We start from the raw sequence: 42674 nt of genomic DNA on the forward strand, positions 1-42674 counted from the left end.
AGTTTTATGCAGTATTCAGGCAAATCCAAAGGATTCGGCAGTACATTTAAAGAACCTGTTTTTTAAAACCTTTTAAATGGCCTAGGGAGAAGTGCGCCCAAAATTCGTGAGATGAGACTAAAAAGTTCTTCTTTAGCTTAGAAAATCGATTAAAATATTTTAATTTCGATAAAGTGATCCAAAATTGAAAAATAACGACTAGAATAACTCAATATTTAAAAGTATGAATTATTCAGGATAGTGGCTATTATTTATGTTAAACCTTTGTTGTCTTCAAAGGCTTTTTAATGTAAACTATATAACGATGTTTAGATGATGACTGAATAGTACTATGGCACTTCAGCAGAATATGCTCCTGTCCTTTGGCCGTAGTTATTACTAGCATAGCAATGCTATGACTATAAAGGAGATTGATAAAAAATGGGAAATAATCATCATGTCGATAGTTACTCTAGTTTTGATACACAAGGTTTAGTTAAGGCTGGCTTAGTGACTGCATTATATGTTGTCATTACCATGTTCGTTGCTCCAGTGGCTTATGGACCCATTCAGTTTAGAATTTCAGAAGGTTTAAACTTTATGGGACTTTATAATAAACGCTACATCGCTTCAATTACTTTGGGGGTATTCATCGTGAATGCCATGCAATCTACGATTGTTGATGTGGTTGTTGGGAGTTTCCATACACTCGTTTCATTAATTTTAGCACGTTACTTAGGTAATTTAGCGGTGAAAGCTTTTGGTAAGAAAGTTAAAGACCCAATGATTATTCGTTACGGCGTGATGACTCTTGTCTTTACATTTACAATGTTCATTATCGCGGCTATGTTAATGTATATGGGCTTTTCGGACTTCTTCTGGGAAACTTATGCCTTCTTAGCTTTATCAGAGTTTATCGTGATGACCATCGGTGGATTAATTATGTATTTTTTAATTGCACCACGCATAGATTTTCATAAATAATTTATAATCAAAAGCTCCCTGTCATTTTAATGTCTTGGGAGCTTATTTTTTATTGCTTAATGAATACTTTTAAAAATGGAATCGCGTCTTTAACATATGTGGCAGGTTCTTCTGCATCGTGGTCATCGAACCATTCTTGTGATAGCGAGAATAATCCTGATGCGAATAAGGTTGCTATTTTGTGAATTTCTTCTTCATCGAGTGATTCAAAGTGTTTCTTCAATTGTTGTGAGTGAATGACTTTAAGTTGATCCACGACTAATTGGTTGATTGTCACTATGTATGAGCGTTGGCATTGTGTGGCCAAGCGCATGTGGAAGGAGCATAACTTTTCAAAAAGAGAGACAATGTAGTCTTCATTTAATTGAACTTCACTATACTCTTCACGATTCAATTTCAGTTGGACATCTTCAAATAAAGCTTTCTCCATTAAGTCATATTTGTCTAAGAAATGATTATAAAAAGTTGCTCGGTTTATTAAAGCTTCTTCAGTAATATCTTTGACTGAAATATTTTCGAAGGGTTTTCTTTCAGATAATTGTATAAATGACTCGATGATGGCTTTGCGTGTTCTAGCGACACGTGGATCTATTTTGATTCCCATATCTATCCCTCACTAACTAGTACTTTATAGTCATTTTATCATAAGTGTGATTAAAACAACACTAGGCGGGTATTATCAAATAATAAAAGACGAGTCCTTGCGGATTCGTCTTTTGTGTTTAATTTAGAATTCTTGATACTCTGCTGGATTTTGATCTTTCTGACGGCCATCTTCATGAGACATAGAATTGATCTTAGCTACTTCACCTTCAGATAAATTGAAATCAAAGATATCAATGTTCTGACGCTGTCTTTGATAATTTCCTGATTTTGGAATGGGTAAAAATCCTCTTTGGATGTGCCAACGTAAGATGACTTGATATGCCGTTTTATTATGTGCTTGAGCGATATCTGTAATTAAATCATTCGACATCATGTCAGCCGCTCTTCCGATTGGGCTCCAAGCTTCTGTAATGATACCTTTAGATGCATCGTACTCACGTTGTGCTTCTTGATTAAAGTTTGGATGAGTTTCAACTTGGTTTACTGCTGGTAAAATACCAGTTTCTTTTTCTAAACGGTCAATGTGCTCTGGTAAGAAGTTTGATGTCCCAATTGAGCGAATAAGGCCAAGTTTTTGTGCGTCAATTAATGCTTGCCAGGCTTCGACATATTTATCTTCTATTGGATTCGGCCAGTGGATTAAGTATAAGTCAATATAGTCTAGGCCAGTTCGAGCAATCGATTCTTGAATCGCAATCATTGCTTTATCATACTCATGGTAACGACCCGGTAATTTAGATGTTAATGTGATTTGATCACGGGACACCCCACTATTGCGAATGGCTTTACCTACGATTCCTTCATTTTCATAATTATACGCAGAGTCAATTAATCGGTAACCAGATTGAATCGCCGTTTCAATTTGACGCACTCCTAATTCGCCTCGTAAACCGTAAGTTCCTAAGCCAACTTTAGGAATCGCAAACCCATCATTTAAAATATAATTTTCCATCAATTACAATCACTCCTTTAACCATAATAGTATCACGAAAGCGCTGCTGTGACTAACTTTATGCGCTACTGGGAAGGGATGGTGTGTTTGCGGGACGTCGCGGGTGAGCACCACACTCTGTATTTTCAATTGCGGGACGTCGCGGGTGAGCACGACACTCCGCATTCGCATTTGCGGGACGTCGTGGGGGAGTACGACACTCCGTATTTTCAATTGCGGGACGTCGTAAGTGAGCACGACACTCCGTATTTTCAATTGCGGGACGTCGTGAGGGAGCACGACACTCCGCATTCGCATTTGCGGTACGTCGCGACACTCCACGACGCCCCGCGACCCATAAATCCCTCATAAAACAAGAAAAAACCCACCGATCTGGTGGGTTTCCTCTTTTATAACTAATCTTCTTGATCGAAATCTTTGATTTTCATCAGACGTGTAATTTCTGCCCGTTCGTTTTCGTCAAGTTTCATTTGAATAGTTTTGATTGTTTCTTCCAAGTCTGGAATTGTTCGTTCGTGTAAGGCATTTACTCGGCGTCGCGTTCTTTCGATTTCATTCGCCAATAATTGACTCGTCTTTTCAAGTTCAGCGAGTTTTAACATTTTAGGTAGAACATCACTGAATTCTTGTAAAGTTTCATCTAAGTCTGCGTTCGAGTTGATGTAACCATAGTTCAGTGACTGATCATCTTGGTCATCTGAACTGAAGTGCATTTTAGGCACCTTTACACTCATCATATTTTCCTTACGAACATCTACCGTTACATCGTATTGAGGGACTAAAGAAATCTGTTCTAAATATTCCTCATGCAGTAAAGCTTTTGCCAAGGAAAAGTTTTGCATTCCTTTTTTCAGGTGGCCCTCAACTTCTTGACGATAGGCATTGTTCTCACGAATTAATTCGATAAAACTACGCATTAACCCGTCTTGTTTGTCTTTTAAGACATCATGCCCGCGTGTTGCTAATGCTAAACGGTCTTTCAGACGAGCAAGTTCCATTCTTGTCGGATTAACGTTTAGTTGTGCCATCGCTTATCACCCTTCCTCAGTCTTTGGTAAGTACTGATCCAAGTGTTCCTCACTAATACGAGTTAATTCTGTACGTGGCAAGATACCTAATAAGTCCCAACCAATTGCTAATGTATCTTCAATTGTTCGGTTTGTGTAGTAACCTTGGTTCACGTAACGTTGTTCAAATTCATCTGCAAACTCTAAGTATTTCAAGTCACTGTCCGTTAAGGCAGAGTCCCCTAATACAGAAGCTAAACTTTTCGCTTCTTTACCTTGAGCATACGCAGAGAAAATTTGGTTCATAGTAGATGCGTGGTCCGCACGTGTCTTACCTTCCCCAATCCCGTTATCTTTCAGACGTGATAATGATGGCAAAACATCTACTGGTGGTTCAATACCTTGGTTATACAACTCACGAGATAATAAAATTTGTCCCTCAGTAATATAACCGGTTAAGTCAGGGATCGGGTGAGTGATATCATCTTCCGGCATGGTAACAATTGGAATTTGAGTCACTGATCCGTTAGAACCTTCGATACGACCTGCACGCTCATAAAGTGTCGCTAAGTTTGTGTATAAGTAACCTGGGTAACCACGACGTCCCGGCACTTCACGTCGTGCTGCTGATACTTCACGTAATGCGTTCGCGTAGTTAGTCATATCTGACATAATTACAAGCACGTGCATGTCTTTTTCAAACGCTAAATATTCAGCGGCTGTCAGAGCCATACGTGGTGTTGCGATACGTTCAATAGCTGGGTCATCCGCTAAGTTGATAAATACAACTGAACGGTCGATCGCACCAGTTTCAGTAAAGTCATTAATGAAGAATTCTGCCTCTTCGAAAGTAACCCCGATAGCTGCGAAAACAACCGCGAACTTCTCATCTGAATTGACTACCGACGCTTGACGTGCAATTTGTGCAGCCAAGTCTTGGTGAGGAAGTCCAGATCCAGAGAAGATTGGTAATTTTTGACCACGAACTAATGTGTTTAAATGGTCAATCGTTGATACTCCTGTTTGAACAAATTCGTTTGGATACAGACGTTTAACCGGGTTAATTGCTTGCCCGTTAATATCTAATGATTTCTCAGGAATTAAATCTGGTCCACCATCAGCAATTCGTCCCATACCGTCAAAACGGCGTCCAATAATATCTTCAGACACATCTAATGTTAATGGGTGTCCTAAGAAACGGATTTTTGTATCCATTTTGTTGATTCCTGCTGAACCTTCGAATAATTGAACGACAGCTTTATCGTCTTTAACTTCTAGTACTTGGCCTCGACGTGTTTCGCCGCTACCTAATTGAACATCTACAAGTTCGTCGAATTTTACTCCTTCAACGTCTTGAACCGTAATTAACGGATCGACTATTTCAGTAATACCTCTATAATCTTTTAACACGTTAGACCTCACCTCCATCTTGCATCACTTGTCTTAACGTATCATCAATCGCTTTACGAATTTCTGCGTAAGGCGCTTCTGTGTTATCTTCGATATATTTCATACGTCCGATACGCTCTCTTAAGTTAACTGTTCCATTTAAGATACTGTTAATTGAAGCTCCAAGCTCTAAAGTCTCGCGACCTTTCTCTTCAAAATAAAGAATTGTTTGTAACATTTGAGCTTGTTTCTCTAAGTCCGTAAATGTATCCACATCATCATAAGCGTTTTGTTGTAAGTAGTCTGTACGAATCATTGCGGCTGTTTGTAATTTCAAGCGGTCTGTATCTGATAAAGATTCAACCCCTACTAAACGAACAATTTCTTCTAATTCAGACTCATCTTGTAGTAAAGCACGCGTATGTTTAACCATTGAATCCCAATCGATTCCTAAACGGTTACCCATAATAATATTCATATCTGAAGAATATAATGAGTATGATGTTAACCAGTTTACTGATGGGAAGTGACGACGGCGAGCAAGCGTTGCATCTAGTCCCCAGAACACTTTCGCTACACGCATTGTGTTTTGTGTTACTGGTTCAGATGTATCTCCTCCGGGAGGTGATACCGCTCCAATCGCTGTGATGTCCCCTGTACGTTCTGGTTTACCTAAAGTTTCTACTTTACCAGCACGCTCGTAGTATTCTGCAAGTCGACTACCTAAGTAAGCTGGGTAACCTTCGTCCCCTGGCATCTCTTCTAAACGACCTGAGATTTCACGTAATGCCTCTGCCCAACGAGAAGTTGAATCCGCCATAACGGCAACAGAGTAACCCATATCACGGAAATATTCTGCGATTGTAATCCCTGTATAGATTGACGCTTCACGAGCCGCAACCGGCATATCTGATGTATTGGCAATTAAGATTGTACGGTCCATAATTGATTTACCAGTATGTGGGTCAACTAGTTCTGGGAATTCGTTAATAACCTCTGTCATCTCGTTTCCACGCTCACCACAACCGATATAAACAACGATGTCCACGTCTGCCCATTTAGCAATCTGATGTTGTACAACAGTCTTCCCTGCACCGAATGGTCCAGGAACGGTTGCTGCTCCACCTTTAACTACTGGAAATAATGTATCAATGACACGTTGTCCAGTAATTAATGGCTCATCAGGTGTACGTTTACGTGCAGTTTTACGTCCTTCACGGATTGGTGAAGATTGAATCATGTTAAATTCTTTCACTTCACCATTTTCTAATTCAACAGTGTATAAAGTATCTTCTACTTTGAATTCACCATCTTGAATTGATTTAATTGTTCCTTTTGTACCTACAGGTACCATAATTTTATGTGAGATAACATCAGTTTCAGGAACTTCACCGATGATATCTCCTGATTCGACCATGTCTCCAACTTCAACATTTTTTGTAAAATTCCAAATTGTTTCACGATCTAAAGCTGGTAAGTGAACTCCACGGTCTAAGAATGAATTATTTGATAATTCTGCTAGTTTTTGTAGTGGTCTTTGAATACCATCAAACATTCCAGCAATTAATCCAGGTCCTAATTCAACTGATAATGGTTTTCCTGTAGGTTTTACAGGCTCTCCAGGACCGACCATTGAAGTCTCTTCATAAACTTGTACGTAAACATTTTCGTTACGAATTTGGATAATTTCACCAACTAAGTTAGCGTCACCAACGTAACAAATGTCACGAATTTTTGCGTTATCTAAGCCCTTTGCGACTACCAAAGGACCAGATACTGATACGATTGTTCCAGAATCCAATAATAATACCTCCTATAGAATATTTTGACCGACGGCTTTTTGCACATTTTCTTGAACGCGCTGTAAACCGATACTTTCAGAATCACAATCACTTGGGATTAGAATGAAGGCCGGCATGAATTCATCATCATATTTTTTAATAATATCTGGTATTTGTTGTGCCAGATTTTCAGTAATAAAAATCACACCGTAATCATCTTTTATGATATCTTTGACAACTTGACGTCCTTGTTTTGCGTCCGTTGTGTAAAATACATTCATTCCTAACATCCCGAAAGCGTAAACTGTATCTTTCTCTCCTACGATAGCGATTTTATACTGCATAATCTAATCTCATCCTATCTCTAACAATATCTGATTCAATGTTATTAATTTTACCTGTTAAAACCAATCGGATATTCTTCACTTCAATCTCTTTCGCACTAATGAACGCTAAGACAGGTAACGGACCAAAAACAAGGAATCTTGCTTGTTGTAAATACGTTTCCGTTGCATTATCTATTGCTTGTTCAAAGCGTCTTAAGGAGAATTTTCCTTGATCATCCATTGCTTCAGCTACAATATCACGGTAATCAGGTGAGTCTGAAAAGACACGAATCGCATTCTCCATCCCGCCTTCAGCCACTTCAACAAAGTAATCTGTTGAAATCGCTCCTTCGTTAGTGATTGTTGCTTGTAAGTGTGTTCGACCACGATCATTGGCCATCGCTCTAAAGAATATCGACATATTTGTATTATCAATTAACTTTTCAATATAACGTGTTACGTCATGATCGGCAATCTCTTCCGATAATCGCTTCAAATGATGGACGTAAGCACGGTCTACGAAAATATCAATATCATTCAACCGAGGTGTCTCCGCAAATTCAATTCTTAGATTGTTGATGTTTTGCATATACCATTTTGGTAAAACATCCGATTGTCCTTGAGAAACCGCACGGCGAAATTCATAAATGGGATATAGCCCGATATCAATTAATGTTTGGTCAAAGTCTTTACCCGTAAGTTCTTCTTTGAATAACACTTTGATATTGTGATAAGCATAGCTTAAAGTCATTAATTCTGAAAGTACGGGACTTGGCGATTGATCCATAATCCATTGGTAAGTTTCTTTCAACTCATCCATTAACATATCGTCATACTCTCTCGTTTGAATCGCTTCTTCCATACCATCACGGTAACCGGTGTCGGCTAATACTCGAACAGCATCCTCATAGGTTTTGGCTGATAACATTCGGTCATAGTCACTTTGCTTTAGGAGATTAGTCTCTTGTACGCGAACCGTTGTATTCAACGGTCCATATGAACTATCTTGCATGTAATCCACCTCCTATGATTTTTTGAAAATTTTATCAACGATAAGTGTTTGTAAAGAACTCGCCTTCTCTTCCACTAAGTTATCGAATAAATAATTGTATTCTATACTTCCTTGGCGTAGGACAAAGCCTGCTTTGTCAGCGACTGTCTCATTAGAAACTGTCGCATTCACTTGAAGCGAGTTATTTAATAAGTCACGTGTTTTTTCACCTAAAACAATTTCGTATTGTTCAGGATTTGAATAGTCATTTAGAACACTTTTGATGAATTTTGTTGTTGTTTCAGCATCAAGTTGTTCAAATGAGTGCTTCACTTGAGCAATATAATCGCTTATAATTGCTTGCTTTGTCTCTAATATTTGGTCCCGTTTCTTTAAACTTTCACTGTTAAGCGAAATGTCTAATTGATGTTTGCTCTCTTGTTCAAGATTAAATTTACGTTTAACAAATGTTTGTTTTAGATTTTCTTTTTTAGTTTCCGTTTCGGCCGCTTGCTCTTGTTCGTAAGCGTGGACCGCTTGGTCAACCTTGGCTTGTTCTCGTTCGATAACACTCTTGGTTAATCCATTAATGTCAGCCATCTACTCACTCCTCTCTTGTCTACTTGTAAAAGCAGTAATTAAACTAATAAGAACATAAGTAGAGAAATTACGAATCCTAGAATAGCGTATGTCTCAACCATCGCTGAGAATACAATCCCTTGTGTAGAGTTTTCTGGTCTTTGTGCAATGATTTGCATACCTGCAACTGAAACGCGCCCTTGTGCTGGTCCTGAAGTCAGACCTGTGATTGCTACTGGTAAAGCACACATAACATAGTGCCATCCTGTTGAAGTATCCATTCCAGCATCTAATTGTAATAACATTAATAAACCAATTACGAATCCGTATAAACCTTGTGTCGCTGGTAATAGTTGTAAAACTAATGCTTGTCCAAATAATTCAGGTTTTTCTTTAACTAAAGCTGCAGCAGACTCCCCTGCGATACCTACACCACGTGCTGATCCAATCCCTCCAAAGACTGTCGCAATTGCTGCTCCTAATCCTCCAAATACTAGACCAATGTTTTCTCCGAATAATGTTTGTAGAAATTCCATTTTATTAATTCCTCCTATTTATTGTTATAATTTTTTTGAATCCAAACTTCTTTTTCAAGTGGGCTTAAAGGCTTGAATGCTTTTCCACCTGTTTCATAAAACTTACCAAAGAACTCAACGAATTGCAGACGCATTGAATGCACGTAAGCTCCTAAATAAGTAATGAAGATATTTAGGGCATGTAATGCCAAGAATAATAATATTCCGACTGTGAAACGTACAAACGGCGGTAACAGTCCTACGATAAGATTAAATGCCATACCTATATTCGCTCCCGCAACGGCTAAGGCTGTTAAACGTGTATAACTGACGATATCACCAATCATCCCCGCTAAATCAATTAAACCAAAAGCCCCTTGTCCGAGACCAATCAGTGGGTTTTTCGCTACAATCATATTGACAACAATCATTCCAATCACATTCCCAAGTAATAGTACTAAACCAATAGTATTTAAAAGAGGAATTTCAAGAATGAAGTTGATCGCTAGTATTGCCCCACCAATGAGCATCAAAATTTGTTGTAGTGCATCTAAATAAGAACTACCATAATCTTTTTCTTTCAATGTTAGATAGAACTTTAATGAATAACCCACTAACAAATGAACTAAACCTAACGCAACAGAGAATATCATCACTTCAATAACTTGTGATGATAAATTCATCACACCAAATGGTAGTGAGAATCCAAAGAAACTTCCAAAAAATAAGCCAACTAGAATTGTTCCAACTGACATATAGTTAAATGATTTCAAGGTTTTTCTCATACCTGGGTTTAATTCGAAAAACATAATGGGTATGAATGTTGCGATAAACAGTAATAATCCGTACCCTACATCTGCACTCATTAATCCAAAGAATAACACTTGAGAAAATGAGAAAAACGGTGTTGGGTCGATTGAGTTATACTTCGGTGTTCCATATTGAAGAGTTAAAGTTTCAAAGGGTGTACTAAACGCACTATTCTTCAACTTCACTGGAACTTCATCTAAGTTATCTTCTTCAGGATCAACATCATATGTAAAGATTGCAAGGTTGTCTTCACCAATTACATGATTAATATTCACGATATTATCTGATACTTCGTCTGCATCCATCCACCCTTTAAGAATAAATAAATGAGAACTATCTAGTAATAATTGACTCGCTTTCTCACGTTCGATTAAGTTCGCATAATATTCTTGAGCTAATTTTAAATTACTCAATAATTGACGATTAGATTTGAAACGCTTCACAAGTTCGGATTGCTCTTCGATCATTCTTTTACGTGTACTTAGTACCTCTTGAAGTTCTTCTTTTGGTAACTTATCGTACTCGTAATCTAATTCAGTGAAATTCGAACGTCTGACGACTTCTTGAACATCCTCTTGATGTTCTTTAGAAAACACAATCGTGTAACCGCTTGTATCTTCAGTGTAGTATACCTCTTGAACCAATACTTCATCAGTAACGTTCATTAAGTTGTCTATGAATTCAGTTGAATCTTCAGTATCAATCGAACCAACAACGACATCAAAATGCTTAAAGTCATCAGACTGCTTAAGTGAGAAGTCTAAGTTAGTCCATTTTCTAAGAAAACGTTCCTTCTCTTCAAGTTCTGTAATCGCTTGCCTTAACTGTTCCAACTCGGAACGTTTTTCGCTAACCAGTCTTAGCAGTGACTCAAGATTCATTGAATTTACTTCTGTTTCAAGTTCTTGCAGCGAGTAAACTTTACGTTTCTCTCGCATTCGTTTGATAAAAGACGGTTGTGATCCGTATTGTTTCAGAAATTCTATTGCGTCTTCAATCTTATTTAGAGTGTAACGATTCAGTTTTGAATCTTCTGAATTCAATGACGCACCGTCAAAGAAGATATCAAGATCTGCTTCCTCCACTTCTTCAAAAGGGACGATTTCAATTCCTTTTAATTCTTGAAGGGATTCGAGTAATAATTCTTTATTCGCTTGCTCCGCGATGATTGTTACCCGCTTCATGACTGAAATTGCCATATTGACTCATAACCTCCTTTATTCCAGCTTGAATGAGTTCTCCTTTATGAGTTTGATAATCATCTTGGGCATGTCGCCGATAATTATCCACTTCATAATTCACTCTTTCACGGACTTCGGCTAATTCTTGATTTCTTTCTTGCTCCAATTCAGAAGCAACGCCATCAAGCGACTGCTCTAATTCTTTGCGATAAGTTTCAATTTTTTCTTTTTCATTTTCACGAATCGCTTCTTTTTTATCCGCTAATTCTACTTTCATAGAATCAATTAAATTTTCAGCTTCTCTTACTTTTCCAATTATATCCTTGCTCAATTTTTACTCACCCCTAACATTTTTAAGTATATCATAAAAAATGTTCACACCCTAGCCCTATGCGGAAAGTTACCCCTTTTTTCTGAAAAAAGTCGCGTTCCTTCCTATTTAAATATTATTTAATTTTACTTGCTAATTTCTGTCCATTATGTGAATTATTCTGACATAGCTCTCTGAATCGACGTCATTTTGTATTTTTTAATTATACTTTTATATTTAACTAAAAATTTAATCGTATATCAGATGAATTTTCATTCATAAAAAAAGAAGCATTCTTACATGCTTCTTCAACTTCATAACTTATCTTGAATATGGAACGTCGGTTCTCATCACTACTTGTTGGCGTTCATTGTGGATTTCTGCACCAAATGGGAAGAGTGCGAGTTTCACTAATTTGAACTGTTGTAAGCCAAATGGAATCCCAATAATGGTCACACATAATATTAAGCCACTAAATAAATGCATAGCTGCGATTTCAATTCCGCCAAAAATAATCCATAAAATATTCATAAGGAAACTTCCCCCACTATTACTGTGGTAAACTTCACGTCCCATGGGCCATGCAGATAGACTCGCAATCTTAAAACATTGAATCCCAACTGGAATTCCAATAATTGTTATACACCAGAGCAAACCAATGAAGCCCCAGGTGATAAAATTAATAAAGCCTCCAAAGATAAACCAAATTAAATTACCTAAAAATTTCATATATAATCAATTCCTTTCAACTTGTACTTCCTTACAATACTAAGTATATACGAAATTCTGCCTTCTGTTATCATCCTTGAGACGTAATTTTGAAAGAATTGTTAAACAATTCCTAAATCTTCTAATGTTGAAAAGAAGTAATATATTTGCTGACGCCAGTCATGCCAATCATGGGCAACATCATGTCCCCAATAGTCAAACCAGCCTGGAATTCCTTTAGCATTGAATACTTCATCTAATTTACGTGTTGCTGTGACGTGCGGTCCTTCCCAATCGCCTTGACCAACTGAGACAATGAATTGATTCTGTCGGTATTGATCTAAGAACCATGGATCAGACATATTCCACAAGAAATCAATCGGAGAATTCTCATAAGTAGCAATATCGCTACCAAATTCGCCGGTAAAGTATCTCGCATCATAAACACCACTTTGTGAGATGGTTAGTCCAATAATATCCGGATGTCTTAAGGCAAACAGCATTGAGTGGAAGCCACCCATACTGCAACCAGTCGCAATCATCTTCCCGTCCCATTGTGATTCATGTCGGACTAAGGGAATGAACTCATGCACTAAATACTTATCATACTGATTATGTGCTTTTGCCTTATCGTGTGCTGATTTACCAGTGTCATTCCAAGATTCTGAATCGATACTGCTCACAGTATAAAGATGAATTTGTCCTGATTCGATGAAACCACTTAAAGTTTCTACCATCTTAAAGTCAGCATACTCATCCTTACTCCCACCACTTGATGGGAATACAATCACTGGCGTACCGCCATGCCCATAACGGTTAAAATACATTTCACGGCCTAAATGCCCACTATAATGACTTCTTGCTTCAAAATGCATTGTTTACGCCTCCTGTCTTTGAGCGATGGTTTTAAGCATTTCATTAATTTTCTTTTCTGATGGCGACTTCATAATAAATCCTATATCTCCCATTGCTTTAGCAAAAACACCTGGAATTTGTACAATGTTTACTAATTCTTTACTGTACTTATCTTTAATTTCTTCATTCGTAAACTTATAATTTAAATGATTTTTTCGTGAGACATAAATCACATGATATGGTCGTGTAATTTCTGCTTCAAATCGATTATCTTTAACAAAATTTGCATATTCTTTAAAAATATCAAAATCATTCGCATAGTTGAACATATCGATTGTAGCGCCTCCGGGTGGTCGGCAGTTCACTTCTAATCCATATAAAGAACCATCTTTTAATCTAAAGAATTCAAAGTGGAAGAAACGCTCTTTTATTTCAAAGGCTTTTACACATTTTTTACCGAATTCAGCAAGATCCGTAGGTATCTCTCGCTTAATATGGTAATACATATCTGTATCTTGGGTAACAATATCTAAGATAGGTTTATCATTGATTAAAGTAGATGAGAAGACGATATTTCCATCCCGGTCTGTTAAACCATCAAAGGTTACAATTTGTCCATCAATGAATTCTTCCATAATGTAAGGCACCTCTGGTTGTTTAACCTTAAAGAATTCATCTAGTTCTTTTTCGTTTTTGACTTTAAACGTATCGTTTGCACCAACACCAGTATCTGGTTTAATAATGACTGGATACTTTAGACTTTTAATTAGTTTTTTCGCATCGGCTTTATCTGATATGACACGGCCTTTAGCTACAGGTATCTTTAGTTCACGAAAGACTTCTTTCATCGTTGATTTATATTTAATCAAGCGAATATTGCGATTATTATAACCGAAGACATTGAAATCTGTCCGCAACTTTGCATCAAGTTCTAACCAGTGCTCGTTATGCGATTCGATGCGGTCAATTTTACCGTATTTAAACGCAAAGTAAGCAACAGCTCTATACATTTGATCATAATCATCCATATTATCGACGCGATAATATTCTGTTAAACTATCTCTCAACGATTGACTCAAATTCTCATAAGGTTCATCTGCAATACCTAAGGTATTAATGCCTTTTACCTTTAAACGAACTGCGAATGTTTCAAAGTTCGATGGAAAATGAGGTGAAATCATGACAAAATTTATTTTCTCGTTCATACCAATGCCTCTTTTCTAAAGTTGATTTCTCATCATTGTTATTGATTTTACTTATAAAAATTATACCATATTAATGAGAATAACTCTAATTCATTTTTAATCTTCTTGCTATATTATTTTACTGGATCGAAAGTATTGACCGTATTAAATTTAGGTGTATACTTTAGATAAATATAATATTTGGGAATGAAGGGCTCCCTTGCCTACGGGCAAAACCGTCTTAAAGACTAATGACTTCTGCATGCTTATTTGAGTGTGTAGAAGTCTTTTTTATATTATTGGAGGGATAAAATGTTAGTAAGTGTAGCGTTGATATTAGTGAGTGGCGTTGTCTTGGAGTATACTTTAAAGAAGCTAAAACTCCCTGCTTTATTAGGTTATTTAATAGCCGGAATATTATTAGGCCCTTTTGGTTTAAATCTTGTTGATTCAGATTTATTACGATTAAGTCCTGACATTCGTCAAGTCGCGTTGATTGTTATCTTAACTCGCGCAGGTTTGTCATTGGATATTAAGCGACTGTTAGAGGTGGGTCGCCCAGCTATCATGATGTGTTTTGTGCCGGCAACCGTTGAGATTATGACTTCGATGATCTTTGGACCTTTGTTTTTTGGCTTTTCTTTAATCCAATCTTTATTGATTGGTGCAATATTAGCAGCGGTCTCTCCAGCGGTAGTCGTCCCACGCATGGTAGATTTAATTCAAACGCATCGGGGTACGAAAAAGCAAGTGCCGCAAATGATATTAGCGGGTGCTTCTTTAGATGATGTCTTTGTTTTAGTTTTATTTTCAGCCTTTTTAACGATTGCTTTAGGAGGTTCTGTCTCAGCTTGGACATTTATGCAAGTGCCTGTTTCAATTATTGCAGGAATTTTTGGCGGGGCAGTCCTAGGTTATTTATTGAATGTCTTATTTGTTTACATTCAATTGAAGCGTGTATTTCAAGTTATGATCCTCTTAGCAAGTGGGATGGTATTGATGCGTTTGGAAACAGTTTTTACAGGTTTATTTTCAGGAATTCTTGCGGTCATCGCAATGAATATTATGATTCGGACTCAATCTGAAAAGTTATCTAATGACTTATCAGGTTCTTTTAACCAAATTTGGTTTGTCGCTGAGATTTTTCTATTCTTTTTAGTCGGTGTGAGTGTCAATCCGGCAAATGCTTTGTCTTATGGATTCTTACCGATACTCTTTATCATTCTTCTCTCTCTGTGTCGCTTATTTATTGGTGTGAGACTTTGTTTGCTTAATACACCTTTTAATAAGAAAGAGAAGAGATTTGTACTCATGAGTTATTTACCTAAAGCAACGGTTCAAGCTGCTATTGGGAGTGTGCCTTTAGCAAACGGAATGGCTGGTGGAGAATTGATGTTAACTCTCGCAGTCTTGTCAATCTTAATTACAGCGCCCATTGGAGCCATCGGGATGGATTATTTCGCACCGAGATTATTGACAAATGACAGTGAATAAACAGTTTCGGTCGTCTGTTTTAGGATAGAGAACATTTTCACAATATATTCCGCGATAATAGGGCTTTATTCTGTTTCAATTTAAATATAAATCTGTTACAATGAAAACAATTACAAGAATCAAAGGTGGTGGATAATTTTTGATTGAACTCGTGAATACAACGAAGCGATTTGAAGGAAAATCTGGCTCGTTTCTCGCAGTAGACAATATAAGTTTAAGCATTAAAGACCAAGAAGTTTTTGGTGTGGTCGGAGAAAGTGGTGCAGGAAAATCAACCCTTGTGCGTTTTATTAATGCTTTAGAACGCCCAGATAGTGGACATGTTTTGGTCGATAATGTTGAGGTGCTGTCTTTAAGTAAAGGAGAACTTCAATATTTCCGTAAAGATATTGGTATGATTTTCCAGCAATTTAATCTATTAAATAATAAGACCGTCGCTGAAAATGTACATTTAGCGCTTGAGATACATCCTTACGATGACCCTTTGTCGGTGGATGAAGTTCTAAGTTTTGTAGGACTCAGTGATAAAAAGGATCACTACCCTAGCCAATTATCGGGTGGTCAAAAACAACGGGTTGGTATCGCGCGTGCTTTAGTGACGCGTCCGAAAATATTATTATGTGATGAGCCAACGTCTGCTTTAGATGCGAAGATGACGGATGAGATTGTGTCGGTATTAAAACGTGCGCACGCTAAATTCAATATGACCATTGTGATTGTGACCCATGAACTTGATGTGATAAAAGCGATGTGTCACCGCACGGCTATCTTAGAGCATGGAAAATTGGTTGATGTGCTAGATATTAAAGAATCTGATTATATACCAGAAGCTAAAAGTTATCACGACCGAGTGTTGGAGGTGCTAACAGATGACTGAGTCGATTCAAATATATTTAGATCGGGTGATTGAGTTCGCACCGAGACTGATTGAGAGTTTGCAAGAATCGGGTATTATGCTGAGCTTGGCATCAGTGGCTGCTATCTTTATTGGTATTCCTTTAGGTACCTTGCTTTATTTAACCGCTCCTGGTAAGCCGAGTGAGAACCTTTGGATTTATCAGATTTGTAATATTTTCGTGAATATTGTTCGTTCGTTTCCGTTCCTACTACTTGTCGTTGCAATGCAACCCGCTATTCGTGCCTTGTATGGCCGAGCAACTGGCGATCCCATCGCAGCGTCCTTTCCAATGATGTTAATTGCAATCGCACTTTATGCTCGCTTTGTGGAGCAGTCGTTATTAGAGATTCCTAAAGGTGTCATCGAAGTGGCTGACGCTATGGGCGCTTCTACGAATCAACTCGTAACCAAATTCTTATTTGTCGAGTCGAGAAGCTCACTCATTATCGGTTTTACGACCGCCTTTGTTAGTTTTATCTCTTACTCAACGATTATGGGTGTTGTAGGAGGAGGTGGAATCGGCGACTTTGCGATCCGATACGGTTATCAGCGTTACGAGACTGATATTATGTATACGGCCATCGTAGTGATTATCATTTTTGTACAAATTATTCAATGGTTAGGTTTAAAATTAGCTAAGAAATTAGATAAACGCTAGAAGGCGTATTAAATTTAAAGGAGAATGTAAATGTTTAAAAAAAGTTTATTAGTTAGCGCGTTAGCATTATTAGTTGGAGGTTTTGCTCCAGCAGCCGAGAATGTGTCAGCTCAAGAAGAGGAAAATGTATTAAAAGTTGCTTCTCACTTACCTCCAATGACTGATGTCGTTGAAATCGCTAGTGAAGTTATTGCAGAACCATATTCAATCGAATTAGTTGAGGTTTCTGACAACATTCAATATAACGAAGCTTTATTAAATGATGAAGTCTACGCAAACTTTGCTCAACACGAGCCATTCGCTGAAATTTTTAACGAAGAGCGCGATGGAGACTTAGTTGCAATCCAACCGGTTTATAATGCAGTGGTTGGTTTCTACTCATCGGTTTACGATTCAATTGACCAAATTGAAGATGGTGCTGAAGTCGCAATTCCTTCAGATATTACAAACGAAGGTCGTGCATTATTAATTTTAGAAGATCATGATTTAATTTCTTTAAATGATGAGGCTGGTTTATTCCCAACTGTTGCTGATATTGAAGAGAACCCTCATAACTTAGAGTTCACTCACATTGACTTATTAAATTTAACAGGTGCTTATGAAGATGGGATTGAATTAGTATTCAACTACCCTACTTACATCGCAAGTATTGATTTAACAACTGATGACGCATTAATCTTAGAAGACGAAGATGATAATACTTATGCAATTCAACTAGTTATTCGTGAAGGAAATCTTGATACTGACGCTACAGAAGCACTTCAAGCCGCTTTTACTTCTCCAAAAGTATTAGAATTCCTAGATGACCTTGCTACTGAAAAACACCTTGCGCCAGCGTTTAGCTTAGATGGTGAAGAAGATGAAGAAGACGCAGATGAGGAAAGTTCTGAGTCAGAAGAAAAGTCTGCTGAATAATTTGATATTTTTTACACAAGCAGTGCTTATTGAAAAATAAGTGCTGTTTTTTTGTGGTGTGGTTGAGTTGGCGTGTCCTTGTGAATTTTTATGGGATGCGTTTTAGTGTTTTGGTGCCTTGAGATTTTCTCAGGGATTCTTTTCGCCCTTTTGGTGCCTTGAGATTTCCTCAGGGATACTTTTCGCCGTTTTAGTGCCTTGAGATTTTCTCAGGGATACTTTTCGCCGTTTTGGTGCCTTGAGATTTTCTCAGGGATACTTTTCGCCGTTTTGGTGCCTTGACATTTTCTCAGGGATGCTTTTCGCCCTTTTGGTGCCTTGAGATTTTCTCAGGGATTCTTTTCGGCCTTTTGGTGCCTTGACATTTTCTCAAGGACATATTTATCCTCGAAAAATTCAAATATAAGTCTCTGGGCTGATAGTTTTATGGTATATTTACTGTAAAATAATTATGATAACATTGAAAGGACTGATCTTATGACAGATTGGTGGAAAGATATTAAGCGTGTCCTCATGGGGCTTGCCGCTATATTAGGTTTACTATTCATCGTATTCGTTATTAATCAATTTATATTACTTTATCAGTTTCTGTCCTTACTTCATCCGATACTTGCTATTATTGTATTGAGTGTCATTGGAATTGGTATTCTATATTACATCTATTCGATTTCAAAACAATTATTGAAAAGTCCGAAAGTATTGGAATTGGAAGATGATGCGACGGAAGAAGAGTATGACGAGTACATTGACAAAACGCTGGATTTATTAAAGAAAAATCCTCGTCTGGTCAATCTTGAAGTCGATGAGGAATTGCCGAAACAAGAGCAAGTGGAGTTGTATTTTAAAGAATTAGACGAATTATCAATGCCTCTTATCAAGCAAAATGCGAACGCGATTTTCCTAAGTACGGCGATTTCACAAAATGGTTCCCTAGACAGCCTTGTTGTTCTATTCTCTTTACTGAGAATGGTTTGGCAAATTGCGCGAATTTATGAAACACGTCCGTCTCTTGCCAGCTTAGCCAAATTATATATGCAAGTGGCGAGTGTTGTATTAATGGCGCGTACTATAGAAGATGCAGATTTAATTGAGTATCAATTAGAACCACTGATTACAACCATCGTTGGTGAAAGTATTGCCTCAGCCATTCCAGGTATGGTGCCCATCGCTAATCTAGTCGTGAGTTCATTAATGGAAGGTGCTGTAAACTCATTCTTGACTATGCGTGTTGGTATTATTACCCAAGATTTCCTCGGACATATTCGCCCTACCGACAAACATAATATTCGTCGCTCTGCTTCATTGCAGTCAATGAAATTTATGGGATCAATTATTAAAGACAATAGTAAAGTGGTCGTTAAGACTGTTGGCAATGCTGTTCGTAAAGCAAGTGTTGGAACAGCTAAACGTTGGTTTAACTTTGGTGAAAGTAAATAGTGTATCAAAATAAAAAGGATTGTTACCAACGCATAGGCAACAATCCTTTTTTAACTAATCTTGTTTCTTTCCATCTTTTGTATAACTAATCACCTTTGCATCACGATTCTCGGCGATTTCTTTGGCGCGCTCTATTGCGTCTGCTCTAATATCAAAAGTATCACTCGCTCTTTCGGCGTCGACTGTCTTCACTTTCCACTGTTCTTCTTCATAAAAAACTTCAACATCATTATCTATTAAGTCAGGATTCGCACTGCTTGTATCGTGTTCATCGTCTTTTTGAGGATTCGCTTCTTTATCAAAGTCGTCGCGTTCGCTTTGGCTTGCATTTTTGTACCAATCTTTTCCTTCATTTATTGCAATCGGGATGGCACGATCATCTTCATAACCACTCTCTTCGAGGGCATTTGCGATGTCTATGATTTTCTTTCGTAATAAGGGTTCAAAGTTTTTCAATGAGTCTGGGTAATCTTGCATATTCCATGGCATTGTCATCACTCCTTCTCTCTAACCTTACTATACTACTTAACAATGGATAATCCTATTAATTGCATTTGGATGTATTTTCAAACTATAATATATTGTAAAGGGGAGATCTAAATGAAAATAGCAATTATTGGTGCAACAGGAAAAGCTGGAACTGAATTATTCAACGAAGCTACAAAGCGTGACCACGAAGTAACTGCCGTAGTTAGAAACGCAGAAAAAGCGGAGGAGCTTTTAGGCTCGGATGCAAATACAATTGTGAAAGATGCTTTTGATCTGACCCATGACGACTTACATGGCTTTGATGTTATTGTAAATGCGTTTGCGACTGCTCCTCAAACTGCTTATTTACACGTTGATTTAGCTACAAAATTAATTCACTTATTCCGTGAAACGACGTCTACACGTCTGTTCTTTATTCTAGGTGCTGGTAGCTTACTTGATGAAAATGATGAGCTGTTTGTCGAAACGATTCGTCAAGATCCTAATTCATCTGCCTTTATTAATGTCCCAGAAGCGCAACTTCAAGAGTTAAACTTCTTACGTGATGTAAACGATGTAAAATGGGTTGGTGTATCTCCAGGGGCTCAACTTATTGAAGGTGAGCAAACAAATTACACGTCAGGAATCGACCATATCTTACAAAATGATAATGGCGAATCAATCACAACTTACAGTACGCTTGCGAAAGCAATTATAGATGAGGTTGAAGCACCTAAGTATCATAAACAACGATTTACAGTTATTAATAAATAAACATAAAATTAACCGCCTTGAGGCTAGACCACAAGGCGGTTTTTAATTTGTGTTATAAAGCTTCTAACTTCTTCATCAGTAACAAACTTCCGAGTAAATTTGACGGAATTCCTTGATCCATCGCAACATTGGATAGAACGACAACACCAACACCTTCCGCTTTATTAAAGCCAATGTAAGAGGTGTAACCACCGGTTCCTCCGTCATGCCAAATAATATCCTCCTCTTGATTGAGCATCCATTGATAAGCAACGGCATCAATTCGAATTCCTAAATCGCCATTGTCACCTGAAGTGGCATTCACTTCACTGAGCGGATCATGAGACGCTTGAATTTCAGCATTCGCTTCTGAAAGTTGCAAGTCCAAGTAACTTAACATGTCCTCGATGTTTGATATTAAAGCCCCTGCCGGGACATATGCTTCCGTGTCTTTTGACCAGCACCAGTTATTTCCTAATGTCGTTTCTTCCTCAAATAAATACGTCTCTTCTAGTCTTAAGTCTTCACTTAGATAATTTTCCAGTAACACAGCATAATTTTCCTCGTAAATACTATCCAAGACCAGTCCTAATACACCGGCATTAAAATTCGAATATTGAAAAGCTTGCTCGCCTACTTTAGTCGGATTTTCAGCAACTTCTTCAAGCATCATCTCGCGGGTCACACCATGATATGGGTTAGCGCCTTGTGTTAAATTATCAATGATGATTTCATTTTCAAAGAAAGTGGGGTATCCGGATGTATGAGTCAGTATTTGTCGGATGGTTGGGTAGTCAGTATCTTCCGGTAGGTTTAAATACTCACTGATTGAGTCGTCGATGTTTAATAAACCCTCTTCAACCGCGCGAGCAACTAAAGTACCGGTAAAAGTTTTAGTGATCGAGCCGACTTCATAAGCATGTATTGGCTTTGACTCATCTATACCCTCTTTTGTAAAAACTTGAAATTCTGATTGCCCCTGATCTATGTAGCCAACCGTAATAACCGCATCGTCACTAGCATTCACGGCTTGTTCAATTAGACTATCGAAGGTCGGTACGTCTTGGGCAAAGCTCGGTACGGTTATAAAAGCTGAAAGCATAATGATCGTAGCCAAGCCCCATTTAATGAACCGACGATGTAATCTCAACATAATAAACTCCTCTAATTAACGTAATTTGATCTGCCCTCTATTATACTGAAACATCTGGACAATATAACCCTTTATGCATAAAAAAAGATTCCCGTACTGTGACGAGAATCTGAGTCATGATATTAATCTAAATAATTAGTTTTCGTTGAATCTAACCAGGCGTAACCTAAGCCCATGATGAGCCCGCCTCCGATATAGTTAGCAACAAATACAAGCAACCAATGCATGATGACATTACCGAAAGTGAAGCTGTCAATGACACCCGGATTTGTGAACATAACTAATGAAAAGCCACCAAAGTTCGCAATCACGTGTTCGAAGCCAAAATAACAAAAGATAAATATAATTGCTACAACAAATAAGATTTTGGCGCTCGTTTCTTTAATTCGGACCGATCCAATAATGGCAATATTCACTAGAATATTTGCGATGATTCCGTCGAAAAACATGGCTCCATATGGTTTGGCTAGCTTTGTTTCAATCGCATTATACATATAATGTGTTGCCTCTAAATTGCTAAATAAAGTGGTGCGACTCAACATAAAAGCAATTGCCATACTCCCCAGTAAATTAAATAACGTACACACTAGCAAAATACCCACTGCAGACCGCGCTGGAATCGCTTTGCGGTATGTGGCATTTGTTAAAAACATCATATTAGATGTGGCTAATTCTCCATTGAGTAAGATAATCGTCACTAAGCCCCATGGGAAAAGAAGCGCATAAATGGCCCGACCAATGACTAGATCAATGCCACTAAAGTGGTTGGCAGCAATAAAGGCCACCGCTGATCCTAAGGTCAAATACATTCCTGCATACATCGCTCTCACAGCATATCTGAGAAATTCTGAGCGGTATAAGCTTTCTTTTTTCTTAGCAACGTCATCGATATAATTATTCATCCTAATCTATCTCCCCCATAAATTTTACACTATTACTATAGCACATTTTTTATGAGATAGAAGCAATTCCATAAAATTTATTTATAAAAATTTCGAAATATTAAAAGCCACCGAGGACTTAATCACAGTTTCATATCCGTGATTCAAGCACCTAAATGACTTTCATAATATATATTAAACAATTTCAGCAACTGATTCTTTAACTTCTAAGTAGCCCATTTCAATGGCTTGTTGACGTAATTCATCTCTAAATTTTGGATGAGCAATATTAATTAATGCTTCTGTACGTTCAAAAACTGTCTTCCCTTTCAATTGTGCTGCTCCATATTCTGTTACGACTGTATCAATATCATTTTTTGTCGTTGATACGGGTGATCCTGCGTGGAGAACTGGCACTATCGTTGAGATTGAATCATTCTTGGCTGTTGAATAAAGGCATATAATTCCTTTACCTGCCTTAGATAAGCGCACCCCTTTTGTAAAGTCAGATTGGCCACCTGTAGAAGAATAATAAGTATCTTGAACACGTTCAGAGTTACATTGTCCTAAGAAATCAACTTGAACTGTTGAATTAATCGCAACGAGATTGTCAATTTCACTAATTGTTGTAAAGCTATTCGTAACGTCACATGGTTGCATGTAAATATCTGGGTTATAGTTCATAAAGTCATATAGACGTTTTGATCCAATCGCAAATGTTGAAACTGTCTTCCCTTTTAACTGTGGTTTGTGTTGGTTACTGATGACGTTATTTTTATATAGGTCGACGGCTTTGTCAGATAACATTTCTGTATGTAAACCTAAGTCTTTTTTCGTCATTAAATATTTCATAACGGCGTTTGGCATTGAACCAAAACCAATTTGTAAGGTTGCTTTATCTGGAACCATGTCGGCAATTATTTCACCGATGGCTAAGTTTTTGTCACTTAATTTTGGTTCAGGCAAGGTTGTTAAGTCACAATTATTTTCAATCAAGGCATCGACATCACTCACGTGAATGTGGTTTGAATCGCCATATGTGTAAGGCATGTTTTCATTTACTTCTAGAATGATTTTCTTCGCGTGTTTTAATAAAGGTCCAACATAAGAAACACTTGTCCCTAATGAGAAGTAACCCTCTTTATCCATCGGTGATACTGTTGCCATAATCACTGGCGCAGAGTCACGTTGTAGTAGTAGTGATGGAATATCTGAGAAGTGATTTGGTAATAAATCTACTCTGTGTGTATTAAAATCTTTACGGTCAGCACCTGATAAGAAGATTGATACTTGTTTCAATTGCTCTTTCGGAAAAGCTAACGTCGGTGTACTTGGTAACATACGGTATAATGTGTTGTTTTCCAGTGTTGTTAATGAGCTTAAAGCTTCATGTAAGGCAGCCGGTTCACCGGGTGTAATTGGGTAAACAAGTGAATCATTGGCTTCGATTAATTTTACTGCTTCAAGAGCTGTCGTTAGCTTCTCGTTTTATAGCGCTGTCATTTTATCAGTCATTTAGTTAAACTCCTTCTCTCAGTATATTATTGTCCTTTAAATTTACTTGAGCGTTTCTCGATGAAGGCAGACATTCCTTCAGTTTGATCTTCTGTGGCAAAGCAGAGACCAAATACGTCTGCTTCTAAAGTCAAAGCGTGATCTAATGGTATTTCTAAGCCTTTATCAATCACAACTTTAGCTTGTTGAACGGCAAAGGGGGCATTTTTTAAGATAGCTTGTGCCAGTGTTTCAGCTTCTGTAAGCAAGGCTTCGGGAGCAACGACTTTATTTACTAAGCCGATTTTTTCTGCTTCGTCTGCTTTAATGTTTTTACCAGTGAAGATTAATTCTTTCGCTTTAGCAACACCGACTAAGCGGCTTAATCTTTGTGTTCCACCAAAACCTGGAATAATTCCTAATGAAACTTCTGGTTGACCAATCTTCATTGTTTCTGAAACGATACGCATATCACAAGCTAAAGCGAGTTCACTCCCGCCACCTAAGGCGAAGCCGTTAACTGCCGCAATCGTTGGTTGCGGTAATTTGCTAAGTTTAGCAAAGACCGCATTCCCTAATTCTGAGAATTCTTTTCCTTCGATTGGATTTTTTTGGCTCATTTCTTTAATGTTAGCCCCTGCAACAAAGGCTTTTTCTCCAGCCCCTGTGACAATCAATACTTGGATAGCTTCATTCGATTCAATTTCAGTTAATGCTGTATTTAATTCTTGCAACACTTCACTGTCCAAGGCGTTTAATGCTTTTGGTTGGTTAATCGTTAAATATCCGATACGGTCTTTTACTTCAATCATTAATTTGTTGTATGAATTCATTTAGACGCTCCTTTTATTTACTATAGTCGTAGAAACCTTTACCTGTTTTACGGCCGAGTAAGCCTGCTTCAACGTGTTTAACTAATAGAGGTGCTGGGCGGTATTTAGAATCTTTAAAGCCTTCATATAACACTTCCATAATTGATAATGTCACATCTAAACCGATTAAATCTGCTAAGGCTAATGGGCCAATCGGGTGATTTGCGCCAGCTTTCATTGCATTATCAATCTCTTGGGCAGTTGAGATACCTTCACTTAATACAAAAATCGCTTCATTGATCATTGGGATTAAGATACGGTTTACGACAAAGCCTGGTGAGTCTTTTACTTCAACAATCGTTTTATTTAAGCTTTCACCTACAGCTTTAATCGCGTCAACTGTATCTGCATCCGTTGTTAGACCGATGTTGATTTCTAATAATTTCATTACGGGTACTGGATTGAAGAAGTGCATTCCCACGACTTTATTCGGGCGTTTTGTCACTGCCGCAATCTCTGTAATTGATAATGATGACGTGTTCGTTGCTAAAATAGTCTCTTCAGGGGCAATGTCATCTAATTGTCTGAAAATATTTAATTTCAATTCACGGTTCTCTGTCGCTGCTTCAACAACTAATTCAACTTCTTTAGCCTGTGCATAATCTGTTGATGGAATAATGTTAGCCATTGTATCATCAAGTTCTGCTTGAGTTAGACGTTCTTTGTCAACTTGGCGTTGTAATTGAGTTTGAATTTTTTCAATACTTTTAGTGACAAATTCTTCTTTAATATCATTTAAAAATACTTTATACCCAGCTTGAGCGAGTACTTGGGCAATTCCGCTTCCCATTTGTCCTGATCCGATGACCATTACTTGTTTAATTTTTTGCATCTTATCATTCTCCTATTTTTCTTTTGATAACCATGGTTGGGCAATTATTTTCTTTTGTGAGTCGGATGAGCCGCCATAAATTCCAGTTATCTTTGCATCCCTAACATAGCGTTCGATGTCGTTATTTCTCATATATCCGTAACCACCAGTGATTTGTATCACGGTATCTGTTGTTTCTATCGCAACGTTTGATGACATTAATTTTGCCATAGCTACTTTGCTTGTATTATTTGCATTTGTTTCAACGACTTGTTTAATAAAGGCTTCTGTCGCTTGGATTAATGTTTCTAATTCTGCTAAACGGAACTGATTCATTTGTAAATCAATCAGTCGTTTACCAAATTGACGTTCATAGCCTGTGAAAAGTAAGCCTTTCTCCATTGATCCTTGGGCAATTCCTAAAGCTTGGGCAGAGACCGTGAGTTTCATCTTATTCATTAGATTCTCGTTTTGCTCATTTCCAGCTAAAATACCACCTAAGACTTGGTCTTTTTCAATGTGAACGTCCGTCAATGTTAGCATTGAAACCGGTAAAGCTTTCATTCCCATCTTCTCTATTGGTTCACTAATTTCAATCCCCGGTGTTTGGGCATTGACGATAAATAAACCATGACAGGTTTCGCCATTTTGTTTCATTGCTTTTGCTGCAATGATCAATGTTGAAGCAACACTTGCATTGGATACATTGGCTTTTACGCCGTTCAATGTCCAGCCACTTTCAGTCTCGATCGCTTCTGTCATCATTAATTCCGGATTACTTCCTTCAATTTCAGAGTATGCATACGCAATTAAATTTTCTCCAGAAAGTGCGGGATTTAAATGCTGCTTTTTCTGAGCTGAAGTACCAAACCGATGAATCGGCCAGACGCCGTAAGTTCCTTGAGTTAATAAAATACTTGCCAGTGCCGGAAATTGTTTAGAGACAATTTGAATTATTTTTATAAAGGTGTAAAAATCTTCTGTTTCCGAATCTTCAGAAAGTAATAGTCGAAAGATGTCACGCTTGAAGAAGTAATCTACATACTCTGTGGGATATTCTTCCGTCGCATCATAATGTTTCGTCACTTGGGTTAACTCATCATTCGTGTATTGGATAATTTCTTCAAATAAAGGATGAACCTCTTTCGACATAATACATTCTCCTTTTTCTATGGGCGTTTAACGATTAAAGCAATCCCTTGTCCACCACCAATACATAACGTAGCTAGACCTGTTTTAGAGTCACGTTTAACCATTTCGTTTAATAACGTTACCGTAATACGGGCACCACTTGCGCCAATTGGGTGTCCTAAAGCGATTGATCCACCATTGACGTTGACGATGTCTGTATCTAATTCTAATTCTTTAATCACACTTAAAGCTTGAGCTGCGAAAGCTTCGTTCGCTTCAATTAATTCAATTTCATCTAAGTTCATGTCTGCTTTAGCTAACACACGACGCGTTGCTGGAATTGGACCTGTCCCCATAATTTTTGGATCTACGCCGCCACTTGCGTAAGCAACGATTGATGCTAAAGGTGTTAAGCCTAATGTTTCTGCTTTTTCTTTTGACATTAAAATAAGAATCGCTGCTCCGTCATTGATTCCAGATGAGTTACCTGCTGTAACAGATCCGTCTTTTGCGAAGGCTGGGCGTAATTTTCCTAATGAATCCATCGTTGAACCAAAGCGTGGGAATTCATCAGTATCAACCATCACTGGGTCACCTTTACGTTGTGGAACGGCAATTGGAACGATTTCTTCTTTGAAACGTCCAGCTTTGATTGCTGCTTCTGCACGATTTTGACTTGATACGGCTAATTCGTCTTCCATTTCACGTGTTAATTCAAATTTTTCTGCCACATTTTCAGCTGTCACACCCATATGGATATCATCAAAAGCGTCAACTAAACCATCTTTTAAGACAGTATCAACGATTTGACCGTCTCCCATATGTTTACCCCAACGTTGGTCGTTTAATACATAAGGGGCTTGACTCATACTTTCAGTTCCACCTGCAATGACGACTTCATTGTCACCTGCTAGAATAGATTGTGCTGCTAAGGCAACAGTTTTAAGTCCAGATCCACACACTTTGTTTACTGTAAAAGCAGGAACTTCTTTTGGAATACCTGATTTAATTGCAATTTGGCGCGCAACATTTTGCCCTAATCCTGCACTAAGTACATTTCCTAAGATCACTTCATTAATCTCGTTCGGATCTAAGTTGATGTCTTTAATACTTTCTTTTACTACTTGAGTTGCTAAATCTACGGCTGAAACATTTTTGAATGCTCCCCCAAAGCTTCCGATTGGCGAACGACGTGCTGATACAATTACTACTTCTGTCAATTTACTTCCTCCATTTTTATATGTGTCTTGGTTACATTTGTTAAGCGTTTACAAATATTATTATACAGCTTGAGTCGGAAAATTTCTAACAATCTAAAATTATCGTCTCTATAAGCTGAACTTATATATCGTTCGGATAGCTGATTGATGAGCTTTTTGGCGGAAAGCGTCACTTTGAGTTTTCAAAGTATCACTATTGGACGAAAACAGTCACTTTGGATTTTCAAAGTGTAGCTTTTTAGTGAAATGTGTAGCTTTTCGCCATTTTTCAATCACAAAAAAATAGCGTCAGCGAGTTCCCCTCACCAACACTATTTTAAATTATATTATTGTTCGTCTAACTTAAACTCATTACGCGACAGGTTGATAGAAGAAGTCGAGCATATTTTCAAGGAGGATTTCTTCGACGTCACTATACGCTTTTTTCTTAGGGCGGCATAATAAGACATTAAATGGTACGAAATCATGGAAATGCTTCACCGCGAATTCATCACTACTCAAGAAGCGATCTACTGGCTTTGGTAGGATGGTTACGATATCATTATTACGAGTCGCTTCGATTAAGTAATCCCAAGAAGCAGACGTAAACATGACATCATTCGGCACACTCGCTTCAGTTAATTTATTTTTAATTAGAAAATGCGTTGTGAAAGTATCATTAAATGTCGCTAAACTATAAGGCTTCAATTGAGACCAGTTCAACAAATCGTCAGAAGCTAATGGATGGTTCGCATCCATGAAGGCTGTCATTTCATCAATGTCAATTACATGTTGCTCGAAACCTTTCAAATCTAAGTTTGTAGGTTCAATTAAAAATGCGTAATCAAGTTCGTTATTAATCAACATATGTCTGAGATCATTACAGCCGCCTTCGGTAACTTCGATGCGAATGTCTGGATGTTCTAGTACAAAGTTTGGCAAATACGTAGATAAGTAAACTCGTAATATTAATGATGGAACGCCGAGACGAATGGTTCCTTTTTGTTTAGAAGCCTCTCGTTTCACCAGCTCTTCCATCTCTATACTTTTTTGCGTGATCTCTTGAGCGTAGCGATAAATCTTCTCGCCACTTTCCGTGAGTCCATCTAAACGGCCATTTTTTCTTTTAAATAATTCGACTTCTTCTTTTTCAAAATTTGTAATGAATTGGCTCAAAGCTGATTGGCTGATGTGAATCTTTTTCGCAGCTAATGATAAATTGCACCCACATTCGACAATATTTATGAAATAATTCATTTGGTTTATATCCATTCTCATAACTTTTCTAACCCCTTTATTTATTGTGCTGTATAGATTACTTCTTTTTTTGTCAATTGTAAACGCTTATTTTTTAATAAGTCATAAGTTCGGCTAATACGATGTTTAATTATTAGTAATTAGTAATTCTCGTAAAATGGTTATATTATAGTCTTGTAAGCGTTTATATACAAATTAATTTAACCAAAAAGGAGCAATTTTTATGACAACAAAAGCAGATATCGTAAAGGAATTATATCCAGAGGATTTATATGGATATGCAGAAAAATTAACTGATGGCGAAATTGAAGTATTGCAAGAAGTTCGTGAAGCTTTAGAAACTCACGTACGTCCTGTCATCGCTGAGTACTGGGAGAATGCCGATTTTCCATTTGAAGCATTTAAAAAAGTCAGTGATGTTGGAATTATGAATAATCCAAAGTTATATGTTGACCGTGAAGGAAAACGTAAACCAAGCGAATTATATACAGCTTTCTTATACTTAGAATTAGCCCGTTTCGATGCATCCATCGCTACTTTCTACACTGTTCACGGTGGATTATGCTACAACACGATTTTAATTGGTGGAGATGACCGTCAAATCGAAGAATTCGCACCAAAATTAGCTTCATTTGAATGGCAAGGATGCTTTGGCTTAACTGAACCAGATCACGGTTCTGATATTGCAGGTGGCTTGGCTACAACGGCTCGTCGTGAGGGAGACAACTGGATTCTTAACGGTGAAAAACGTTGGATTGGTGGCGCAGATACTGCGGATGTTATCCCTATTTTCGCTCGTGACGTTGAAGATAACCGCATCAAATGTTTCATCGTTCGTAAAGGTGCCGAAGGTTATGACGCTAACCCAATTCCACATAAAGGGTCTTTACGCGCTATTCGTAACGCACACATTAAATTAGAAGACGTTGTTGTGCCTGAAGCAGACCGCTTAGCTAACATTAACGGCTTTGGTGATGTTGCGAAAATCTTAGTCTTCACTCGTGCAGATGTGTCTCATATCGCGATGGGTGTGACAGCAGGTGCTTTCATTTCAGCATTAAAATACGTTAAAGAACGCGATCAATTCGGAAGAAAATTAGGTGGCTTCCAATTAGTTCAAGAGAAATTAGCCCGTATGCAAGCAAACGTTGTTGCTAACATTGGCTACTCAGTGCGCTTAGCTGAATTACAAGAAACTGAACGTCCATTAATGTTAAATTCGGCTCTAGCAAAAATGCACAACTCACTGACAATGCGTGAAACTGTTGCAATGGCTCGTGAAGTTTGTGGTGGTAATGGTATTACTCTAGAATCTGAAGTGATGCGTTTCTTCACAGATGCAGAAGCTATCTACACTTACGAAGGAACTCATGAAGTGAATGCTTTAATCGTTGGCCGTGAGCTCACAGGTTTAGGTGCATTTACATAAAATAAAAAATGAGGGTAAATATGAATAATAAAACATTTCCTTTAAAGGATATAAAAGTCGGAGATATCATCGATAATGGCTCTTATCACATTACTAAAGAAGAAATGATAGACTTTGCGCAAAAGTACGATCCACAGTTTTATCATGTGGATGAAGCGCAAGCGAAAGATTATATCTTTGGTGATTTAATTGCTAGTGGCTGGCTCACAGCATCCATCGCAATGGGACTGGCGGTTCGAACGTTTAGTATTGAACATGGTATGATTGGAACAATGGTTAATTTAACTTGGCCTAACCTTACTCGTGCCGGCGATACACTCTATCTTACAACTGAAGTTTTAGGTATTACGCCGTCTAAATCAAAACCAAATCAAGCGATTGTTGAATTAAAATGGCTAGCAAAAAATCAAGATGATGCCCCACTCCTTAAGACTACGTCAAAACTGATGATGTTTTATGAAAACCCCACAAACCATTCGAAAAATTCTTAAGCAAAAAGTCCTAGAAGAGATGATTCTTTTCTAGGACTTTTTCTTTAGTTAATAATTTGGTAGCCGTTTGTATAAAGCATATTTTGTCAGGCCCCGTCTAGGGTAATCTATCATCGAACCTGATAAGGTGTAGCCGAGTTTCTGATAGAAATCTAAGGCTTGGTAACTTAAGGTCGATAAGGATACAGTATGCACCCCGATGGATTCAACGTATTGCTCCATTTCCTTTAATAAGCTCGATCCAATTTGTTGACCTCGATAGGCTTTTTCTACTGCCAATGCATTCACATGCGCTGTCTCAAATTGTTTCGTAAAGGCGATGCCCCCGGCAAAGCCGGATTCATTCACAGCTTCAATCGCATACAGTTTAGATTCTAAATTCTCATGTTCTGGATAATTTTCTAATGTGTGTGCGTCGATCAGGGCATCTATTTTTACAAGAGAATCCTCAGGAATTTGCGCTTGAGTGTATCTCATCGTCATATATTCATTCACGCTCCATTTTAAATGTGTGCTCGTCGTTCAATTATTTGCCATCAGCGTATTTTGTAATGAGTTCAATATAAATATCAATAAAGTTAAAATAAGCTTCCTTACTCACGTATTCATTGAGTTGGTGGGCAGAACTTGTCTTCCCAGGTCCAAAGACAACAAAGTGGAAGTCTTCTCCTTTATCGATAAGTAAATACGATGCGTCTGTCACACCCGTTGTTGGTCCAACAAGTAAGTCTGTACCGAGTGTCTCTTCTCCAATTTCTTTGGCTAATGTCACTAAATGGTTCTTGCCTGTCGTAATAATCGGCGGTAAGTCTAATAACATCTCAAGAGATAACTCCGCTTCAGTCCCTTCATATTCAGCCAAAACTTGGTTGAAGATATCACGCATCTGCTCGTTATCAAATTCAGTCACCGTTCTCGCATTGAAGTAAGCTTCGGCTTTGTCCGGTACTGAGTTAATTTGTGATCCACCGTTGAACAATGTATTAGTTAAGACCGCTCTTTTTAGAAAATCTGCTAAATCTTTATTTCCTTCGGTGTCATCTTTAGACCCACCAAAATTTTCAATGACGGGAGTAAAATCAAAGCTTGAGAAATCAGTCTCTTGATTCACACTCTCAAATGTTCCAATGACGTGTTCAACAAAGCCCATTAATGGTTCAATCGCATTCTTACCAACTTTTGGCATGGAACTGTGAGCCGATTTCCCGCGAGAAGTTACTTTAAAGTTCATTGATCCTTTGTTGGCAATGTTTATGACATCACCTGTTGGTTCAGCAATAATCATTGCTTCAACGTCATCCATGTAGCCATTTTCACGTAAATATTTTGACCCGAGTTGCGTACTTTCCTCACCCGCAGTCACTAATAAGCGAAGCGTTCCTTGAGGTAAGGCTTCGGCTTCTTTGATTTCAATCATCGCAATGACAAGTGCTGCTAATCCTGCTTTCATATCCGCAGTCCCGCGTCCATATAGTTTATCGTCTTCATCAGTTAAGACAAAAGGATCATATTTCCATTCAGCAGCGTCCCCTTCTGACACTACATCCATATGACCTGAAATTCCAATCAGGGGGGCTACCGCTTCCGAATTCAGCCACTAAATTGGCGCGTCCTTCATCGACTTCAATCACTTCTGCTTCAATCTGATGTTTATTTAATACGTCTTTTAAATAAGTTGCAACTTCGATTTCATTTCCATTAACTGATTTAATCGCAACTAAATCTTTTAATAGTGATATCTTATCTTCATTTGAAAAAATACTCATACATTCCACTCCTTAATATTTTCCTTAATTAGCGTACTGTGCGCGAGGTCCCCCAATGAATTTTGGTCGAGTTCTTAAAGCTGTGACATGGGCTGAGCCTAATCCCTTAATGCTTGGGCGCACGGGTACTTGGACATGTTTAACATGCATCCCAATTGCCGTATCTCCAATATCTAAACCAGCTTGTGCAACAATATGTTCAACGACAACTGGATCCGTAAAGTATTTAAATGCTGCCACCGAGGCTGCACCTCCAGCATTTAAAGCTGGTACAACAAACACTTCGTCTAAGTCAGCTTGCTTTGCAAAGGCGCGTTCAACAACAAGCGCTCTGTTCAAATGCTCGCATCCTTGAACGGCTAAATTAATTTGATGCTGGTCTAAATACTCTTTCAGTGTTGAGACAATGAGTTCGCCGACTTCTTGACTGGAATTTTTCCCAATCATGCCTCCAACAACTTCACTTGTACTACACCCTAAAACAAAAGTATTCCCTGCTTGTAATTGGGCTGCCTCTAGTACATCTTCTACAATTTGAATTAAATCATTCGTTAACTTATCAGTGTTCATTTAATTACCTTCTTTTGCTGGATTAAAACTTGTTTTCTTAAGACCTTTTAACATGGCGATCGTGACTAAACTTCCAAAAACTGTCTGAACAAGATTCCCTGGAATTGACGCCATCGCTGCTGGCCAAGTATATAGTAACATGGTTGCTAAGAAGTAGCCGACAATCATGCTCGCACTTCCAAGTACTAAGCTCATACTTAGTTTAAAGGAACTTGTTAATTTCTGATATAAATATCCAACTAACAATCCTTGAATACCATGGATGATGATTGAGAATAAAGCCCATTGAGGTGCGCCAGATAATATATCAATAAGTCCACCACTCAATGCCCCAACCCAAAAGCCACCTGCGGGACCAAGTAAGACTGCACTTAAATATATACCCGCCTCACATAATGTAACAAATCCGTTCATTGCTGGAACCGGAATAATCACTAATAGGGAAATAGCAGTCGTTAAAGCAGTTAACAACGCGATTTTAACTAAATTATTTGTTTTAAACATTCCCATTCACCTCACTTTGTATTCTATTATTATAATACAAATTTGACCCTTTTTATACGCTTATTAGAAATTAATTAGAAACAGTCTCTTTCATTGTTCGACTGATTGTATTATTTTGTTTTGATATTTTGGAGTGGTAAAATAAAGAAAACATTAGGTGTGTTTATTGTGAAAAACATTATCCCATCATTATGGTTCTCAGATAACAATTGTGAAGAAGCGCTTAATTATTATGTTTCTATTTTTCCTAATTCAGAAGTCACGTCCATCGAATATTATCCGGATGAGTCTTTAAATGAACATTTTAAAGGCATGGCTGGCAAAGTTATTAATGCTGAATTTGTATTGAATGGCCAGAAATTTATTGGTCTAGATGGCGGTCCGTATTTCCGATTTAACGAAGCAATTTCATTTACGATTGCTTGCGAAGATCAGGAGGAGATTGACTACTACTGGTCAAAATTATCTCACGTTCCAGAAAGTGAGCAATGTGGTTGGGTTAAGGATGCGTACGGTCTTTCTTGGCAAATTATCCCGAGTCACTTAAATGAATTGCAACAAACTGACGCTCAAATTCAAGCCTTGATGAACATGAAGAAAATTATTATTAGCGACTTGGAAGCAGCAGGTTTGGAAAAATAAATTTTATCACTGGAGGTAACTATGCAACATCAATTAACTATTCAAGAAGCTATTTTCACTTTATCAAATTTTAATAAACAAATTGATCAACTTACTTACCGTTTCCGTTCAAATTTCTTTGGTCCGGTGAAAGTGGACGGTAAGCCAATTGCTCATGATGATAAAGCTAAATCGAATGAAGAAGAATTGGTAAAATACAAACAACTGATTACCGACACAAGCGCTTTGCGTCACGCCATTGCACAGGCAAATAATGAACTTATTGTAGAAAATCATAGTGTCACTTATCAGCTCGAATGGGTTCGTCAAACGCGTTTACTATTGACGCAACTTGAGAATTTAATTCAGCGCCAAGAAACACGCGTTGAGACGGGGGTTGGCGTGGTCGAATATAGTGCTTATAATGAGTCATCGATTCGCGAAGACATTGACCGACTTACGAAAGAAGTTAATAAAATTTCTTCTTTAATCGATCAATCGAATGCAAACTCTATGATTTCAATTGATTTACTCACTGAGATTTAACACTTTTGGTAGAGTCTTTGTGTACTTAAAACTAGATTGAACGGTTGCGACTGACGATTAATTTAATATTACGATTAAAGTTTAACGATTAAAAACCACTGCAGCTGATAAATATAAAGACTCGATGGATTGTTTACGCAATCAAAAACTTTTTGCCGGCAGAAGTTTTGCCTTTACACGCTGGTTTATTTCTATTTTTTCAAAAGTAAAGAGGTGAAACGATGAAAAAAGTCATATTTCATGCTCACGAATTAGATGATTGGTCAAAAGTTATCGCTAGTGCTAGTAATGCCTTAGCTGATTTAGTTAACGTTGATATAGTTATTCTTGGAAACGGACCTGCCGTTCAAATTGTTAGTCACCCTGATATTGCTTCGAAAGCTGAGCCTTTGTTAGAAAAAGGTGTTACTTTCGAGTTATGCGGACATGCTTTGGCTGCACAAGAATTAACACAAGAACAAGCAGAAGCTAGTCACTTTACATACGTCCCAAGTGGCGTGGTTGAACTGATTGCCCGCCAAGAAGACGGCTATGCATATATACGCGCATAAATAACAGTCCACCCTATTCAGTATTGATACTGAGTGAGGTGGGCTGGTTTTTTGGATTGGTTGTTGGATTCGTGTCCCTGAAATTTTTTCAGGGACACTTTTTTGCGTTTTGGTGCCTTGAGATTTTCTCATGGATGGTTTGGTGCCCTGAAATTTTCTCAGGGATCCTTTTTCGCGTTTTGGTGCCTTGAGATTTTCTCAAGGATGGTTTGGTGCCCTGAAATTTTCTCAGAGATCCTTTTTCGCGTTTTGGTGCCTTGAGATTTTCTCAGGGATGGTTTGGTGCCCTGAAATTTTCTCAGGGATCCTTTTTCGTGTTTTGGTGCCTTGAGATTTTCTCAAGGATGGTTTGGTGCCCTGAAATTTTCTCAGGGATCCTTTTTCGTGTTTTGGTGACTTGAGATTTTCTCAAGGATGGTTTGGTGCCCTGAAATTTTTTCAGGGATCCTTTTTCGTGTTTTGGTGCCTTGAGATTTTCTCAAGGATGGTTTGGTGCCCTGAAATTTTCTCAGGGATCCTTTTTCGTGTTTTGGTGCCTTGAGATTTTCTCGGGGCACTAATTCACCCACTTTACAAATTATAAAACCTAACCTCTCCTAAATATATGAAACGAACTTAATAAAACGTTTAGTACTAGGATTCCGTACTCTAAAATATAACTCATGATACGGTAAAATCGGGTATAAATTTTCATTAGCATTTTTCATTATAAACAGACACTGCATACAAAATATACAATAGTAAATTGAATAAGACTAAGTTATATAATACAAGCATAACCAAAGCCATTGTCCAATGAATATCAGCTGAAATTAAGACCGTTAAATAGCCAATGTATGGCAAAGCGCTTGTGAGCTCTGCCAAACAAGACACTACGCCAACTCCAAATAATTGAACGGCTGACAAATTCTTTGGCGTAGGTTCTACTTCCCCATCTTTAATCTCTGCTTTTTTATTTCTCTCAGAAAAATAGTGGTAAACACAGTAAATAATTAACATCACACCTATGATAATCAGTGTGAGCGGGAATAGAAACGGGGAATTTGTCTGCACCGATTCAAAAACATTTCGGATAATTTGCGCCAGACCGAAGTAAAATAACAGCCCAAAAATAAAGTTAGTTAAACCAATTCCAAAAATATAAGCCAAGATTGAATGCTTACTTTTCGCAGTAGATTGTAATACAAATTGTTGCGCAATGGCAATTGGGTTTAAACTATCAACCAAGCCAGCACCAATCGTAACACCTAATAATGATAAAAACATATTCCTTCCTCCTTAAAAATAAAAAAAGATAGACATCCAATTTTGTACACGTTGGCCTACGTACAAAAATGAATGTCTATCCGGCGATATTTTTATATTATTTTATTTCACTCTACTTTAGCACATCAATTCCTTAAGTCAAATATTTTTCGTCTTTAACGCTACTATAATCATGATTGATGACCATATTTCCATTTAGATTCTGGCACAACGGTTCGCATAAAATTGATTATAGCTACGCCAGAAGTCTACAAATTTACTTAATTCGACTTCATTAACTCATCCACATACTCAACCACCTCGGGTTGTTTTGCTTCAATCTCTTTAATTTTTTCGGCAAATTGTGGAAAGTGTTCTTTGTGCGCGTAAAGTAATTCATCCAACACACGTTTGGCTGTATTTCCTGCTGGTACTAAAGGATTGATCGTAAAGGCATGTAAAGCTGCACCGTAGTTACCCTCAACCGCAGCACGAATGACTGTCTCCTCCATTCCTTTCATCAACTGTAACATTCCTCTAGCTGCTGGCATGAAGCTTCCCCAGTTGTAAGGCATGGCTCCGTGAGAGGTAATTTCCGCTGATACTTCAATAATTGAATTATACGGTAAATCAGCAATTGCACCTTTGTTCTGTGTCGAGACAACCATTTGAGTGCGTTTGTCATTATAGATTGACGCAATCACTTCACAAGCCGCGTCACTATAATACGTTCCCCCACGTTGTGTTAATTCTTCCGGTTTGTAATCTAGTTCAGCATTTTTATATAGTTCGAACAAGCTTCTTTCTGTTTCTTTCACTACTTGCGCACGCGTTTCCCCATTTTTAAATTCTTCAATTGAATGCTCTAACATAATATCTTCAGAATAGTAGTAATGGTGATAACCGCAAGGTAGTAGTCCCAAGTCTTGAATTTGATCGACATTATAACCTGCGTCGTGAATATTTTTTAGTGCGCTATCAGGTGCGTCCTCATCCTCTTTGTATAACAAATCGATGACTTCTTTTGTGCGCTCATTCCCAGCTTTATCCCAAACCCGGTGCCAATGAAAATGATTAATCCCAGCAAATTGAAAATTTAATTCTGCTTGTTCCACATTTAATTTCTCAGAAACATCCATACAGTGAGTAATCGGGACATTACATAAACCAATCGTGCGTTCCCAACCGAATTCATTGATCGCTGCTTCCGTTACCATCCCAGCTGGATTGGTGAAGTTGATTAACCAAGCATTTGGGCATTGTTGTCGCATATCTTCAATAATTGAACCAATCACAGGAATTGTACGCATCGCCTTAAGCATCCCACCGGCTCCATTTGTTTCTTGTCCTAAAATACCGTGTGACAATGGAATCCGTTCATCTTTCAAACGCGCATCCAGTAGCCCTACACGAAATTGTGTCGTCACAAAGTCTGCATCTTTTAAGGCATTGAAACGGTCTAAAGTTAATGTCACTTTCCAGTCTAATCCGGCCGCTTTAATCATTCGCTTAGCCATTTCGCCAACGATATTCAGTTTTTCCTGCCCCGCCTCGATATCCACCAGTACGATTTCTTCGATTGGTAATTCATCTTTTCGTTTAATATAACCTTCAATGAGTTCAGGCGTATAGCTTGATCCGCCACCGATTGTTACAATTTTAATCCCTTTAGCCATAAAAAATATAGCCTCCTCTATTTGTTTGTAAGGTTAGCTTAACCCTGCAAGTAAACCTTTACAACAGCGTGAGGTCAAGTAGTATGCCTCGTCACAAATCAATGGTCTTTTCACATTTTCCTTGTGTAAGACTGACACAAAATATACTAAACGTTGTGAAAATCCTTCTAATCCTTTATGATTAAATAAAATGAAGTTAGGAGGCTATCATGCTAATTATCGAACAAATGAAGTCTGAACACTTTTCAGATGCAGAACAAACCTTAGTAGACTATATGACCGAAAATCCTCAGTCACTGGAAAATATGACAACCACTGCCCTGGCTCAATTGACTCACACAAACCCAACGAGCTTAATTCGAGTGGCGAAAAAGCTTGGCTTTAAAGGTTGGACAGATTTAAAAGATGCCTACTTAAAGGAATGGCACTATTTAAATAGCAACTATAATTCTATTGACGCGAACCTTCCTTTTGAAAAGCAAGATAACCTACTTTCCATTGCGAATAAGTTGGCAACCCTTGAACACAATACGATTCAAGATACCTTGTCACTTTTGGATTATCAGAATTTAATGCAGGCCCAAGAAAAATTATTGAAAGCCAAAGAAATTAAGATCTTCGGAAGTCATACAAATGCGATGATTTCTCAGGATTTTGTCACGAAAATGCGCCGAATTAATCGGAATGTTTCAATTGCTTCTACATTTCATTACATTGATTACGAAGCCTATCATTCAACAGAAGACACGTGCGCCATCGTCATTTCCTATACGGGCGAGAATGATGTCATGTTAAAATGCATTGACATGTTGCGTGAACGCGGCTCATCCATTATTAGTCTGACAAGTATTGGTGACAATACGATTTCTAAACTGAGTGACGTTACCTTGCATATTACAACACGGGAAAAGCTCTATTCAAAGATAGCGAATTTCACTTCTAATACGTCAATTATTTACTTATTAAATTTACTCTATGCGGTAGTGTTTATTCACGATTATGATGCCAATTTAGAACATATTATTGAAGTCGGGCAAATTTTTGATTCGCGTCGCATTAGTTCTGACATTATGCGCGAAAATAAAACTCAGTAACTGATCCGAATTTGTCGGTCGTTACTGAGCTTTTTTAATTTAACATTTTCTGAGCTAATAAAAGACAGCCGGTAATTCCAGCATTATCTTCTAAGCCAGGTGTTTGAACGTACTCGGCCATCGGTGGTAAAGCTAAGTAGCCGGCCATTAATTCTTCTAATTTTGCTTGAATCATAGGTAGTAGATGGGCTTGCTTCATTACGCCACCACCTAAGATAATTCGCTCTGGTGATAAGACTAATGAATAATTCATCAAGGCTTGAGCTAAATAATAAGCTGTGAACTCCCATGCTTTATGGTCTTTAGATAAATCAATCCCTTTTTTACCAAATCGCTTCTCGATAGCAGATCCACTTGCGAGTCCCTCTAAACAATCACCGTGATAAGGACATGAGCCTTCTCCAGTATCTTCTGGATGTCTTTGAACTTTGATGTGCCCCATTTCCGGATGAGAATACCCATTGAAAACCTCACCGTTAATCACAGCACCCCCTCCGACTCCTGTTCCAATCGTTAAATACAAACTGTTTTGAATATCTCTGCTAGCTCCTAATTTGTACTCGCCATAAGCTGCCGCATTCACATCGGTCGTCCAGTAAATGGGTTTACCAAACGCTTTTTTCAAATAGCCTACAAAATCAAATTGGTTCCAACCTGGTTTAGGTGTAGACGTAATGTAACCATATGTTTCTGAAGCTGGATTGACGTCAATCGGACCAAAAGACCCAATCCCAAAGCTGTCGACGTCGTATTTTCCAAAAAAATCTACTACGGCTTCCATGGTTTCTTCCGGAACCGTTGTGGGAATCGACACTCGTTCAATAATATTTAATGCGTTATCTGAAACAGCGCAGACAAATTTAGTGCCACCTGCTTCAATTGCTCCTAGTAATGTCATATTTAATCACTCCTATTTGAATTAATAAACTGGGTTTGATGCGATTAAGGTTAAGTTATTCCCTTTTATTTGGATTTCAGATGCTGAAGCTGGCGTTACAAAAGAATCGCCTTTGGTTAGTGGATAGGATTTTCCATTCACAATGAGTTCCCCACTGCCATCGATCACCGTTGCTAAATAAACAGCGTTAGTGACAGGAATTTCTAAGTCGCTTGTCGCATCCCATTTAAAGACTTTAAAGTAATCATTCGTTAGAAAATGCGTCATCGCGCCACCCTCTTGTTGGCTCACATCTGCCACTTGTTCAGGGTCTTGATGCGGAATCAGCGACACATCAATAGATTGTTGGATATGTAATTCACGTTGCTGCCCTTGATTGTCAGTACGATCGTAGTCATACACGCGGTAAGTGGTGTCTGAACTTTGTTGCGTTTCTAATATCATGACACCCCCACCAATGGCGTGAATCGTTCCATGTGGCACATAATAAAATTCGCCCGGCGTCACTGGCACTCGGCGCAGTAACTCGTCCCAGCGCCCTTCTTCAACCAATTGCTGGAACTCTTCTTTGGACTCCGCATTATGTCCATAAACGATTTGCGCACCAGGCTCAGCATCGATAATATACCAACACTCCGTCTTACCTAATTCACCTTCGTGCTCTTTTCCGTAAATATCATCTGGATGCACTTGAACAGATAAGTCTTCTTTCGCGTCAAGTATCTTTACTAATAATGGAAAGACATCATCATTTAATTCGCCAAAGAACTCACGGTGCTCTTCGTAAAATTGATCAAAGGCCATACCTTTAAATTCATCCGGCGATTCAATGGTCGAAACGCCATTTGGATGCGCACTAATTGACCAGGCTTCACCAATACGGTCGCTCGGTAAATCGAAGTTAAATTCGCTTTCTAACTTATTGCCACCCCAAATTTTCTCTTGTAAAACTGGTTTTAAAAAAATTGGCTCCACTAAAACAGCTCCATTCTCATTAATTATATTTGGATTTCTAATACGCTCTCATCTGCTAATATTATCATAATAGTTGTTGAGTTGAAAATATTTACTGGATAAGATGATTAATTAATTTCCGCTTTGCTGGCGGAAGCAGGTCTTGGGATTTAGGTCTGGCTATCTAAAGACAAACCACTACTCCATTTGGCTTGAGTTAGACCAACTCAGGACAAACCGCAACTCCATTTGGCTTGAGTTAGACCAACTCAGGACAAACCGCAACTCCATTTGGCTTGAGTTCACACAACTCAGGACAAACCACAACTCCATTTGGCTTGAGTTCGGCTATCTAAAGACAAACCGCAACTCCATTTGGCTTGAGTTCGGCTATCTAAAGACAAACCACTACTCCATTTGGCTTGAGTTCGGGCAACTAAAGACAAACCACTACTCCATTTAGCTTGAGTTCGGCTATCTAAAGACAAACCGCAACTCCAATTGGCTTAAGTTCGGGCAACTAAAGACAAACCGCACATCCATTTGGCTTGAGTTCACACAACTCAGGACAAACCACAACTCCATTTGGCTTGAGTTAGACCAACTCAGGACAAACCGCAACTTTATACTGGTCCTATGAACGTGGACAATCTGAGCCACACTCATTTCATTCGTGAACTAAGTTAATTTCTGTCATAATAATCGTAGACTCAAAGGTATAAAGACTAAATATTTGTAGACAATCCGTCAT

Annotated in this window: 46 protein-coding genes and 1 riboswitch; of the genes, 13 read left to right on the forward strand and 33 right to left on the reverse strand. The window is 38.1% G+C overall.

The annotated features are described in order from the left end of the window. Positions 1–420: 420 nt before the first annotated feature. A complete protein-coding gene (locus ACEN31_RS04005; RefSeq protein ID WP_407108708.1) occupies positions 421–963 on the forward strand; it encodes a QueT transporter family protein in 543 nt (180 codons plus the stop codon). Between the two features lie 49 nt (positions 964–1012). Here the strand turns inward: ACEN31_RS04005 and ACEN31_RS04010 are convergent, their stop codons facing one another. The 14 genes from ACEN31_RS04010 to ACEN31_RS04075 all read right to left on the reverse strand — a co-directional run bounded on the left by ACEN31_RS04010 (position 1013) and on the right by ACEN31_RS04075 (position 14178). Beyond that, a complete protein-coding gene (locus ACEN31_RS04010) occupies positions 1013–1567 on the reverse strand; it encodes a TetR/AcrR family transcriptional regulator (RefSeq protein WP_407108709.1) in 555 nt (184 codons plus the stop codon). Positions 1568–1690: 123 nt separating this feature from the next. After that, complete coding sequence (locus tag ACEN31_RS04015) at positions 1691–2521, reverse strand: aldo/keto reductase (protein WP_407094527.1); 831 nt, start codon at positions 2519–2521, stop codon at positions 1691–1693. A 395-nt stretch (positions 2522–2916) separates the two neighbouring features. Continuing rightward, positions 2917–3549 (reverse strand): V-type ATP synthase subunit D, encoded by a 633-nt coding sequence (locus ACEN31_RS04020; protein ID WP_407089335.1) that lies wholly within the window; start codon positions 3547–3549, stop codon positions 2917–2919. 6 nt (positions 3550–3555) lie between these two features. Next, the gene (locus ACEN31_RS04025; protein ID WP_138404713.1) at positions 3556–4956 is read right to left on the reverse strand and encodes a V-type ATP synthase subunit B; all 1401 of its coding nucleotides are present in this window, start codon (positions 4954–4956) and stop codon (positions 3556–3558) included. Further along, entirely contained in the window at positions 4940–6718 is a 1779-nt protein-coding gene (locus ACEN31_RS04030) for a V-type ATP synthase subunit A (RefSeq protein ID WP_138404714.1), read from the reverse strand. Before ACEN31_RS04030 ends, ACEN31_RS04025 begins: the two co-directional genes overlap by 17 nt. A gap of 12 nt (positions 6719–6730) precedes the next feature. Next, a complete protein-coding gene (locus ACEN31_RS04035) occupies positions 6731–7042 on the reverse strand; it encodes a V-type ATP synthase subunit F (RefSeq protein ID WP_138404715.1) in 312 nt (103 codons plus the stop codon). Then, positions 7032–8036: a V-type ATPase subunit gene (locus tag ACEN31_RS04040; protein WP_138404716.1), complete on the reverse strand. Its 1005-nt coding sequence runs from the start codon at positions 8034–8036 to the stop codon at positions 7032–7034. The genes ACEN31_RS04035 and ACEN31_RS04040 overlap by 11 nt, the downstream gene beginning before the upstream one ends. 12 nt (positions 8037–8048) lie before the next feature. Next, positions 8049–8615 carry a hypothetical protein gene (locus ACEN31_RS04045; protein WP_138404717.1) on the reverse strand — a complete coding sequence of 189 codons (567 nt, stop codon included), beginning with the start codon at positions 8613–8615 and terminating at the stop codon, positions 8049–8051. A gap of 38 nt (positions 8616–8653) precedes the next feature. Then, a complete protein-coding gene (locus ACEN31_RS04050) occupies positions 8654–9130 on the reverse strand; it encodes a V-type ATP synthase subunit K (protein ID WP_138404718.1) in 477 nt (158 codons plus the stop codon). Positions 9131–9144: 14 nt separating this feature from the next. Beyond that, complete coding sequence (locus ACEN31_RS04055) at positions 9145–11118, reverse strand: V-type ATP synthase subunit I (protein WP_407089334.1); 1974 nt, start codon at positions 11116–11118, stop codon at positions 9145–9147. Continuing rightward, positions 11066–11431, reverse strand: a complete 366-nt coding sequence (locus tag ACEN31_RS04060) for a hypothetical protein (RefSeq protein ID WP_407089333.1) — start codon at positions 11429–11431, stop codon at positions 11066–11068. Before ACEN31_RS04060 ends, ACEN31_RS04055 begins: the two co-directional genes overlap by 53 nt. 300 nt (positions 11432–11731) lie before the next feature. Then, complete coding sequence (locus tag ACEN31_RS04065) at positions 11732–12139, reverse strand: YccF domain-containing protein (protein ID WP_138405451.1); 408 nt, start codon at positions 12137–12139, stop codon at positions 11732–11734. Positions 12140–12240: 101 nt separating this feature from the next. Further along, positions 12241–12993, reverse strand: a complete 753-nt coding sequence (locus ACEN31_RS04070) for an esterase family protein (RefSeq protein ID WP_197104277.1) — start codon at positions 12991–12993, stop codon at positions 12241–12243. A 3-nt stretch (positions 12994–12996) separates the two neighbouring features. Continuing rightward, the gene (locus tag ACEN31_RS04075) at positions 12997–14178 is read right to left on the reverse strand and encodes an acetyl-CoA carboxylase biotin carboxylase subunit family protein (protein ID WP_407093540.1); all 1182 of its coding nucleotides are present in this window, start codon (positions 14176–14178) and stop codon (positions 12997–12999) included. Positions 14179–14351: 173 nt separating this feature from the next. Next, positions 14352–14425: riboswitch (Fluoride riboswitch) on the forward strand. A 44-nt stretch (positions 14426–14469) separates the two neighbouring features. On the opposite strand from ACEN31_RS04075, the gene ACEN31_RS04080 reads away from it, so the two are divergent. The 5 genes from ACEN31_RS04080 to ACEN31_RS04100 all read left to right on the forward strand — a co-directional run bounded on the left by ACEN31_RS04080 (position 14470) and on the right by ACEN31_RS04100 (position 19559). Continuing rightward, positions 14470–15651, forward strand: coding sequence for a cation:proton antiporter (locus ACEN31_RS04080; protein WP_407089331.1), 1182 nt, complete (start codon positions 14470–14472; stop codon positions 15649–15651). 139 nt (positions 15652–15790) lie between these two features. After that, a complete protein-coding gene (locus ACEN31_RS04085) occupies positions 15791–16528 on the forward strand; it encodes a methionine ABC transporter ATP-binding protein (RefSeq protein WP_407089330.1) in 738 nt (245 codons plus the stop codon). Further along, on the forward strand, positions 16521–17207 hold the full coding sequence (locus ACEN31_RS04090) for an ABC transporter permease subunit (protein ID WP_338487782.1): 687 nt from the start codon (positions 16521–16523) through the stop codon (positions 17205–17207). Before ACEN31_RS04085 ends, ACEN31_RS04090 begins: the two co-directional genes overlap by 8 nt. Positions 17208–17237: 30 nt before the next feature. Beyond that, positions 17238–18122 carry a MetQ/NlpA family ABC transporter substrate-binding protein gene (locus ACEN31_RS04095; protein ID WP_407108711.1) on the forward strand — a complete coding sequence of 295 codons (885 nt, stop codon included), beginning with the start codon at positions 17238–17240 and terminating at the stop codon, positions 18120–18122. A gap of 477 nt (positions 18123–18599) precedes the next feature. Continuing rightward, positions 18600–19559: a DUF697 domain-containing protein gene (locus ACEN31_RS04100; RefSeq protein WP_407108712.1), complete on the forward strand. Its 960-nt coding sequence runs from the start codon at positions 18600–18602 to the stop codon at positions 19557–19559. Positions 19560–19613: 54 nt separating this feature from the next. On the opposite strand, the gene ACEN31_RS04105 is transcribed toward ACEN31_RS04100, so the two are convergent. Further along, positions 19614–20048 (reverse strand): DUF2188 domain-containing protein, encoded by a 435-nt coding sequence (locus ACEN31_RS04105; protein WP_407108713.1) that lies wholly within the window; start codon positions 20046–20048, stop codon positions 19614–19616. A gap of 111 nt (positions 20049–20159) precedes the next feature. Between ACEN31_RS04105 and ACEN31_RS04110 the strand changes: the two genes are divergently transcribed. Continuing rightward, a complete protein-coding gene (locus ACEN31_RS04110; RefSeq protein WP_407108714.1) occupies positions 20160–20801 on the forward strand; it encodes an NAD(P)-dependent oxidoreductase in 642 nt (213 codons plus the stop codon). A 52-nt stretch (positions 20802–20853) separates the two neighbouring features. Here ACEN31_RS04110 and ACEN31_RS04115 read toward each other — a convergent pair whose 3' ends face one another. From ACEN31_RS04115 to ACEN31_RS04150, 8 genes are all read right to left on the reverse strand, one after another. Beyond that, complete coding sequence (locus ACEN31_RS04115; protein ID WP_407108715.1) at positions 20854–21933, reverse strand: serine hydrolase domain-containing protein; 1080 nt, start codon at positions 21931–21933, stop codon at positions 20854–20856. Between the two features lie 122 nt (positions 21934–22055). After that, positions 22056–22835: a formate/nitrite transporter family protein gene (locus ACEN31_RS04120; RefSeq protein ID WP_407108716.1), complete on the reverse strand. Its 780-nt coding sequence runs from the start codon at positions 22833–22835 to the stop codon at positions 22056–22058. Positions 22836–23009: 174 nt separating this feature from the next. Continuing rightward, positions 23010–24155 (reverse strand): acetyl-CoA hydrolase/transferase family protein, encoded by a 1146-nt coding sequence (locus ACEN31_RS04125; RefSeq protein ID WP_407108717.1) that lies wholly within the window; start codon positions 24153–24155, stop codon positions 23010–23012. A gap of 200 nt (positions 24156–24355) precedes the next feature. Beyond that, positions 24356–25141, reverse strand: coding sequence for an enoyl-CoA hydratase-related protein (locus tag ACEN31_RS04130; RefSeq protein ID WP_407108718.1), 786 nt, complete (start codon positions 25139–25141; stop codon positions 24356–24358). 13 nt (positions 25142–25154) lie between these two features. After that, entirely contained in the window at positions 25155–26012 is an 858-nt protein-coding gene (locus ACEN31_RS04135; RefSeq protein WP_407108719.1) for a 3-hydroxybutyryl-CoA dehydrogenase, read from the reverse strand. Positions 26013–26024: 12 nt separating this feature from the next. Next, complete coding sequence (locus tag ACEN31_RS04140; protein WP_407108720.1) at positions 26025–27143, reverse strand: acyl-CoA dehydrogenase family protein; 1119 nt, start codon at positions 27141–27143, stop codon at positions 26025–26027. 17 nt (positions 27144–27160) lie between these two features. Further along, entirely contained in the window at positions 27161–28342 is a 1182-nt protein-coding gene (locus tag ACEN31_RS04145; protein ID WP_407108721.1) for an acetyl-CoA C-acetyltransferase, read from the reverse strand. A 351-nt stretch (positions 28343–28693) separates the two neighbouring features. Next, the gene (locus tag ACEN31_RS04150) at positions 28694–29593 is read right to left on the reverse strand and encodes a LysR substrate-binding domain-containing protein (RefSeq protein ID WP_407108737.1); all 900 of its coding nucleotides are present in this window, start codon (positions 29591–29593) and stop codon (positions 28694–28696) included. Positions 29594–29801: 208 nt separating this feature from the next. On the opposite strand from ACEN31_RS04150, the gene ACEN31_RS04155 reads away from it, so the two are divergent. Beyond that, a complete protein-coding gene (locus tag ACEN31_RS04155) occupies positions 29802–31007 on the forward strand; it encodes an acyl-CoA dehydrogenase family protein (protein WP_407108722.1) in 1206 nt (401 codons plus the stop codon). Positions 31008–31027: 20 nt separating this feature from the next. Continuing rightward, entirely contained in the window at positions 31028–31498 is a 471-nt protein-coding gene (locus tag ACEN31_RS04160; protein WP_407108723.1) for a MaoC/PaaZ C-terminal domain-containing protein, read from the forward strand. A 48-nt stretch (positions 31499–31546) separates the two neighbouring features. Here ACEN31_RS04160 and ACEN31_RS04165 read toward each other — a convergent pair whose 3' ends face one another. Genes ACEN31_RS04165 through ACEN31_RS04185 form a run of 5 tightly spaced genes read right to left on the reverse strand, consistent with a single transcriptional unit; the run spans position 31547 to position 34338 of the window. After that, a complete protein-coding gene (locus ACEN31_RS04165; protein WP_407108724.1) occupies positions 31547–31981 on the reverse strand; it encodes a GNAT family N-acetyltransferase in 435 nt (144 codons plus the stop codon). A gap of 43 nt (positions 31982–32024) precedes the next feature. After that, the gene (locus ACEN31_RS04170) at positions 32025–33047 is read right to left on the reverse strand and encodes an ArgE/DapE family deacylase (protein WP_407108725.1); all 1023 of its coding nucleotides are present in this window, start codon (positions 33045–33047) and stop codon (positions 32025–32027) included. Then, positions 33016–33264 (reverse strand): hypothetical protein, encoded by a 249-nt coding sequence (locus ACEN31_RS04175; RefSeq protein WP_407108726.1) that lies wholly within the window; start codon positions 33262–33264, stop codon positions 33016–33018. Before ACEN31_RS04175 ends, ACEN31_RS04170 begins: the two co-directional genes overlap by 32 nt. Positions 33265–33288: 24 nt before the next feature. Next, on the reverse strand, positions 33289–33834 hold the full coding sequence (locus tag ACEN31_RS04180) for a TIGR01440 family protein (protein WP_138404590.1): 546 nt from the start codon (positions 33832–33834) through the stop codon (positions 33289–33291). Then, positions 33835–34338, reverse strand: a complete 504-nt coding sequence (locus tag ACEN31_RS04185) for an ECF transporter S component (RefSeq protein WP_407108727.1) — start codon at positions 34336–34338, stop codon at positions 33835–33837. It abuts the gene before it with no gap. A gap of 168 nt (positions 34339–34506) precedes the next feature. Here ACEN31_RS04185 and ACEN31_RS04190 point away from each other — a divergent pair, with 168 nt between their 5' ends. The 3 genes from ACEN31_RS04190 to ACEN31_RS04200 all read left to right on the forward strand — a co-directional run bounded on the left by ACEN31_RS04190 (position 34507) and on the right by ACEN31_RS04200 (position 36056). Next, on the forward strand, positions 34507–34980 hold the full coding sequence (locus tag ACEN31_RS04190) for a VOC family protein (RefSeq protein WP_407108728.1): 474 nt from the start codon (positions 34507–34509) through the stop codon (positions 34978–34980). 21 nt (positions 34981–35001) lie between these two features. Continuing rightward, entirely contained in the window at positions 35002–35505 is a 504-nt protein-coding gene (locus tag ACEN31_RS04195) for a hypothetical protein (protein ID WP_407108729.1), read from the forward strand. Between the two features lie 221 nt (positions 35506–35726). Beyond that, complete coding sequence (locus tag ACEN31_RS04200; protein WP_407108730.1) at positions 35727–36056, forward strand: DsrE family protein; 330 nt, start codon at positions 35727–35729, stop codon at positions 36054–36056. Between the two features lie 693 nt (positions 36057–36749). Here the strand turns inward: ACEN31_RS04200 and ACEN31_RS04205 are convergent. Continuing rightward, a complete protein-coding gene (locus ACEN31_RS04205) occupies positions 36750–37322 on the reverse strand; it encodes a GAP family protein (RefSeq protein ID WP_407108731.1) in 573 nt (190 codons plus the stop codon). A 260-nt stretch (positions 37323–37582) separates the two neighbouring features. Next, entirely contained in the window at positions 37583–38977 is a 1395-nt protein-coding gene (locus ACEN31_RS04210; protein ID WP_407108732.1) for a 6-phospho-beta-glucosidase, read from the reverse strand. A 209-nt stretch (positions 38978–39186) separates the two neighbouring features. Between ACEN31_RS04210 and ACEN31_RS04215 the strand changes: the two genes are divergently transcribed. Continuing rightward, the gene (locus ACEN31_RS04215) at positions 39187–40071 is read left to right on the forward strand and encodes a MurR/RpiR family transcriptional regulator (protein WP_407108733.1); all 885 of its coding nucleotides are present in this window, start codon (positions 39187–39189) and stop codon (positions 40069–40071) included. Positions 40072–40105: 34 nt separating this feature from the next. On the opposite strand, the gene ACEN31_RS04220 is transcribed toward ACEN31_RS04215, so the two are convergent. The 3 genes from ACEN31_RS04220 to ACEN31_RS04230 all read right to left on the reverse strand — a co-directional run bounded on the left by ACEN31_RS04220 (position 40106) and on the right by ACEN31_RS04230 (position 42411). Beyond that, entirely contained in the window at positions 40106–40969 is an 864-nt protein-coding gene (locus ACEN31_RS04220; protein ID WP_407108734.1) for an ROK family protein, read from the reverse strand. A 21-nt stretch (positions 40970–40990) separates the two neighbouring features. Then, positions 40991–41944: a mannose-6-phosphate isomerase, class I gene (manA, locus tag ACEN31_RS04225; protein ID WP_407108735.1), complete on the reverse strand. Its 954-nt coding sequence runs from the start codon at positions 41942–41944 to the stop codon at positions 40991–40993. Positions 41945–42234: 290 nt separating this feature from the next. Beyond that, positions 42235–42411 (reverse strand): hypothetical protein, encoded by a 177-nt coding sequence (locus ACEN31_RS04230; protein ID WP_407108736.1) that lies wholly within the window; start codon positions 42409–42411, stop codon positions 42235–42237. Between the last annotated feature and the right edge of the window lie 263 nt (positions 42412–42674).

It is taken from the genome of Ruoffia sp. FAM 26255 (assembly GCF_045528525.1).
Taxonomy (GTDB): Bacteria; Bacillota; Bacilli; order Lactobacillales; family Aerococcaceae; genus Ruoffia; species Ruoffia tabacinasalis.

Coding starts and splice junctions, on each gene's coding strand:
- ACEN31_RS04005 (WP_407108708.1), top strand. CDS start 421: ATGGGAAATAATCATCATGTCGATAGTTACTCTAGTTTTGATACACAA.
- ACEN31_RS04010 (WP_407108709.1), bottom strand. CDS start 1,567: ATGGGAATCAAAATAGATCCACGTGTCGCTAGAACACGCAAAGCCATC.
- ACEN31_RS04015 (WP_407094527.1), bottom strand. CDS start 2,521: ATGGAAAATTATATTTTAAATGATGGGTTTGCGATTCCTAAAGTTGGC.
- ACEN31_RS04020 (WP_407089335.1), bottom strand. CDS start 3,549: ATGGCACAACTAAACGTTAATCCGACAAGAATGGAACTTGCTCGTCTG.
- ACEN31_RS04025 (WP_138404713.1), bottom strand. CDS start 4,956: ATGGAGGTGAGGTCTAACGTGTTAAAAGATTATAGAGGTATTACTGAA.
- ACEN31_RS04035 (WP_138404715.1), bottom strand. CDS start 7,042: ATGCAGTATAAAATCGCTATCGTAGGAGAGAAAGATACAGTTTACGCT.
- ACEN31_RS04040 (WP_138404716.1), bottom strand. CDS start 8,036: ATGCAAGATAGTTCATATGGACCGTTGAATACAACGGTTCGCGTACAA.
- ACEN31_RS04045 (WP_138404717.1), bottom strand. CDS start 8,615: ATGGCTGACATTAATGGATTAACCAAGAGTGTTATCGAACGAGAACAA.
- ACEN31_RS04050 (WP_138404718.1), bottom strand. CDS start 9,130: ATGGAATTTCTACAAACATTATTCGGAGAAAACATTGGTCTAGTATTT.
- ACEN31_RS04055 (WP_407089334.1), bottom strand. CDS start 11,118: ATGGCAATTTCAGTCATGAAGCGGGTAACAATCATCGCGGAGCAAGCG.
- ACEN31_RS04065 (WP_138405451.1), bottom strand. CDS start 12,139: ATGAAATTTTTAGGTAATTTAATTTGGTTTATCTTTGGAGGCTTTATT.
- ACEN31_RS04070 (WP_197104277.1), bottom strand. CDS start 12,993: ATGCATTTTGAAGCAAGAAGTCATTATAGTGGGCATTTAGGCCGTGAA.
- ACEN31_RS04075 (WP_407093540.1), bottom strand. CDS start 14,178: ATGAACGAGAAAATAAATTTTGTCATGATTTCACCTCATTTTCCATCG.
- ACEN31_RS04080 (WP_407089331.1), top strand. CDS start 14,470: ATGTTAGTAAGTGTAGCGTTGATATTAGTGAGTGGCGTTGTCTTGGAG.
- ACEN31_RS04090 (WP_338487782.1), top strand. CDS start 16,521: ATGACTGAGTCGATTCAAATATATTTAGATCGGGTGATTGAGTTCGCA.
- ACEN31_RS04095 (WP_407108711.1), top strand. CDS start 17,238: ATGTTTAAAAAAAGTTTATTAGTTAGCGCGTTAGCATTATTAGTTGGA.
- ACEN31_RS04100 (WP_407108712.1), top strand. CDS start 18,600: ATGACAGATTGGTGGAAAGATATTAAGCGTGTCCTCATGGGGCTTGCC.
- ACEN31_RS04105 (WP_407108713.1), bottom strand. CDS start 20,048: ATGCCATGGAATATGCAAGATTACCCAGACTCATTGAAAAACTTTGAA.
- ACEN31_RS04110 (WP_407108714.1), top strand. CDS start 20,160: ATGAAAATAGCAATTATTGGTGCAACAGGAAAAGCTGGAACTGAATTA.
- ACEN31_RS04115 (WP_407108715.1), bottom strand. CDS start 21,933: ATGTTGAGATTACATCGTCGGTTCATTAAATGGGGCTTGGCTACGATC.
- ACEN31_RS04120 (WP_407108716.1), bottom strand. CDS start 22,835: ATGAATAATTATATCGATGACGTTGCTAAGAAAAAAGAAAGCTTATAC.
- ACEN31_RS04125 (WP_407108717.1), bottom strand. CDS start 24,155: ATGTTACCAAGTACACCGACGTTAGCTTTTCCGAAAGAGCAATTGAAA.
- ACEN31_RS04130 (WP_407108718.1), bottom strand. CDS start 25,141: ATGAATTCATACAACAAATTAATGATTGAAGTAAAAGACCGTATCGGA.
- ACEN31_RS04135 (WP_407108719.1), bottom strand. CDS start 26,012: ATGCAAAAAATTAAACAAGTAATGGTCATCGGATCAGGACAAATGGGA.
- ACEN31_RS04140 (WP_407108720.1), bottom strand. CDS start 27,143: ATGTCGAAAGAGGTTCATCCTTTATTTGAAGAAATTATCCAATACACG.
- ACEN31_RS04150 (WP_407108737.1), bottom strand. CDS start 29,593: ATGGATATAAACCAAATGAATTATTTCATAAATATTGTCGAATGTGGG.
- ACEN31_RS04155 (WP_407108722.1), top strand. CDS start 29,802: ATGACAACAAAAGCAGATATCGTAAAGGAATTATATCCAGAGGATTTA.
- ACEN31_RS04160 (WP_407108723.1), top strand. CDS start 31,028: ATGAATAATAAAACATTTCCTTTAAAGGATATAAAAGTCGGAGATATC.
- ACEN31_RS04165 (WP_407108724.1), bottom strand. CDS start 31,981: ATGACGATGAGATACACTCAAGCGCAAATTCCTGAGGATTCTCTTGTA.
- ACEN31_RS04170 (WP_407108725.1), bottom strand. CDS start 33,047: ATGGATGTAGTGTCAGAAGGGGACGCTGCTGAATGGAAATATGATCCT.
- ACEN31_RS04175 (WP_407108726.1), bottom strand. CDS start 33,264: ATGAGTATTTTTTCAAATGAAGATAAGATATCACTATTAAAAGATTTA.
- ACEN31_RS04180 (WP_138404590.1), bottom strand. CDS start 33,834: ATGAACACTGATAAGTTAACGAATGATTTAATTCAAATTGTAGAAGAT.
- ACEN31_RS04185 (WP_407108727.1), bottom strand. CDS start 34,338: ATGTTTAAAACAAATAATTTAGTTAAAATCGCGTTGTTAACTGCTTTA.
- ACEN31_RS04195 (WP_407108729.1), top strand. CDS start 35,002: ATGCAACATCAATTAACTATTCAAGAAGCTATTTTCACTTTATCAAAT.
- ACEN31_RS04200 (WP_407108730.1), top strand. CDS start 35,727: ATGAAAAAAGTCATATTTCATGCTCACGAATTAGATGATTGGTCAAAA.
- ACEN31_RS04205 (WP_407108731.1), bottom strand. CDS start 37,322: ATGTTTTTATCATTATTAGGTGTTACGATTGGTGCTGGCTTGGTTGAT.
- ACEN31_RS04210 (WP_407108732.1), bottom strand. CDS start 38,977: ATGGCTAAAGGGATTAAAATTGTAACAATCGGTGGCGGATCAAGCTAT.
- ACEN31_RS04215 (WP_407108733.1), top strand. CDS start 39,187: ATGCTAATTATCGAACAAATGAAGTCTGAACACTTTTCAGATGCAGAA.
- ACEN31_RS04220 (WP_407108734.1), bottom strand. CDS start 40,969: ATGACATTACTAGGAGCAATTGAAGCAGGTGGCACTAAATTTGTCTGC.